The following is a 53,795-nucleotide window of genomic DNA, read 5'->3' on the forward strand; positions in this document are numbered from 1 at the left end:
CCGCCTCCTGCAACTGCCCGGCGTGCTGGGCGTGCGGGTGAAGATCGCCAAGCTCGAAATCTTCGACGACTGCGAAGTGGCGATCCGCATGGAAGCCGGGGAATGGTGATCCAAGGCAAAATCGGGGGTCTTTCCCCCGAATTGCCTGAAGTAGCCCACCAATGAATGCCGTCTGGATCGACGAAGCGCCTGCCGACGCCGCGACCGTCGCCGCGCCCACCAACTCGCTGAAGATCGAGCGCGAAACGCACAAGTTGGAGAAGCGCCTGTGCCGCGAAGTCGGCCGCGCCATCGTCGACTACAACATGATCGAGGAGGGCGACAAGGTCATGGTGTGCGTCTCGGGCGGGAAGGACAGCTACGCGATGCTGGACATCCTACTCAAGCTCAAGGCGCGCGCACCGATCCACTTCGACATCGTCGCGGTCAACCTCGACCAGAAGCAGCCCGGCTTTCCCGAAGAGGTGCTGCCCAAGTACCTGAGCGAGCTCGGCGTGGCCTTCCACATCGAGAACCAGGACACCTACAGCATCGTCAAGCGCGTGATTCCCGAGGGGAAGACGACCTGTGGCCTGTGCAGCCGCCTGCGCCGCGGCATCCTGTACCGCGTGGCGGACGAGCTGGGCGCGACCAAGGTGGCGCTCGGCCACCACCGCGACGACATGCTGCAGACCTTCTTCCTCAACATGTTCTTCGCGGGCAAGTTGAAGAGCATGCCGCCCAAGCTGGTGAGCGACGACGGCAGGCACATCGTGATCCGCCCGCTCGCCTACGTGGCCGAGAAAGACCTGGTGCGCTGGGCGCAGCACCGCGAATTCCCGATCATTCCCTGCACCCTGTGCGGCAGCCAGGAAAACCTGCAGCGAAAGCAGGTCGGCGAAATGCTGCGCGAGTGGGACAGGAAGCACCCCGGCCGCGTGGAGAACATGTTCACCGCGCTGCAGAACGTGGTGCCATCGCACCTTCTGGACGGAACGCGGCACGACTTCAAGGGTCTGAAGGCGACGGGCGTGGCCGACGACGACGGCGACAAGGCCTTCGACACGCCCTCCTACGACTTGCTCTCCCAGGCACCCGCAGCCCTTCGCATCGTCCAGGGCTGATCCGGCTACCCAGGGGAATTTGGGGCATCGCTGCCCGGAGACCCTTCATGAAACGTGCATTCCCAGCTCTTCTTTTAGTAGCAACAGTCGCCCTCGGCGGCTGCGCCACCTCCTGGGTGGTCGACAGCGACGTGAAGAGTTTCTCTTCGCTCTCCACCGTGCCGCCCGGCGCCACCTACCGCTTCGAGCGCCTGCCCTCGCAGCAGGCCGACACCGCCCGGCAGGACTCGCTCGAGGCGATGGCCGCCGCGGCGCTCGACAAAGTGGGCCTGCGCCGCGACGACGCCAAGCCGCAGTACAGCGCCCAGATCGGCGCTCGCGTGACGGCCGGGCTCTCGCCCTGGGCCGATCCGTGGCTCTTCGATGGCCCCTGGGGCTATGGCTACGGCGGCGGATACGGCTACGGCCGCCGCTTCTACGGCGGCGGCTGGTATGGCGGCCCGGCCTACTTTCCGCCGGCGGCCAACCCCTGGTACGAACGCGAAGTGAGCATCGTGCTGCGCGAGGCCGGCTCCAACCGCGTGGTCTACGAGACGCGCGCCCGCAACGACGGCCCCTACAACGCGAGCGCTGCCATCCTGCCGGTGATGTTCCAGGCCGCGCTGCAGGGGTTTCCGAACCCGCCGCAGGGCGAGCGCCGGGTGAACATCGAGCTCGCCACGGCGACCAAGCCGGCGGCGAAGTGACGCGCGGCTGGCCGCGAAACAGTGCACTTCTAGAATCGAGCGGATGCAAGAAGCCACCCGTTTGATCGCCGTTCGCCACGGCGAGACCGCCTGGAACGTCGACACCCGCATCCAGGGCCAGATCGACATCGGCCTGAACGCCACCGGGCTCTGGCAAGCGCAGCGCGCAGGCCAGGCGCTGGCCGACGAGGACATCGGGGTCGTCTACGCGAGCGACCTCGCCCGCGCATGGCAGACCGCAGAAGAAATCGCCCGGCCGCACGGGCTCGTCGTGCAGCCCGAGCCGCGCCTGCGCGAGCGCGCCTTCGGCCACCTGGAGGGCATGAGCTTCGCGGAGATCGAATCGACGCTGCCCGAAGACGCCCGTCGCTGGCGCGAGCGCGACCCTGAATTCGAACCCGTCGGCGGCGAGAGCCTGCTGACCTTCCGCGACCGCGTCACGCACGTGGCGGCCGAGCTGGCGGCGCGCCATCCGGGCCAGCTGGTCACGCTGGTGGCGCACGGCGGCGTGATGGACGTGCTCTACCGCGCCGCCACCCGCCAGGCGCTGCAGGCGCCGCGCACCTGGCAATTGGGCAATGCGGCCATCAACCGGATGCTGTGGACGCCCGAGGGCTTCAGCCTCGTGGGCTGGAGCGACATCGCCCACCTGGTGGCGGACACGCCGCTCGACGAGACCACGACCTAGCGACGGCACGATGGGCCGCTTGCCTTTCTCCGACCCGGGCAAGACGCTCCCATGAAAAGAACACATTCGCGCCCCTCGCCGTACGCCAGTTGGGATGCATCCCAGACGCTGTCTGCGCCGTGGACCGACGCCACGCATCTGGGAAGCTTCGTCACGCTGGAGGCCGGCGACACCATTGCGCGCGAAGGCGAACGGCACGACTACTTCTATCTTTTGCGATCGGGGTTCGTTCACTCCACGATCCAGCGAAGCAACGGCTCGGAGTTCCTGCTCGAGATCTTCGGACCGGGTGCGATTTTTGGCGAAGGCCCGGCGTTTGCCGACAGTCCTCGGCCCACGACGACCCGGGCGGTCGCGCCGGCCGTTCTCAGCCGCTATCGCCCGGCGGATGTCGCGCAGCAATTTTCTGGGCGTCCCGCGCTCGCGACCTCGTTGATCCAGTTGCTCGGCTTCAAGAATCACATGATCGTCGCCAAGCTTGCCAGGGTGGCCTCGGCGGCGCCCAGGGAGCGGATCATCGATCTGCTGCTGCGCGTGGCGCGCCTGCCATCGGCGCAGGCATCCCAACAACTCACCGTCGATCTGACGCATGAGCAGATCGGCGCCATGACGGCATTGAGCCGCGTCACCGTCACCCGCACGTTGAATGCGCTGGTGGGACAAGGGCTCATCGAAACGCGGGCCCGGCAGGTCAGCATCCCGAACGCGCCGGCCTTGCGGTGTTTCCGCGACGCATCACCGTAAGGAAAAAGCCCACTTCCTGTATCGCTGGATACCGTCGAGACCTTCACCCCGTCGCCATCATTCATTCCGTCACACACATGGATGCGAAGAGCGGAGGAGGGAACGGGAGGAGCCGTTGAAGAAGAGGCCGCCTTCAGTTGGCGACGGCCCGGGTGTGACGTTTTGCAGGACTGCCAAAGTCCTTTCTGACCGGATGGCTCACGCTCATGGCCATCCGGCATCTTTTGGATCGCCGTCAGGCGTGCGAGGCGGCGGGGCCGCCCGCTGAGGTCGCGGCCTTCGCCTCGCCGGGCAGCTCGACCATCGGGCCGGTGCCGCTGTAGCGCGGCGCTTATCTGCGGGTCCGGATCTGCATCGCGCCCGCCTTGGCCGTGGGTGGCGCTTCGCCTTTATTTCCCAACGTAAGCAGGCTGAACGCGCGCCTGACGCTTCCCGGCGACCGAGCCGACGCCGCCGCAGCGCGCGCGTCCGCAAATCCTCGCGTTCGGTGCGATCCGCCACATCCGCGCTCCCTTTGATCGGCACAGAGCCGCCGGCCGCGCCCCGCAGCTCCCGACAATCGCTCTCCGTTTTTCAATCGATCAACGGCGCTCGATAGATCATCGTTATCAATGGGAGATTATTGTGAATACAAATTCAAGAAGGTCACCGAAGTTGTTCGCAACCGGGGTGCTCGGGCTGATCGTGGGCGCGCTGTGCGTGGCATGCGGCGGCGGCGGATCGGACGGGCCGACGTTTCCGGTCGTGATGGTCCCGCCGCCGGCCGCCACGGCACCGGCAGAGACGGTTGCGGCAGCGCAGCCAACGCCGCCCGAAGCAGTGACTTCGGGGCCGCCGAAGGCTCCGGTGGAGATGCCACCGATCGCACCACTGGCCACGCCGCCTACTCAGTCGGTCAGTGCACATGATGGAGGAGCGGCCGTACCGCATGAGGCTGCTCCGCCGGCCGCGCCGACCGTTACCGCGTCCTCCACGTCACCGGCGGCCCCGGCGGCCCCGGCGGCACCCGCAACACCATCGACTCCTGCGCCGGCAACGCAACCAGCGGCACCAGTTGTCGCACCGGTACCGCCACCCGCCGCGTCCTCCACCGGCCTGCCCGGGAACGCCTTCGAACAAGAGGCGCTCGATGCGCACAACAAGGCGCGGGCCGAGGAAGGCAAAGGGCTTTCAAGCCTGAAGTGGTCGGCGCACTTGCAGGCCGACGCGCAAGCATGGGGGGATCAGTGCACGTTCTCGCACACGGTCCCTCCGGGCGAAGGCCAGAACCTGTTCGCCACGTCGATGCCGACGGCGAGCGCCAGCGAAGCCGTGCACGACTGGATGGCCGAAAAAGCGAACTACACCTATGGCGCGGCCGGCGGCACCTGCGTCCCGGGCAAGATGTGCGGGCACTACACGCAAGTCATCTGGCAGGACACCACGGAGGTGGGCTGCGCAGTGAAGACCTGCGAGACCATGAAACGTGGCATCAGCCCCGGCACCATCCTCGTGTGCAACTACAGCCCGGCCGGCAACTTCATCGGCCGGCCGCCGTATCGGGCGCAGTGAGCAGTTAGGCGCGCGAGGCCGCGTGTCCCCCGGCACCGGCTTCTGCCCTCGCCTCCCCGGGCAGATCGACCATGGGCCCGGTGCCGCTGTAGCGGTCCAGCGCGAGATAGATGGCGGGCGTGATGTAGAGCGTGATCACCTGCGAGAAGATCAGCCCGCCCACCACCGCCACGCCCAGCGGCTGGCGCAGCTCGGCGCCGGCGCCCAGGCCGAGCGCGAGCGGCAGGGCGCCCATCAGCGCGGCCAGCGTGGTCATGAGGATGGGGCGAAAGCGCAGCCGGCAGGCTTCGCGGATCGCATCGACCGGCTTCATGCCTTCGGTGCGTTGCGCATCGAGGGCGAAGTCGATCATCATGATCGCGTTCTTCTTCACGATGCCGATCAGGAGCAGGATGCCGATGGTGGCGATCAGCGTGAGGTCGAAGCCAAAGATCTTCAATGACAGCAGCGCGCCCACGGCCGCCGAGGGCAGGCCCGCCAGGATCGTCAGCGGGTGGATGTAGCTCTCGTACAGCACGCCCAGCAGCACATAGATGACCAGCACCGCGAGCACCAGCAGCACCGCCTGGCTCGATTGCGAACTCTGGAACACCGCCGCATCGCCGCCGTAGGTGGTGATGATCGACTGCGGCATGTTCAGCTCGCTCTTGAACTGGTCGATCTTGGCGGTCGCGTTGCCCAGCGGCACGTCGGGTGCGAGGTTGAACGACACCGTCACCGCCTGCAACTGGCCCTGGTGGTTGACCGAGGTCGGCCCCACGGTGCGGTTGATGGTGGAGAAGGCCGACAGCGGCACCAGCTTGCCCGAGGTGCTGCGCACCGACAGGCGCGAGACGTCGTCCTCGAACTGGCGGTCGTTGTCGGCGGCCGAAAGAATCACCTGGTAGGTGTTGCTCGCCGCGTAGATGCTGCCGATCTGCCGGTCGCCATAGGCGTTGTAGAGCGCGGTGCGCAGGTCCCCCACCGCCACGCCGAGCACGCCGGCCTTGTCGCGGTCGATTTCCAGCGTGGCCTGAAGGCCCCGGTTCTGCGAATCGCTGGTCACGTCGCGGAAGGCCGCATCGGCGCGCATGCGCTCCATGAGCTTCGTGGCCCACGGCACCATTTCGCCGGCGTTCACGCTCTGCAGCGTGTACTGGAAGCGCGCCTTGCTCTGGCGCCCGCCCAGGCGCAGGTTCTGCACCGGCTGCATGTAGACGGCGATGCCCGGGATCTCGCGAAAGCGCTGGCGCAGCGACTCCAGCACCTTGGCCATCTGCGGGCGCTCGCTGCGCGGCTTGAGCACGGCGAAGAGGCGCCCCGAATTCTGCGTGGCGGTCGGGCCGCCGACGCCGACGAAGGAGCTCACGTAGTCCACGCTCGGATCGTCCTTGAGCGTCGCGGCCACGCGGTCCTGCAGCACCTTCATGGCGGTGAACGAAATGTCTTCGGCCGCCTCTGTGGTGATCTGGATCTGGCCGATGTCTTCCTCGGGGAAGAAGCCCTTGGGAATGGTGACGAAGAGCCAGGCCGTGACCACGAACGTGAGGCCCGCGGCCGTGAGCATCACCCAGCGGTGCGCGAGCGTCCAGTCGAGCGTGCGCATGTAGTTGCTGTGCACCCAGCGGTACCCGCGCTCGAAGGCGCGGCCGATGGCGGTGCCGGGCTCGGGATGTTCTTCTTCGTGATCGAGCGCGCCCTCTTCGCGCGGCACGTGCTTCAGAAGCCGGCTCGCGAGCATCGGCACCAGCGTGAGCGACACGATGGCCGACACCAGCACCGCCAGCGCCACCACCACCGCGAACTCGTGGAACAAAAGGCCGATGACGCCCGGCATGAAGAAGATCGGGATGAACACGGCCACCAGCGAGATCGAAATCGACACGATGGTGAAGCCCACCTCGCGCGCGCCGCGCAGCGCGGCGGCGAAGGGCTCCATGCCCTTCTCGACGTAGCGCATGATGTTTTCGAGCACCACGATCGCGTCGTCCACCACCAGCCCCACGGCCAGCGTGATGCCCAGGAGCGAGACGTTGTCCAGGCTGTAGCCGAAGGCGTAGAGCAGCGCCACCGCGCCGATGAGCGAAATCGGAATGGTCGCCGCCGGGATCAGCGTGGCCACCAGCCGGTGCAGGAAGAGAAAGATCACCAGCACCACCAGCGCGATGGTGCCCAGCAGCGTGAGCTGCACGTCGTGCACCGCCTCGCGGATGGAGAGCGAGCGGTCGTTCACCATCTGGATCTCGACCGACTGCGGCAGCTCCGCCCTGAAGCGCGGGATGAGCGCGCGCACCGCGTCCACCACCTGCACGGTGTTGGCATTGGGCTGGCGCTGCACGGCCAGCGAAATGGAGTCCTGGCCGTTGAAGCTGCTGGCGGTCTTCACCGATTCGAAGCTGTCCTCGATGGTGGCCACTTCGTCCAGCCGCACCGGCGCGCCGTTGCGCTGGCCGACGATGAGCTTGGCGAAATCGGCCGCCTTCACCAGCTGGCGGTTGGCCTGGATGGTGAGCGTCTGGCGCGGGCCGTCGAGCACGCCGACGGGCGTGTTGGCGTTGGCCGAATTCACCGCCTTGGCCAGTTCGTCGAGCGTGATGTTGCGGGCGTTGAGGAGGTCGGCATTCGCCTTGATGCGCACCGCGAAGGCCTTGCGGCCGTACACGCCCACCTGCGCCACGCCGTCGATGGTCGAGAGCGTGGGGGAGATGAGGTTTTCGGCGTAGTCGTTGAGCTCGGCCGGGTTCATCGAAGGCGAGATCAGCGCGATGAAGAGCACCGGCGCATCGGCCGGGTTCACCTTGCGGTAGGAGGGGAGCTGCGTCAATTCCTGCGGCAGCTGGCGCTGCGCGCGCAGCAGCGCGGCCTGCACGTCGACGGCGGCGGCGTCGATGTCGCGGCTGCTGACGAATTCGAGCGTGAGCGAGGTCACGCCCTGCGTGTTGACCGAGCTGATGGTCTGCAGGCCCGGGATGGTGGAGAACTGCTTTTCCAGCGGTAGCGCGACCGACGACGCCATCGTGTCCGGACTGGCGCCGGGCAGTTGCGCGTTGACGTTGATGACCGGCGTGTTGTAGCTGGGCAGCGCCGCCACCGGGATGCTGAAGTACGCAAAGATGCCGACCACCACCACCGCGGCAGACAGCAGCACCGTCATCGCGGGACGACGGATGCAGAGCTCCGAGATGTTCATGCGCGTTCCCGCTGCGGTGGCTTGACGGTGCCTTCGGACGAGGCCGCGCTACCGGGCGTCACGCCCGTGGTGCCGTTGGGGGCGGTGCCCGGGCCGCCCGCCCCACCCGCCCCACCGGTCTTCGCATCGACGCGGACCTTGCCGCCCGGGCGCACGTTCTGGCTACCCTCGATCACGACCTGCTCGCCGGGCTCCACGCCGCTCACGGCCACCTTGGTGCCGAAGGTGTGCAGCGTCTTCACCTTGCGGCGGGTGGCGGTCTTGGCCTGGTCGACCACGTAGAGCGAGGTGCCGTCGGACAGCATCATCAGCGCCGCGGCGGGCACCACGGTGGCGCCGCTCAGCGTGCGCACGGTGATGCGGGTGCCGACGAACTGGCCCGGCCACAGGCCCTGGTCGGCATTGGCGAACACAGCCTTGGCGCGCACGGTGCCGATCTGCGGATCGACGGTGTTGTCGACGAAATCGAGCGAGCCGATGAGCGGCGTCTTGCGCCCGGTGACGAGCGCCTCGACCGGCGAGCGGCTGCGCGCGGCTTCCAGCAGGTCCTGCAGGTTGCCTTCGGGCACCGGGAAGCTCACTGCGATCGGGTCGAGCTGCGTGACGGTGACCAGCGAGAGCGTCGGCTGCACCAGCGTGCCCGGGTAGATGTTGACGGCGCCGATGCGCCCGGCGATCGGCGCGCGAAGGGTTGCGTAGCCAAGCGCCACCTGCGCCGATTGCACGGCGGCGCGGTCGGCCGCCACGGCGGCGCGCTGCGCCTCGAGCTGCGAGAGCGTGGCGTCGGCGGCGCTCTTGGCGATGAAGTTCTGGGCGACGAGGTCCTGGCTGCGCTTGTACTGGCGCTCCAGGTCGGCCATGGTGGCCTCGTCCTTTTGCTGCTGGGCGCGGGCTCGGGCCAGGTTGGCCTGGTCGTTGCGGTCGTCCAGCGAGAAGAGCAGTTGGCCCGCCTTGACGAACTGGCCTTCCTTCACATGCACGGCGCTGACGGTGTTGGTGACCTGCGGACGCAGGTCGACGCTGTTCAGGGACACCACGCTGCCGTTGACCTGCACCGTGACCGGCACGTCCTGCTTTTCGGCGGTGGCCAAGGTCACCAGGGCGGGGGCGCCGCCGCCGCCCGGGGCGCCATTGCCTGCGGCAGCCGTCGCCTTCGCGTTCTTTGACCCGAGCTTGTCTCCGGACATGCTCCACCATCCGCCTGCGACGGCTACGATCAACACACCCGCAAGGGCAATGGCAGCATTTTTCTTCATGGGGTTCTTGTGCACTTTGGGCTGACACTGGCTATTGAATCAGCGCCCGACTCACGGCGTTCATGGTTCCCGTAAAGAAATGTAAAGCAGGTCAACCGACAAGCCCGCGCTCAACCTGCTGTGACGGCAAAAGGGGACCATCGACCCCTCGTTAAAATCGCCGCTCCACAGCCTCTGGATATACCCCATGAACCGCTGCAAGAAAACCACGAATGCCCTCGCTTTGACCGCGTTTTGCGCCCTCGCCGCAAGCGCCGCCCTTTTCTCCCTGCAAGCCAGCGCGCAGGACGAAGTGCCCCGTCCCCAGACCCAGAACGAATCGCTCAACGGCGGGCGCAACTTCCCCATCGGCACGCTGCGCGGCAAGTTCATGGTGACCAGCGCGCCCGACGTCGAACTCGACGGCAATGCCGACCGCCTGGGCGCTGGCGCCCGCATCCGCAACCCGCAGAACATGCTGGTGATGCCCGGCGCGATCATTGGCCAGAAGTACCTGGTGAACTACACGCGCGATGCCGCCGGCCTGCTGCGCGAGATCTGGATCCTCACGCCCGAGGAAGCCGTGGCCAGCCGCGAATCGCTGAACAAGCCGTTCCTGAACATCTGGCCGTTCACCACGAACGACACCCTCAATACGCAGTAATCCGCTGCAGGAAAAAGAGGCGGCGCGGTCCTTCCGCGCCCGCCGAGCCTTCCGTTCCCGGAGGGCACAGAGAGCACCCCATGAAAAAAGTATTCATCAAGACCTTCGGCTGCCAGATGAACGAGTACGACTCGGACAAGATGGCCGACGTGCTGAACGCCGCGCAGGGCTACGAGCCGACCCAGAACGTGGACGAGGCCGACCTCATCCTGTTCAACACCTGCTCGGTGCGCGAGAAGGCACAGGAAAAGGTGTTCTCCGACCTCGGCCGCGTGAAGCACCTGAAGGCCAAGGGCGTGAAGATCGGCGTGGGCGGCTGCGTGGCGAGCCAGGAGGGCGCGGCCATCATCGCGCGCGCGCCTTACGTCGATATCGTGTTCGGCCCGCAGACGCTGCACCGCCTGCCCGAGATGCTGAACGACCGCGAGCGCCTGAACCGCCCGCAGGTGGACATCAGCTTTCCCGAGATCGAGAAGTTCGACCACCTGCCGCCCGCGCGCGTGGAGGGCGCGACCGCCTTCGTCTCGATCATGGAAGGCTGCTCCAAGTACTGCAGCTATTGCGTGGTGCCCTACACCCGCGGCGAGGAAGTAAACCGTCCGCTGGACGACGTGCTGGTGGAAATCGCGGGCCTCGCGGACCAGGGCGTGCGCGAGATCACGCTGCTCGGCCAGAACGTGAACGCCTACCGCGGCCGCATGGGCGACACCGCGGAAATCGCCGATTTCGCGCTGCTCATCGAATACGTCGCCGAGATCCCCGGCATCGAGCGCATCCGCTACACCACGAGCCATCCGAACGAATTCACGCCGCGGCTCATCGAGGCCTACGCCAAGGTGCCGCAGCTGGTGAGCCACCTGCACCTGCCGGTGCAGCACGGCAGCGACCGCATCCTCATGGCCATGAAGCGCGGCTACACCGCCATGGAATACAAGAGCACGGTGCGCAAACTCCGCGCCATCCGCCCCGACCTCGCGCTCTCCAGCGACTTCATCGTCGGCTTCCCCGGCGAGACCGACGACGACTTCGCCAGGATGATGAAGCTCATCGACGACTGCCAGTTCGACAACAGCTTCAGCTTCATCTTCAGCCCACGCCCCGGCACGCCGGCCGCGGCGCTCAAGGACGACACGCCGCACGAAGTGAAGCTCGCACGCCTGCAGACGCTGCAGCGCGTGATCGACGGCAACGTGCGCCGCTTCGGCGATGCGCTCGTGGGCAGCACGCAGCGCGTGCTGGTCGAGGGCGCTTCGCGCAAGGACGCCAATGAGCTCATGGGCCGCACCGCCTGCAACCGCGTCGTCAACTTCGAGGGCGACGCGCGCCTGGTCGGCCAGATGACCGACCTGCGCATCACGCGCTCGCTGGCCTACACGCTGCGCGGCGAAGTGGTGACGCGCGAATCGTCGCCGGTGCTGCAGCAGCCCGCCGTGGCGCTCGCCCACTGATGGCGAAGCGACCGTCGATCCGGGGCTCGTTCCAGCAGCTCCTGCTTTTTGCCTTTCTGTTGATCACCGCGCTCTTGGTGGGCGTGGCGCTGCGCTCGGTGTTCCAGTACGACGCCCTCATGACCCAGAGCCGCGATGCCGCGGCGCGCGCGCTTCGGCTTTCGGGCGCGTCCCAGTCGCTGGCCGAACGCAGCGCGGCCATGGAACGCGCGGGGCGCCAGTCGCTGGTGCTCAACGACGCGGTGCTGCGCCGCCGCTTCGACGAGGCCGCGCGCGAATCGCACCAGGTGCTCGAGCGGCTCGAGAAGAACGGCCTCATGCCCGCCAGCATCGAGATGTGGCGCGCGCAGCTGGGCGTGATCGAGGGGCTCATGAGCGGCAGCGCCGACAGCGCCCTCACGCGCGAGAGCAACATGGCCATGCAGTTCCGAGAGCTCGACACGCTCAACACCAACCTCGCGCAGCAGGCCCAGTTCCTCATCGAAACGCAAAACGACGCGCTCGCCAAGCGCATCGAGAACGCGCGCCGCCGGCTGATGCGCGAAGTGGTGGCCGCGAGCGTGCTGGCCGTGGTGCTGGCGCTGGCCTTCGGCATCTGGCTCGCGCGCCCGTTCAAGCGCATGGAGCACGCCATCGTCGGCCTCGGCCAGAACCGGCTGGACGTGCCCATCGACATCCGCGGCCCCGCCGACGTGCGGCGCGTGTCGCAGCAGCTCGAATGGCTGCGGCTGCGGCTCACGGAACTGGACGCCGACAAGGCGCGATTCCTGCGGCATGTGTCGCACGAGCTCAAGACGCCGCTGGCCGCGCTGCGCGAAGGCGTCTCGCTGCTCGAAGACGGCGTGACGGGCCCGCTGAACCCGGCGCAGCTCGAAGTGGCGCAGATCCTGAACCAGAACACCGTCTCGCTGCAAAGCCAGATCGAGGCGTTGCTGCGCTTCAACGCCGCCGCCTTCGAGGCACGCGAACTGCGCCGCGAGCGCATCGAGCTGCTGCCGCTCATCGAGGAGCAGATCGAGGCGCAGCGGCTGCAGTGGCAGGCCCACGGGCTGCGGGTGCGCGCCGAGGGCGAGCCGCTCGCGCTCACCGTCGACCGCACCAAGCTGGGCACGGCGATCGCCAACCTGCTGTCCAATGCGATCCGCTTTTCGGTAACGGGTGGTGTCATCACGCTGGCGGTGTCGGGGACGCCCGAGGCCGTGTACATCGACGTGAACGACGCGGGGCCGGGCATTGCCGAGGGAGATCGCGACCGGATCTTCGAGCCGTTCTTTCGCGGCGAGCGCCAGCCCGAGCACACGGTCAAAGGCACCGGCATCGGACTTTCCATCGTGCAGGAGTACATTGCAGCCCACGGGGGCCGCATCACGCTGCAGCCTGGCGGGCCCGGTGCACGTTTTCGCATCGAGTTGCCGCGCACGGCCTGACCGCTGCCCCACCTTTGCCGGCACGCCCCGCTCTGATTCACCGCTTCGCACCCCTTCGCCCCTTTTTTCGACCCATGTCTTTTTCGTTCGTCCGCAGTCCCACCCTCGCAGCGGCGTTGGCCATGCCTTTCGCCCTGTTGCTGGCCGCCTGCGCCACAAGCCCCAAGCCTCCCGCCGAGGCCGATGCGCTGCCCCCGCCGGCCGTCGTGCCGCGCGTCATGCCGGTCGAGGCCGAGCCCCGCGCGCCCGCCACGCAGCCCGCGTCGCTCTTCACGCTGATGACCCAGGGGCCGCAGGCGGCCATGCTGTCGTATGCCGACAAGGTGCGGCCGCTCGGCGGCGGCGAACTGAGCGGCGAAATCGCGCGCATCGGCGACCCCGGCGATTCGCCCACCACGCAGATGCAGCTGGCGATCTTGTTGTCGCAGACGCGCGTGCCGGCCGACCTGGCGCGTGCGCTCGGCCTGCTGCAGCGCGTGATCGCCAACCCGTCGCCCGAGGCGCAGCCCCTGCATCCGCTCGCACGCGCGCTGGCCGCCCGCTACCTGGAACAGCGCCGCGTCGAGGACGACCGCGACAAGCAGGTGCAGCAGCTGCGCGACAGCCAGCGCCGCATCGACCAGCTCAACGACCGCATCGAAGCGCTGCGCGCCATCGAGCGCAGCTTCGCGCGGCCCGCCGCCACGCCGGCACCGGCAGGCGCGCCTGCACCGGCGACCAACGGAACCAGGACAAGTCCATGAGTACCGCCCGGCCGCCCGAAGGTACGCGCGCCGCAGTGCGCAGCACGGAGGTTTTCCGATGAGTACCTCTGGCGCCCGCCTCCTCGTGGTCGACGACGATCCGGACATGCTGCGCCTGATCTCGATGCGGCTGGTGTCGGCGGGCTACCAGGTCACGGCGGTGACCTCGGCCGAAACCGCGCTCACCCAACTGGAGATCGAGCACCCGCAGCTGGTTCTGAGCGACGTGCGCCTGCCGGGGCGCGACGGCCTCGCGCTCTTCGATGAGATTCGCAAGCGCCACCCCTCGCTGCCGGTGATCCTGCTCACCGCGCACGGCACGATTCCCGACGCGGTAGAGGCCACGGCGCGCGGCGTGTTCACCTATCTCACCAAGCCCTACGACGCTCGCGAGCTGCTCGACAAGATCGGGCAGGCGCTGGCACTCGGCGCCCCCGCCAGCACGCCGGCCAAGAGCGGCGACGAAAGCTGGCGCGCCGAGATCGTGAGCCGCAGCAACCGCATGGCCGAGCTGCTGGCCGAGGCGCGCATGGTCGCCAAGTCGGACGCCTCGGTGCTGCTGCGCGGCGATTCGGGCGCCGGCAAGGAACTGCTCGCGCGCGCCATCCACAAGGCCAGCGCGCGCGCCGACAAGCCGTTCGTGGCGGTCAATTGCGGAGCCATTCCCGAGGCGCTGCTCGAGTCGGAACTCTTCGGCCACATGAAGGGCGCCTTCACGGACGCCCACGCCAATCACAAGGGCCTGTTCCAGCAGGCCGACGGCGGCACGCTGCTGCTGGACGAAATCGGGGACATGCCGCCCGCCCTGCAGGTCAAGCTGCTGCGCGTGCTGCAGGAGCGCGCCGTGCGGCCGCTGGGCGCGAGCCAGTCGATCGAGGTCGACGTGCGCATCGTCTCTGCCACCCACCGCGACCTGGACGCCGCGATGGAGGCGGGCCAGTTCCGCGAAGACCTCTATTACCGCCTGAACGTGGTGACGCTCACGCTGCCGCCGCTGTCGGCGCGGCGCGAAGACATTCCGCTTTTGGCCAACCACTTCCTGCAGCGCCTGTCGACGAAATACGGCAAGCGGCTCTCCGGCTTCGCGCCCGAGGCGCTGAAGGCGCTGACCACGGCCGCTTGGCCGGGCAATGTGCGCCAGCTGTTCAACGTGGTCGAGCAGGTGTGCGCGCTGTCGAGCTCGCCGCTGATTCCGCTGGCGCTGGTGCAGCGCGCGTTGCGGGTGCCGACGGTCGAGGTCCAGACCTATGCCGACGCCAAGCAGCGTTTCGAGCGCGATTACCTGGTCGGCCTGCTCAAGCTGACCGATGGCAACGTGGCCGATGCGGCCCGTCTGGCCGACCGCAACCGGACCGAGTTCTACCGTCTTTTGCAGAAGCACGAGCTCACGCCAGGCCACTTCAAGGCCGACGCTGTCGCTCCCGGGTCGGACCCTGTCGCCGAGTAGCGACGCCCCTAAGTCGTTGATTTCAAAAGACATATCCCACCGGCCTCGAAGGCTTGTCGGGATTCGGCGACAAAAACAGGGGTTTTGAGGGCCTGCGGCGGGCCTCCCCGCCGAAAACAGCATCCAGATCGCTCCAAGTCATTGATCTGAAAGCGTTTTTCCAGGCTGGCACAGGGTTTGCCCCTGTACTGGCATGACAGCACTTACCAGCCCATCTTTCGCACTGCGCCCGCAGCGCGACGGCCTGCGTCAAAAGCAGTTTTCCCTCTCGCGGCCCCGCGCCGCGGGCTATTCGCAAGCGGCGCTCGCCAGTGCCGGCGGCGCCGAGCCGGATTGCGTCATCAAGCGCTTTCCTGCCATTGGCGACACCCCTTCCCTCGACAAGCAACGTTGGTAAATCACATGAAGCCCACTGACTTCTCCCAACTGAACGTGCTGACCGAAGCCGATTTCTCGCACCGCAGCCCGGTCCGCGAAGAACGCCACCCCAATTCGGTCACCGCACCGCCCGTCAACCGCGGTTCGATGACGCCACGCCCCTGGCGCGGCTTCTGGAACAGCATCGGCACCGCCCTCCTGGTCAAGCTCGGCGCAGGCCGTGCGGCTGAAGACGGTGACGGCGCTGAATCCGCCGAATCGGCCCAGCAGGTCAAGCAGCCGTGGCAGCGCGCCGCGGCCCGCCGCCGCAACGCCTTCATGCTGCTCACCGTGCTGAGCACCGTGATCGCCTCGACGCTTTTTGCCGGCGTGCAACCCGACTACGACAACGTCTGGCTCGAATACGGCCAGATCGGCCTCTACGGCCTGCTCTCGGGCTGGGTCGTGACCGGTTTCGTGACCGCCCTCATGGGCTTCTACGTCTCGGTGCGCGGTGACACGCATGCGCTGTCGGCCAAGCAGGTTGCCAACCACCCGATGAACCCCGAGGCACGCACCGCGATCATCATGCCGATCTGCAACGAAGACGTTGCCACGGTGTTCGCGGGCCTTCGCGCCACCTGCGAATCGGTCGCCTCCACCGGCCACGCCAAGCAGTTCGACGTGTTCGTCCTGTCCGACAGCTACAACCCCGAGACCGCCGCCGCCGAGCGCGCCGCCTGGGAGGACCTCCGCGCCGCCCTGGCCGACAGCCCGAACCAGCCGCAGGTGGAGGTGTATTACCGCCTGCGCACCCGCCGCACGCACCGCAAGGCCGGCAACGTGGCCGACTTCTGCCGCCGCTGGGGCAAGGACTACCGCTACATGGTCGTGCTCGATGCCGACTCCGTGATGAGCGGCGACTGCCTGACCTCGATGGTCAAGCTGATGGAAGCCAACCCCACCGCCGGCATCATCCAGACCGCGACGCAGGCCATCGGCCACGTCACGCTGCACGCCCGCGCACAGCAGTTCGCCTCGCGCGTAACGGGCCGCCTGTTCACGCTGGGCATGCAGTTCTGGCAACTGGGCGAATCGCACTACTGGGGCCACAACGCGATCATCCGCGTCGAGCCCTTCATGAAGCATTGCGCGCTGGCCTCCATCAAGGGCACCGGCGGGATGTCGGGCGGCATCATGTCGCACGACTTCGTCGAAGCCGCGCTGATGCGCCGTGCCGGCTACAACGTGTGGCTGGTGTCCGACCTGGTCGGCAGCTACGAGCAGCAACCGCCGGACCTCCTGGCGGAGTTGCAGCGCGACCGCCGCTGGTGCCAGGGCAACCTGCAGAATGCCCGCCTGATGGCCGAGCCCGGCATCCACCCGGTACACCGCGCGATGTTCGTGACCGGCACCATGGCCTATGTGTCCGCCCCTCTGTGGCTCGCGTTCCTGACGCTGGGCACGGCCCTGTGGCTGAGCGGCTCGAGCCTCGTGTCGAGCTGGAGCGTGCTGCCCGCCGAACTGGCCGGCCTCTGGGTCTGGACCCTGTGCCTGCTGTTCCTGCCGCGCGTTCTGGGCATCGCTGCCGTTCTGATGCGCGGCGAGCAACGCCAATACGGCGGCACCTGGGGCCTGGTGAAGAGCTCGGTGCTCGAAAGCGCCCTGGCCATCGTGCAGGCGCCGGTCCGCATGCTGGCCCACTCGCTGTTCGTGCTGGTCGCCCTCACCGGCATCAAGCTCGACTGGAAGTCGCCCCCGCGTGAAGCCAACGCCGTGCCCTGGAAGATCGCTGCCACGCAACTGGCCCCGATGACGCTGGTGATCGGCATGCTGGCCGTCGGCGTCGCGATGATCGACCCGAGCGCGCTGATCTGGCTCATGCCTGTCGGCCTGCCGCTGCTCTTGGCGATCCCGCTGACCGTGCTGACCAGCCAGATCGCGCTGGGCACCACGCTGCGCGACCGCGGCTTCCTGCTGATTCCCGAGGAATCGCGTTCGCCGGCCGTGCTGCGCCGCGCCTGGATGCATGCGCTGCGCCTGGCGCGCCCCGCATTGGCTGCGGCCTGAAATGGCCTGATGCGCTGACATCACAGCACCCACGAAAAGCCGGCCTCAGGGCCGGCTTTTTTCGTGGATCGAGGGAGCGGATGCTGCATCGCTGGGCGCTGCGCGCAGCCCATCGAGGCGCACGCGAGACTGCATGAGGTGCGCCGGCCTGAAAACGAAGAAGCCCGCCGGGGCAGTCCCCGGCGGGCTTCTGTCTATTTGCGTCTGGCTGTCCAGCGATGTGCGCGGCTCAGAACGGCAGCTTGGGACCGCCGGGGCCACCCATGCCGCCCATGCCCTTCATGCCGCCCATCTTCTTCATCATCTTCATGAGGCCGCCGCCCTTCATCTTCTTCATCATCCCCTGCATCTGCTCGAACTCGTTGAGCAGGCGGTTCACTTCCTGAACCTGCACGCCCGCGCCGGCCGCGATGCGGCGCTTGCGCGTGGCCTTGAGTAGCTCGGGCTTGCGGCGCTCCAGCGGCGTCATGCTCTGGATAATCCCTTCCTTGCGGCGGATGTCGCGCTCGGCGCGCGTCATGTCGGCTTCGCTCGCCTTGGCGGCCATCTGCGTGGGGAGCTTGTCCATAAGGCTGGAAAGGCCCCCCATCTGCTTCATCTGCTGCAGCTGGCCGAGGAAGTCGTTCAAATCGAAGCCCGCGCCGCTCTTGACCTTGGCCGCGAGCTTCTGCGCCGCCACCACGTCGACGCCGGCCGTTACCTGCTCGACCAGCGCGACGATGTCGCCCATGCCCAGGATGCGGCCCGCATGGCGCTCGGCGTCGAACACCTCCAGGCCGTCGATCTTCTCGCTCGTGCCCGCGAACTTGATCGGCACGCCCGTGACTTGCCGCACCGACAGCGCCGCGCCGCCGCGCGAATCGCCGTCGGTCTTGGTCAGGATGATGCCGGTGAGCGGCAGCGCCTCCTTGAAGGCACGGGCGGTGTTGATCGCGTCCTGGCCCTGCATGGCATCGACCACGAAGAGCGTCTCGACCGGATCGAGCGCTGCGTGCAGCTGCTTGATTTCTGTCATCAGCACTTCGTCGATCGCTAGGCGGCCGGCCGTGTCGACCAGCAGCACGTCGAAGTAGTGGCGCTTGGCGTGGTCGAGCGCGGCGCGCGCGATGTCCAGCGGCTTCTGGTCGGGCGTGCTCGGGAACCACTCGGCGCCGGCCTGCCTGGTCACGGTCTTGAGCTGCTCGATGGCGGCCGGGCGGTACACGTCGCCCGAGACCGTGAGCACCTTCTTCTTGCGCTTCTCGATCAGGTGCTTGGCCAGCTTGGCGGTGGTGGTGGTCTTGCCCGCGCCCTGCAGGCCCGCCATCAGGATCACCGCGGGCGGCTGCGCCGCGAGGTTGATGTCGGAAATGCCCTCGCCCATGGTGGCCGCGAGCTCGCGGTTCACGATGCCCACCAGCGCCTGGCCCGGCTTGAGCGAGCCCAGCACTTCCTGGCCCAGCGACTTCTCCTTCACCCGGGCGACGAAATCGCGCACCACGGGCAGCGCCACGTCGGCCTCCAGCAGCGCCATGCGCACCTCGCGCAGCATGTCCTGCACGTTGCTTTCGGTGATGCGGGCCTGGCCGCTCATCGTCTTGACGAGGCGGGAGAACTTTTCTGTAAGGGCGGTGGCCATGAGCGGGAATGCCTTGCTGCCCGCTGCGGCGGGCCGGATGGAAAGTCTGAAAGACGAGGGGAGAACGTGAAGTCGGGCGCGGGGAACGCAAGGTCCAGCCGGTACACTCCGGCCGATGATTTTAGCGATCCCCTCCCCACTCGGCGTGGCGCTGGGCATCGCCACCGCGGCGGCCTACGGTTTTGCCGCTGCTGCGGGTGCCCGGCTCAGCCGTCAAACCGTCCAGTGGGCCCTCGGAATTGCGTGGCTTTTGCATGCGGCCGTGCTGGCGCATGGACTGATCGGCAGCGAGCCGCGCTTCGGCTTTGCGCCCGCGCTCTCGGTCACGGCCTGGCTGGTGCTCACGGTCTATGCGATCGAAAGCCGCATGTATCCCCAATTGAAGGTGCGGCGGGCGCTCGCCTGGCTGGGGGCGGCCGCGGTGCTGTTGGCCATCCTGTTTCCGGGCACGCCGCTGCATGTCACCGCCTCGCCGTGGCTGCCCTTGCACCTTGCGCTGGGCATCGCCTCCTATGGCCTGTTCGGCGCGGCCGTGGTGCATGCCTGGCTGATCACGCGTGCCGAGAAACAGATCCGCCTGACGACTGGTACGCCCCCCGAAGGCGGCGTGCCGCTGCTCACGCTGGAGCGCCTGACCTTCCGCTTCGTGACCGCCGGTTTCGTGCTGCTGTCGGCCACCCTGCTGGCCGGCCTGCTGTTCACAGAACAGCTCTACGGCGCCGCGGGCCGCGCCTGGAAGTGGGACCACAAGACGACTTTCTCCGTGCTCGCCTGGGTCACCTTCGCGGTTCTCCTGATCGGCCGTGCGCGCTTCGGCTGGCGCGGCCGCACGGCCCGCCGCGTGCTGTACGCCGGCTCCGCCCTGTTGCTGCTGGCCTATGTGGGTTCCCGCTTCGTGCTCGAAGTGGTGCTGGCGCGTCCTCCCGTATGAAATACCTCCTCGTCCTCGCCGTCCTCTGGATCGCCATCTGGCTCTGGCGCAAGAACCGGCGCGAAGAAATGCGCGACGCCCAGCGCGAGCGCATGGCCAAGGCGCAACAACGGCCGGCCGCGCCGACCGCCGTCGGCGCCCCGCAGGCCATGGTGCGCTGCGCCCATTGCGGCCTGCACCTGCCCGCGAACGATGCCATCGCCGGCCCCGACGACGCGGTCTACTGCAGCACCGCGCACCGTCAAGCCGCCGTCGCGGCGCGCGGCTGAACACGCCCGCTCCTCAATGAGCACCCCCCTCTGGTCGCGCGGCGAGCCGGTCACCGACTGGGACGTGCTCGAGCAAGGCGGCAGCGAGAGCACCGCGCTCCTGCGCCTGTGGCGCGGCTTCATGGCCGCGCGCTGCTTCGTCGCGCTGGTGCTGGTGGTGCTGCAGGGCGTGGCCTTCGCGCTCGGACAGACGATGCAGGCCGCAGCCATCGCCATCTCGGCCGGCTACCTCGTGGCCACCTGGCTGGAGATGCGCTATGCGCACTTCGAGCCGCCGATCCGCGGCTTCTCCACGATGTGGCTCGTGACCATCGGCGTCGACCTGGCCACCTTCACCGCGCTGCAGGTGCTGCAGGGCGGCAACGTCAACTACACGCCGCTGTTCGCGCTGCCGGTGCTCATGAGCGCGGTGCTCGGCACGGTGATCGTGAGCCTGGGCACCACGGCCACCGTCACGCTGCTGCTGCTGGCCGATGCGGGATGGCACTGGCTGCAGCAGCCGGGCGACGCCTCCGCGCGCTTCGTGCAGGCGGCGCTCACCGGCACCGGCCTCTTCGTGGTGGCGCTGCTCGCGCACGAGCTGGCGCGCCGCCTGGCGCGCGAAGAGGCGGTGGCGCAGCGCAACCGCAGCAGCGCGCAGATGCAGGCAGAGGTCAACGACCTGGTGATCGAGACGCTCGCCGAAGGCGTGCTGGTGATCGATGCCGAAGGCATGGTGCATGCGGCCAACCCGGCGGCCGACGCGATCCTCGGCCAGGGCCTGGCGAAGCTTTCGCTGCCGTTCGCGCTGCACGCGCAACCCGCCTGGCATGCGCTGGCCGCGCTCTCGCGCCAGACCTTCGCGCGCCGCGCGCCGCAGTCCGAAGAAATTCCCGTCGCGCAAGCCCGGGGCGCCGCGCGCGAAGTGCGCGTGCGCACCCGGCTCACGCCCACCAGCGACAAGCGCGCCGACAGCCTCTGCGTGATGTTCCTGCAGGACCTGCGCGAACTCGAGGCCCGCATCCGCACCGAGAAGCTGGCCGCGATGGGCCGCATGTCCGCCGCCGTGGCGCACGAGATCCGCAACCCGCTGGCCGCCATCGCGCAGGCCAGCGCGCTGCTCAGCGAAGACTTGACCGACCCCGCGCACCGCAAGCTCACCGACATGGTCCAGCACAACGCGCAGCGCCTGGCCCGCATCGTGGACGACGTGCTCGACGTTTCGCGCGCGCGCCAGCAACGCGTGCTCTCGCTGGGCGAACAGGTGGTGCTCGACCCCGCGGTGCAGGTGCTGGCCGACGAATGGGTGCGCCAGACGCAGCGCAAGGGCGTTCTCATCGCGCTCGATGCGCCCGGCATCGACGTGCGCTTCGACGCCGAGCACCTGCGCCGCCTCCTGGTGAACCTGCTGGACAACGCATCGCGCTATGCCGGCAAGGGCGAGGGCGCGATCCAGGTCATCACCACGCTGCAGCGCGCGGGCACCAACCGCCCGGCCCTGCAGGTGTGGAGCGATGGCGCACCGCTGGAACCGGCGGTGCAGCGTCATCTGTTCGAGCCCTTCTTTTCGTCCGAGAGCCGCTCCAGTGGCCTGGGCCTGTTCCTGTGCCGCGAGCTGTGCCGGCGCCATGGCGCCACCATCGGCTACGAGCGGCGGGCGCTCGCGGCGGGCGGCCCCGAGGGCAATGAATTCTTCGTGAGCTTCGCCGCCAGCGAGAACCGGCTGACACAATAGCGTCGTGAGCACCCCACTGTCTTCCGCCCCGCGTCCCGCGCAGATCCTTGTCATCGACGACGAGCCCGACCTGCGCACGCTGTATGAACTGACGCTGCTTCGCGAGGGCTATCACGTCGAGGCCGCGGGCAGCGTGTCCGAGGCCTGGCAGCACCTGGAGGCCGGGCGCTTCGATGCGGTGATCACCGACATGCGGCTGCCCGACGGACAGGGCATGGAGATCATCCACCGCATCCAGAAGAACCAGCGCAGCGAGCGCTGCGTGGTGATGACGGCCTACGGCTCGGCGGAAAACGCGGTCGAGGCGCTCAAGGCCGGTGCGTTCGACTACCTCACGAAGCCGGTTGACTTGAAGCAGTTCCGCGCTGTGGTCGCTTCCGCGGTGCAGGCCACGCGGGCGCCCGTCGTGCAGGTCAAGCCCGAGAAGACGGCTGCCGTTGCAAACGCCAGCGAACGCGCCGAGTCCGCATCGGGCACCGGCAGCAGCGGCGTTGCGGCGCTCGATCGCCTGGTGGGCGATTCGGACCCGATGCGCCTGGTCAAGTCGCGCATCGCCAAGGTGGCGCGCGGCATGGCGCCGGTGCTGGTGCGCGGCGAGTCGGGCACCGGCAAGGAGCTGGTGGCGCGCGCGGTGCACGCCTGCAGCCAGCGCAGCGACGGCCCGTTCGTCGCGGTCAATTGCGGCGCGATTCCCGAGAACCTGCTCGAAGCCGAATTCTTCGGCGCCAAGAAGGGCTCGTACACCGGCTCCTCGCAAGACCGCGACGGCTACTTCCAGGCGGCGCGCAGCGGCACGCTGTTCCTCGACGAAATCGGCGACCTGCCGCTGGCCATGCAATCGAAGCTCCTGCGCGCGATCCAGGAGCGCAGCGTGCGCTCGATCGGCTCGACGCAGGAAGAAGCGGTCGACGTGCGCATCGTGAGCGCCACCCATAAAGACCTGCACGCCGAGGTGCAGGCCGGCCGCTTCCGGCAAGACCTTTTCTACCGCCTCAACGTGATCGAGATCGCAGTGCCCGCGCTGCGCGATCGCCGCGAAGACCTGCCCGCGCTGTGCGCCGCGCTGCTCGCGCGCATCGCGCAGGATGGCGGGCTGCCGGTGCCGCACCTGTCGGCCGAGCTGCTGCGCCGCCTCGCGCTGCACCCGCTCGACGGCAATGTGCGCGAGCTCGAGAACCTGCTGCACCGCGCAGTCGCGCTCAACGACGGCGACGAACTGCACCTCGATCTGATGGGCGGCAATGTCGCGACGACGATGGCGGCTGCCGACGTGGCTTCGGTCACGCCCTCGCAGCTCGCGCCGCGTGGCGACGCGCCGGTCGTCGTTGCGCCGGCACCGGCACCGGCGGCCGAACTCAAGTCGGCGCCACCGCCCCTGCCCTCCGACCTGCAGGCCTACCTCGACCAGCAGGAGCGCGAGATCCTCGTGCGCGCGCTGCACGAGAGCGGCTTCAACCGCACCGCGGCCGCCGCGCGCCTGGGCATGAGCCTGCGCCAGATCCGCTACCGCATCGCGCGGCTGGGCATCACCACGCCCAACGGCGACGATGGCGCCGCGAGCCATGTCGACGACTGAACTCTCCGCGCACGACACGCCGCCCGCCGACGACGGGCTCTGGCGGGCCGGCTGGTACCGCTTCGCAAAAGCCCTGCCCTCGCCGAACTTCGGGCCTCGTCCCATTGGCGCGCAGACCGACCTGATCGTGTTGCATTCGATCAGCCTGCCGCCCGGCGAATACGGCGGCGATGCGGTGCAGCGGCTCTTCACCAACCGGCTCGACTGGGATGCGCATCCCTACTTCCAGTCGATCCGCGGCATCGAGGTGTCCTCGCATTTCTACGTGCGCCGCAATGGCGACCTTTGGCAGTTCGTGAGTTGCGACGAACGCGCCTGGCATGCGGGCGTGTCGTCATGGCGCGGCCGCGGCAACTGCAACGACGACTCGATCGGCATCGAACTCGAAGGCCTCGAAGGCCAGACCTTCGAAGCCGCGCAGTACGAAACGCTCGCCAGCCTCTGCCCCGCGATCGCGCAGCACTACGCCATCGCCCACATCGCCGGTCACGAGCACATCGCGCCGGGCCGGAAACAGGACCCCGGCACGGGCTTCGATTGGCATTTGCTGCACGCGCAACTGGGGTGGAAATCACAGATGTTTCCCCCATCTGTGATGGAGCGCTAATTTTTTCAATCGCGTGACGGCCCGCGATGCCCTGCCCTCCGGCCGCATCGCTTTCGACAATACAAATGTGAACCGCAGCAACCATGCGGCTTGCAGGCTCAAATCAGCTCACAAGCCACGTCCCATGCGGGTTGCGCAACCATAGGCCAGTATTCACGCGGCATCGCCAGCCATGGCCTATGCCTAGAGAGATACCCGCAGTAGGTGAATCACTCACAAAACACTACCTGTAGTGGCTTGTAGACCCCTGGCACCCTAGATATAGTGTCCTCCGTCCGGTCAACAACGCCGGCGCGGCGCCCAGCCAAGGCGTCGCCACCCAACAAGAATTGCCAACCGAGAGGAAGCGAATGCAAACTGCCCTGAACACCCCATCGACCCCGCGTGCCGTTCCCTCCACGCCACCCCAACAGCAGCGAGACACGGCCGGCTCCCCTGCCGGCCAGAACCTTGCGCACTACCAGATCATCCGCCGCAACGGCGCCGTCGTTCCCTTCGAGCCGAACAAGATCGCCATCGCGATGATGAAGGCCTTCCTGGCCGTGCACGGCACCCAGGGCGCGGCTTCGGCCAGCGTGCGCGAGACGGTCGACGTGCTCACGCAAGGCGTGATCCGCGCCATGGTGCGTTCGCGTCCGGGCGGCGGCACCTTCCACATCGAAGACGTGCAGGACCAGGTCGAGCTCGGCCTGATGCGCGGCGGCCATCACGAGATCGCACGCGCCTACGTGCTGTACCGCGAACGCCGCACGCAGGAGCGTTCCAAGCAGGTCGAGCAGGAAGCGCCGGCCACGCCGACGCTGCACGTGCTGGACAACGGCGAACGCGTCGCGCTGGACCTGAACCAACTCAAGGGCCTGATCGAATCGGCCTGCGAGAACCTGGGCGACAGCATCACCGCCCAGCCGATCGTCGCCGAGACGATGCGCAACCTCTACGACGGCGTGCCGCTCGACGAGGTGTACAAGGCCTCGATCCTGGCGGCCCGCACGCTGATCGAGAAAGACCCCGACTACACCTTCGCCACCGCGCGCCTCCTGCTGCACACGATCTTCAAGGAGATCGTCGGCCGCGAAGTGATGCCGGTGGACCGCGCCACCGCCTACGCCGACTACTTCCCGCAGTTCATCAAGAAGGGCGTGGAGAACGACCTGCTCGACGAGAAGCTGCTGCAGTACGACCTGCCCCGCCTGGGTGCGGCCCTGAAGGCCGAGCGCGACAACCAGTTCGACTACCTGGGCCTGCAGACGCTGTACGACCGCTACTTCCTGCACGTGCGCAAGACCCGCATCGAACTGCCGCAGGCTTTCTTCATGCGCGTGGCCATGGGCCTGTCGCTCGGCGAAATCGACCGCGAAGCGCGCGCCATCGAGTTCTACGAAGTGCTGTCGTCGTTCGACTTCATGTCCAGCACGCCGACGCTCTTCAACGCCGGCACGCTGCGCTCGCAGCTCTCGAGCTGCTACCTCACCACCGTGCCCGACGACCTGGACGGCATCTACGAATCGATCAAGGAAAACGCGCTGCTCTCCAAGTTCGCGGGCGGCCTGGGCAACGACTGGACCCGCGTGCGCGCGCTCGGCAGCCACATCAAGGGCACGAACGGCGAATCGCAGGGCGTGGTGCCGTTCCTGAAGGTGGTGAACGACACGGCCGTGGCCGTGAACCAGGGCGGCAAGCGCAAGGGCGCCGTCTGCACGTACCTGGAATCGTGGCACCTGGACATCGAAGAGTTCCTGGAACTGCGCAAGAACACCGGCGACGACCGCCGCCGCACGCACGACATGAACACGGCCAACTGGATCCCCGACCTCTTCATGCGCCGAGTGATGGAAAAGGGCACCTGGACGCTGTTCTCGCCCTCCAACGTGCCTGACCTGCACGACCTGTTCGGCGCCGACTTCGAAAAGGCCTACGTGGCCTACGAAGAGAAGGCCGCCCGCGGCGACATCAAGCCCAGCCGCACCGTCCAGGCGTCGGACCTCTGGCGCAAGATGCTCACGATGCTGTTTGAGACCGGCCATCCCTGGATCACGTTCAAGGACGCCTGCAACGTGCGCTCGCCGCAGCAGCACGCCGGCGTCGTGCACTCGTCGAACCTCTGCACCGAGATCACGCTGAACACCAGCGACACCGAAACGGCCGTCTGCAACCTGGGTTCGGTGAACCTGCTGCAGCATCTGAAGGATGGCAAGGTCGACCAGGAGAAGCTCAAGCGGACGATCTCCACCGCGATGCGCATGCTCGACAACGTGATCGACATCAACTACTACGCCGTGAAGAAGGCGCGCGACTCGAACCTGCGCCACCGTCCGGTGGGCCTGGGCCTCATGGGCTTCCAGGACGCGCTGTACGAACTGCGCATTCCCTACGCCTCGCAGGAAGCCGTGCAGTTCGCCGACGAGTCGATGGAAGCCATCTGCTACCACGCCTACTGGGCATCGACCGAGCTCGCCAAGGAACGCGGCAAGTACTCCAGCTACAAGGGCTCGCTGTGGGACAAGGGCATCTTGCCGATCGACACGCTCGACCTGCTGGAGCAGGCACGCGGCGGCTACGTCGAAGTGGACCGATCGGCCACGCTCGACTGGGATGCGCTGCGTTCCAAGATCAAGGCCGACGGCATGCGCAATTCGAACTGCGTGGCCATCGCACCGACGGCGACCATCTCGAACATCATCGGCGTGGACGCCTCGATCGAGCCGTGCTTCGGCAACCTCTCGGTCAAGTCGAACCTGTCGGGCGAGTTCACCGTGATCAACCACTACCTGGTGCGTGACCTGAAGCGCCTGGGCCTGTGGGACGACGTGATGGTGATGGACCTGAAGCACTTCGACGGATCGCTGCGTCCCATCGACCGCGTGCCGCAGGACGTGAAGGCGCTCTACGCCACCGCGTTCGAAGTGGAAACCACGTGGCTCGTCGAAGCCGCCTCGCGTCGCCAGAAGTGGATCGACCAGGCGCAGTCGCTCAACATCTACATGGCCGGCGCATCGGGCAAGAAGCTGGACGACACCTACAAGCTCGCATGGCTGCGCGGCTTGAAGACCACTTACTACCTGCGCACGCAGAGCGCGACGCACGCAGAAAAGTCGACGGTGCAATCGGGCCGTCTCAATGCGGTGTCGTCGGGCAACGACGCACCCTCGGGCATGAGCGCACTCGAAGCCGCCGCTGCTGCAGCGAAGGCACAGATGAGCGCGATGCCCGCCACCGACATCGCGTTCTGCGGTGTGGACGATCCGACCTGCGAAGCGTGCCAGTGACAACCGTTGCAACGCGCCGATGCTCGCGACAAGACAGAGTCAGTTGAGTCAGTGAGGTGCATGCGAAAGTCGTGCGACGTTCAAGCAATGAAGCCATTGACTGACATCGCGCGATGCATGCGAGCAACATAACAACCACATAAATGGAGCGCGATGTGAACGAGCACTTTGCAACTCACATCGTTACTCCGATAATTTGAGCATTGGATTTTTCTATGTTGACCTGGGACGAAGAAGTCAAGCCCTCCTTACCAAAGGATATGCAACAAGGATTGCAGCACCACAACGCATCGACCAGCGGCTTGCCCGCAGGCCGTTCGGTGGACGCTCCGACTTCGTCGATTGCACAACCCGCATCGTCTGCCACGCGCACGCTCGATGACGGCGCCGCCGCACCGCTGCGCCAGGTTGCTCCCGCTTCGGTTCCCGTCGTGGCGCAACGCGTCAAGGCCTCCGACAAGCGCATCATCAACGGCCAGACCGACGTCAACCAGCTGGTGCCGTTCAAGTACAAGTGGGCTTGGGAAAAGTACCTCGCCACCTGCGCCAACCACTGGATGCCGCAGGAAGTGAACATGACGCGCGACATCGCGTTGTGGAAAGACCCGAACGGCCTGACCGAAGACGAACGCCGCATCGTCAAGCGCAACCTCGGCTTCTTCGTGACCGCCGATTCGCTGGCCGCCAACAACATCGTGCTGGGCACCTACCGCCACATCACGGCCCCCGAGTGCCGCCAGTTCCTGCTGCGCCAGGCCTTCGAGGAAGCGATCCACACGCACGCGTACCAGTACATCGTCGAGTCGCTCGGCCTGGACGAGAGCGAGATCTTCAACGCGTACAACGAAGTGCAGTCGATCCGCGAGAAGGACCAGTTCCTGCTCCCGTTCATCGAGGCCATCAGCGATCCGCACTTCAAGACCGGCACGCACGAGACCGACCAGACGCTGCTCAAGTCGCTCATCGTGTTCGCCTGCCTGATGGAAGGCCTCTTCTTCTACGTCGGCTTCACGCAAATCCTTGCGCTGGGCCGCCAGAACAAGATGACCGGCGCCGCCGAGCAGTACCAGTACATCCTGCGCGACGAGTCGATGCACTGCAATTTCGGCATCGACCTGATCAACCAGCTCAAGCTCGAGAATCCCGGCCTCTGGACCCCCGAGTTCAAGGCCGAGATCAAGGACCTCTTCATGAAGGCCGTCGAGCTCGAATACAAATACGCCGAAGACACCATGCCGCGCGGCGTGCTCGGCATGAACGCCTCCATGTTCAAGGGCTACCTGCGGTACATCGCCAACCGGCGCGCACAGCAGATCGGCCTCGAAACGCTCTTCCCGAACGAAGAAAACCCGTTCCCCTGGATGAGCGAAATGATTGACCTGAAGAAAGAGCGCAACTTTTTCGAAACCCGCGTGATCGAGTACCAGTCGGGTGGTGCGCTCTCCTGGGATTGAATCTTTCCGATAAGAATTAATGAATTCAAGAATTGCCCTTGCCACCGATCGCGCCGAAGAGCGCGGCATGGACGAGGGCTCAGGTGTTCATGGTGCTGGGGCTCAGATTCCAACGCCATGAATCGCTTCACGCTCCCAACGTGCGTGGAGTGCTTCAATAGGTTGATTTTTTCAACTTGATCAAGGAGAAATAGAAATGGCAACTGCAAAGAAAGCGCCGGCTAAGAAAGCCGCTGCAAAGAAGGCTCCGGCAAAGAAGGTCGCGGCCAAGAAGGCTCCGGCAAAGAAGGTAGCAGCGAAGAAGGCTCCGGCCAAGAAGGTTGCTGCAAAGAAGGTCGCCGCCAAGAAGGCTCCTGCCAAGAAGGTAGCAGCGAAGAAGGCAGCACCGGCCAAGAAGGCTGCTGCGAAGAAGGCTCCGGCGAAGAAGGCCGCTGCCAAGAAGGCGCCGGCGAAGAAGGCTGCGGCGAAGAAGGCTCCTGCCAAGAAGGCAGCTGCCAAGAAGGCCCCTGCAAAGAAGGCCGCCGCCAAGAAGGCTCCTGCGAAAAAGGCTGCGGCCAAGAAAGCCGCGAAAAAGCCCGCTGCCAAGCCTGCCGCTGCTGCCAAGAAGCCTGCTGCGAAGAAGGCTGCCAAGGCACCCGCCAAGGCTGCTGTAGCACCTGCCCCTGCCGCGCAAACGACGCTGAATCCCCAGGCAGCCTGGCCGTTTCCCACGGCCAGCAAGCCCTGAGTTTCAAAGCGCCCTTGACGGCAAAAAACCCGGCACCTCACGGTGTCGGGTTTTTTTATAGGCGCTCGAAAAAGCGGCTTCTTACAGGCCCAGCGCCTTGCGGTCGACCTGGTAGTTCTGCGGTCCGCGCTGCGCGATCTTGAGCGCGCCAATGCGATTGCCGAGGGCTGCGCATTGCGCGAGCGGCCATTCCTTTTCCAGGCCGAACAACAGTGCGCCGCGCCATGCGTCGCCGCAACCCGTGGGCTCGACCACGGCGGTGGGCGTCACGCCCGGCACGTGCTCGCGCTCGCCGTCGGTCCACACTTCGCAGCCCTCGGCCGCCAGCGTGACCACCAGGCCGCGCACGCGCTTGGAGATCTCGGCCAGGCTCCAGCCGGTGCGCTGCGACAGCATCTTTCCTTCGTAGTCGTTGACCACGACCCAGCTCGCGAGCTCGACGAAGTGCTTGAGCGCATCGCCGTCGAACATCGGCAGGCCCTGGCCCGGATCGAACACGAACGGAATTCCGGCGGCCGCGAATTGTTCCGCGTGCTGCAGCATCGCCTCGCGGCCATCGGGCGCGATGATGCCGACCTTGATGTCGTCCCGCGCGGCCACCTTGGTGATGTGCGCCTGCTGCATCGCGCCGGGGTGGAACGCGGTGATCTGGTTGTTGTCGACGTCGTTCATGATCATCGCCTGCGCGGTGAAGGTGTCGTCGAGCTGGCGCACGAACTCGGTGTCGATGCCCAGCGAGCGCATGCGTTCCAGGTAGTCGGCGCCGTCGCTGCCGAGCGTGGCCATCGGCAGCGCCGTGCCGCCCAGCGCGTTGAGGCTGTAGGCGATGTTGCCGGCGCAGCCGCCGAAGTCGCGGCGCAGGCCGGGCACGAGGAACGACACGTTCAGGATGTGCAGCTGGTCCGGAAGGATCTGATCGGCGAACCGTCCCTCGAAAGTCATGATGGTGTCGAACGCGAGGGAACCGCAAATCACTGCTGCCATGGGTGGACCGTTTTCGTTGAAAGAAGATGAATGGAAGAAGGACGCTTGCGTGCAGGCGTCCAGCTAGGGATAGAAGGCTTCCACGCGGTAGCCCGCAATGGGCGGCAGCGCGGCCGCTTCGTTCGGCGACAGCGTCAGCGGCAATGAAGCGGCGCGGTCGGCCCGCGCCGCGAGCACCGACGGCGCGCCGTAGTCCGCGGGTGTCAGCACACGCCGCACCACCGCGCGCTCCTGCGTGTCGAGCAGCGAGAGCTCCACGGCCGGCATCGCGAGCGGCACGGTCGCGCCGTTGCGCAAGGTGAAGCTGAGGCGATAGTCGTTGCCGCCGCTCTTCTCGCGCGCGAAGGCGGCGCCCTCGATCATGATGTCGCCGATCTGGCGCAGCGCCGAGAGCTCGCAGCCGGTGTACTGGCACAGCGCCGCCAGCGCCGGACGCAGCCCTGGCTGGCGCGCGACGATGCCGTCGCGCTCATGGCGAACGATCTGCACGATGAGGAGAAGTGCGGCCAGCACCGCCAGCAGGACCAGCAAGCGCCGAACGCCCTTGCGCTGCCAGAAGCCGGGCGCGTGGGCGTCGTGCTCTTCGTCGTCGCCGAAGGCGTGCTCCTCCTCGCGCTCCGCGAACATGGGCGGCAGCGAGGCGGCGCTCTCCGGCTCGCTCGCCTCCCGGACCATCGACGACGACGCGGCCTTGGCGGCGGCCCTGGCTTCGCGCGACTTGTTGGCGCTCGCGATCTTGGCCGACTTGATGCGTGCCCGGCGCAGCGCCTTCTGCATCTGCACCTGGTCGTGGTCCTTCTCGTCGTCTTCTTTTTCCTCGGCGTCGTCGTCCAGGGTCGGCTCGACCAGCCCATGCGTCTTGGCGCGAGACACCGGCAACGGAGGGGCCGGCGGAGGCGGCGATGGCGGCGGAGCCGCGAGATTCAGATCGATGTTCGGGAACGGCGGCAGGGAGCTCGCCGGCGGCCGCCATGCGGGCTCGCTGACATCCAGGTCGGACCACGGCTCGTCCGCGACGATGCCGTGCGCGGGCAACGCGAGCGCCGGGGCCGGCGGGGATGGAGCGGGTGGCTGCGGTTCGGGCGGCTGCGCGACCGTGACTTGCGCAGCGGGCTCGGGCTCTTCCGGCGCTGGCGGCGGATGCGCCACCTCGGCATGGGCATGCGCTTCGGGCTCGTCATCGAAGAAGTCCGCATCTTCGGAGGCCGGGGAAGGCTGCGATGACGCAGGCGGCGTGTCGACCCGACTCTCGGAGGACGGTTCGACCAGCGCGGGCGAATAGCCTGCCGCCGGCGGCGGTGCGGCGGCCCCATCGGACGATTCGTGCAGATCGAGCGTCGCGTCGAACACATGGCTGCAGCGGCCGCAGCGCACCCAACCGTCGGAGATGCGAAGCTGGTCGCGCACCACCTTGAAGGTGGTGGTGCAGGCGGGGCAGCGCGTGACGAGGCTCATGACCGGGCGATTGTAGGGTTGGGCCCCCGTCGCATGAATGGCGCGAACGGTGCGCGGCGGCGCGACAACCCGGCCGCGCTGCTCAGCAGCGCGCCGTCATCAGGATCCAGCCGTCCTCGCTGTCGCTGACCTCCAGGGCCGCATACGGCGCATAGGCCTCTTTCAGCTCGTCGGCCTGGCGCTCGAGGATGCCGGCCATCACCAGCGATCCGCCCGGCGCCACGTGGTTGCGCAGCAGCGGTGCAAGCAACTTGAGCGGCGTGGCCAGGATGTTGGCGAGCACGGTGTCGTAGGCGCCCTTGGCCACGTCCGGCAGGCCCGCGTTCAGGCTGACGCCATTGGCCTCGGCATTGAGCAACGCCGAGGAGACCGCGGCCTCGTCGATGTCGACGGCATCGATGTCGAGCGCGCCAAATTTCGCCGCGCCGATCGCCAGGATGCCCGAGCCGCAGCCGTAGTCGAGCACGCGCTGCTTGCCGAAGGCGCCTTGGCCCTGCCTGGCGATCCAGCGCAGGCACATGCGGGTGGTGGGATGCGTGCCGGTGCCGAAGGCCAGGCCCGGGTCCAGCCGGATCACCTGCTTGGCCCCTGCGGGCGGCTCGTGCCAGGTCGGCACGATCCAGAACTCGGACGTGATCTCGACCGGCGTGAACTGCGATTGCGTGAGGCGCACCCAGTCCTGCTCGGGCACCGGCGCAACGCCCAGCACCGCGCAGCCTTCGAAGAAGTCCTGCAGCGCGAGCAGCGATGCGGCCTCGTTCGCCAGCGCCTCGTCGGGGAACAGCGCGATCACGCGCGAGCGCTGCCAGCCCTCCTTGGGCGGCGGCATGCCGGGCTCGCCGAACAGCGCCTGCTCGGCATCGGTCTGCGCGTCGGCGTCCTCGACCGAGACGCTCAGCGCGTCGAGTGCATCGAGCGCGTCGCTGAGCATTTCGACCCGGTCTTCCGGTGCCATCAGGCGAAGTTCGAACATGGCGTCGTCTCGTGGATCAGCGCTTGTGCGCCGCGAGCCACTCTTCCAGGTAATGGATGTTCGTGCCGCCGCTCATGAACTTGGCGTCGACCATCAGCTCGCGGTGCAGCGGGATGTTGGTCTGGATGCCTTCGATCACGGTCTCGTTCAGCGCCGTGCGCATGCGCGCCATGGCCTGCTCGCGCGTGTCGCCGTACACGATGATCTTGCCGATCATCGAGTCGTAGTTCGGGGGCACGAAGTAGTTGGTGTAGGCGTGCGAGTCGACGCGAACGCCCGGGCCGCCCGGCGGGTGCCACATGGTGATGCGGCCCGGCGACGGCGTGAACTTCCAGGCGTCCTCGGCGTTGATGCGCACCTCGATGGCATGGCCGCGCATCTCGATCTGGCGCTGGGTGAACGGCAGCTTCTCGCCGGCGGCCACCATGATCTGCGTCTTCACGATGTCGATGCCGGTGGTGAACTCGGTCACCGGGTGCTCCACCTGCACGCGCGTGTTCATCTCGATGAAGTAGAACTCGCCGTTCTCATAGAGGAACTCGAAGGTGCCGGCGCCGCGGTAGCCGATCTTCTTGCAGGCGGCCGCGCAGCGCTCGCCGATCTTCTCGATCAGCTTGCGCGGAATGCCGGGGGCCGGCGATTCCTCGATCACCTTCTGGTGGCGGCGCTGCATGGAGCAGTCGCGCTCGCCCAGATAGACCGCGTTCTTGTGCTTGTCGGCGAGGATCTGGATCTCGATGTGGCGCGGGTTCTGGAGAAACTTCTCCATGTACACGGCCGGATTGCTGAAGGCCGCGCCGGCCTCCGCCTTGGTCATCTGGATCGCGTTGACCAGCGCCGCCTCGGTGTGCACCACGCGCATGCCGCGGCCACCGCCGCCGCCCGCCGCCTTGATGATGACCGGGTAGCCGATCGCGCGGGCAATGCGCTTGTTGGTGGCGGCGTCGTCCGAGAGCTCGCCCTCGGAGCCGGGCACGCAAGGCACGCCCGCCTTGATCATGGCCTGCTTGGCCGAGACCTTGTCGCCCATCGTGCGGATGTTATCCGGCGTCGGGCCGATGAACTGGAAACCGCTCTGCTCCACGCGTTCGGCGAAGTTGGCGTTTTCGCTCAGGAAACCGTAGCCGGGGTGAATGGCTTCGGCGTCCGTCACTTCGGCCGCCGAAATGATCGCCGGCATGTTGAGATAGCTCAGCGCCGAAGGGGCCGGGCCGATGCAGACGGCTTCCTGCGCCAGCTTGACGTATTTGGCGTCGCGATCGGCTTCGGAATAGACCATCACGGCCTTGATGCCCATCTCGCTGCAGGCGCGCTGAATCCGGAGGGCAATCTCCCCCCGGTTTGCAACCAGGATCTTCTTGAACATGGTCACTCGATGATGAACAGCGGCTGGCCGTATTCGACCGCCTGCCCGTTTTCGCCGAGGATCTGGGTGATCGTGCCGGACTTGTCGGCTTCGATTTCGTTGAGGATCTTCATCGCTTCGATGATGCAGATCGTGTCGCCTTCATTGACCTTGCTGCCGATTTCGACGAAAGCAGCGGCGCCCGGGCTGGACGAGCGATAGAACGTGCCCACCATCGGCGACTTGACCGCGTGGCCGGTCGGTGCGGCTTCGACCGCGGGGGCGCTGGCGGCCGTGGCTGCAGGCGCACCTGCGGTTGGGACGGCAGCGGGCGGCGCGGCCAGAGTTTGCACATACTGCACCGGGGCGGCGCCGCCGCCCTTGACGATGCGAACCTTGCCTTCGGTTTCGGTGATTTCCAGTTCGGAAATATTCGATTCGGACACCAGATCGATCAGTGTCTTGAGTTTGCGCAGATCCATGGGACTCCAGTGCCGGCTTTGCCGGTCATTCGGATATAACTGAGCTGAAAATCGGCGATTTTCAGCGTTTGGTGGCTAACGCCAGCTTGGGCGGCCGATTCTAACCATGAACAAGTTCACGCCGCCATGTCTCCAGATCGGCGGTTTCGAGCTTGCCCATTTTACGAGCTGCAACCGAACCGTTACCGTTGACAACCAATGTGAACGGCAGTCCGCCGCCGGTGTTGCCCAGATTCTTGACGAGTTCCGTGCCTTGCAGGCCCGCCAGACCCGTGGGATAGGTGACCGGGGTGCGTTGCAGGAACTTGCGCACCGCGCTTGGTTGATCGATGGCCAATCCAACCACTTGCCAGCCATTGGCGCCGTTTTGGCGGAAGAAGGCGTCGATCATCGGCATTTCTTCGACGCACGGTGGGCACCAGGTGGCCCAGAAGTTGAGCAGCAGCGGCTTGCCGCGCAGGCTCGACAGGACGAAGTCACCACCCTCCGGCCGTTCGAATTTCTGGGCCCAGAAGGTCGCGTCCAGTTGCTCGCCACCCCCCGCATTGCTGCCGGCGCTGCGTTCCCGCCACCAGGCGCCACCCACCCCGGCAGCGGCGGCCACCGCCGCCACGCCGCCATAGAGCATGCCGCGTCGTGTCGGCGAAGAAGTCATTCACTTGTCCTTTTCTCTTTCAATCAGCCGGCGCAAGGCAGGCAGGTCGCCGCGCGGCGTACGGCCCTGGGCATCGGGCTTCAAGGCGCCGCGCAGGTCGTCCAGGTCGTAGACCAAGAGATGCACGCCGATCTCCTCGCCGAGCGCACGGCTGGGCGCATGCACGCTCAAGGCCTCGACCTGCTCGCCGTGAAAGCCGGTGACCATGCGCGGCTCGTAGTCCACGTGGTGGTCGATGAGGGCGATCTCGGCGGACTTGGAATCATCGCAGAACATCTGTATGTAAATGTCCGACAGCCGGGTGGCCGTGCCGTGCCACACGGCGCCGCCGATGTGCGGCCGGAAGGCCGCCATACGCTCCATCCATTCCAGCGCCAAGAGGCGCAGCGCGTGCAGTTCTTGCGGCTGGGTGTCGGCGCAGAAAAGCGCGATGTAGTCGCGCACCTCGGCCTCGACTTCGTCGTTGTTCGGCAGCGAAGTGCGCGCCGACAGGCCCAGGTCACGCACGGCCCTGCGTTTGGCGGGGCCGTATTCCAGCCCTTCCTCGACGACAAGGCGGGCTGCGGTGGCGGCGATTTCGCGCTTGGACGTGTCCATCGGGGCATTTTGCCCGCAGTAGGCGTCACGCACACGAAATCAACACGAAGCTCGGGGCGAAGGCCGGGCTCGCCTGCCGAGCCCCGCATTCCGCCTCCCTAGAATCGCCCGATGCACATTCATATTCTGGGTATCTGCGGCACGTTCATGGGTGGCGTGGCCGCCCTGGCGCGCGAAGCGGGCCACCGGGTCACGGGCTGCGATGCCGGCGTGTACCCGCCGATGAGCGACCAGCTGCGCGCCCTCGGCATCGATCTCATCGAAGGTTTCGGCGCCGACCAACTCGCCCTCGCGCCCGACATGTTCGTGGTGGGCAACGTGGTTTCGAGGGCGCGCCTGCCCGACGGCAGCCTCAAGTTCCCGTTGATGGAAGCCATCCTCGACGCCGGCAAGCCCTACACGAGCGGTCCGCAGTGGCTGGCCGAGCACGTGCTGCTGGGCCGCCACGTGCTGGCGGTGGCCGGCACGCACGGCAAGACGACCACCACTTCGATGCTGGCTTGGGCGCTCGAGCAAGGCGGCAAGGCGCCGGGCTTCCTGGTGGGCGGCGTGCCGCTGGACTTCGGCGTGTCGGCCCGATTGGGCGACGGCGCCGCCTTCGTCATCGAGGCCGACGAATACGACACCGCCTTCTTCGACAAGCGCAGCAAGTTCGTGCACTACCGGCCGCGCACCGCGGTGCTCAACAACCTCGAGTTCGACCACGCGGACATCTTCGACGACCTTGGCGACATCGAGCGCCAGTTCCATCACCTCGTGCGCACCGTGCCCGGCACCGGGCGGCTGGTGGTGAATGCCACCGAGGAAAGCCTGCAGCGCGTGCTGGCCCAGGGCTGCTGGAGCGAGCTTGCGCGCTTCGGCGCGGGCGGCCCGGACAGCGAATGGCAGGCGGCAGGCTCGCACGACGCCTTCGACGTGCTCAGGCGAGGCGAAAAAGTCGGCCGGGTCGAGTGGGAACTCTCGGGCCTGCACAACCAGATGAATGCGCTGGCCGCCATCGCCGCCGCCGACCACGTGGGCGTTTCGCCGGCCGACGCGGCGCGCGCGCTCGGAAGCTTTCGCAACGTGCGCCGGCGCATGGAGCTGCGCGGCACGGTCGAGCGAAACGGCGGCGCGATCACGGTCTACGACGACTTCGCGCACCACCCCACCGCCATCCGCACCACGCTGGAGGGCCTGCGCAAGAAGCTCGACGACGCCGGCAAGCAAAGTGAGCGCATCCTCGCGGCCTTCGAGCCGCGCAGCAACACGATGAAGCTGGGCGTCATGGCCGCGCAGTTGCCGTGGAGCCTGGAATCCGCCGACCTCTCGTTCTGCCACACGGCCGGGCTCGACTGGGACGCCGCCGCAGCCCTGGCACCGATGGGCGACCGCGCGCAGGTCGCCGGAGCCGTCGAGCCGCTGGTCGCGCAGATCGTCGCGGCCGCGCGACCGGGCGATCACATCGTCTGCATGAGCAACGGCGGCTTCGGCGGCGTGCACGACAAACTGCTTGCGGCGCTCCGCGCGGCAGCCGCATCATGACCGCCATGCCCCTCACACGTGCCCGCGAACTGGTCGAAACCCTGCGGCTGCAGCCTCACCCGGAAGGCGGCTGGTACAGGGAGGTGTTTCGCTCGACGGCCAGCGTGCTGCCCACCGATGGCCGGGATGCGCGCAGCGCGCTCACCAGCATCTACTTCCTGCTCGAGGCGGGTCAGCATTCGCGATGGCACAGGGTGCTGTCCGATGAAGTCTGGGTGCACCTGGAAGGCGTGCCGCTGGCGCTCTGGACCTGCGATGCCGCGATGCGCACGGCGCCGGCCCATGTGCGGCTGGGCCCGGTCGACGCGCACGGCACGCGCCCCCAGCATGTGGTGCCGGCCGGCCAGTGGCAGGCGGCCCGGCCGATCCAGGGCCATTCGTCAGGCGACTACACGCTGGTCGCCTGCATGGTCGGCCCGGGCTTCGACTTCGCCGACTTCTCGATGGTGCCGCCCGACAGCGACGAGGCGGCGTCGATGCGGCACCACTGGCCCGAACTGGCCGGGATGCTCTAGCCCCCGGCCCTTTCCCTTTCGCTTCAGCCGCGGCGGGCCTTGACGGCCTGCGACAGCGTCTCGAGCACCTGCACCGAATCGTCCCAGCCGATGCAGGCGTCGGTGATGCTCTTGCCGTATTCGAGGCCCGAGAGCTGGTCCTTGCCCGGCGTGAACTTCTGGGCGCCGGCCTGCAGGTGGCTCTCGACCATCACGCCGAACACGCGGTTGGAGCCGCCGGCGATCTGCCCGGCGATGTCCTTGGCCACGTCGATCTGCTTCTGGTGCTGCTTGGAACTGTTGGCATGGCTGCAGTCGACCATCAGCGTGGGCGGCAGCTTGGCGGCTTCCAGGTCCTTGCAGGCGGCTTCGACGCTGGCCGCGTCGTAGTTCGGCGCCTTGCCGCCGCGCAGGATCACGTGGCAGTCGCGGTTGCCGTTGGTCTGCACGATCGCGACCTGGCCGTTCTTGTGCACCGAGAGAAAGTGATGGCCGCGCGCGGCCGCCTGGATGGCGTCGGTCGCGATGCGAATGTTGCCGTCGGTGCCGTTCTTGAAGCCGATGGGCGCCGAGAGACCGGAGGCCAGCTCGCGGTGCACCTGGCTCTCGGTGGTGCGCGCGCCGATGGCGCCCCAGGCGATCAGGTCGCCGATGTACTGGGGCGAGATCACGTCCAGGAACTCGCTGCCCGCCGGCAGGCCGATGCGGTTGATGTCGATCAGCAGCTGGCGGGCGATGCGCAGGCCCTCGTCGATGCGGAAGCTCTCGTCCAGGTACGGGTCGTTGATAAGGCCCTTCCAGCCGACGGTGGTACGCGGCTTCTCGAAGTACACGCGCATCACGATCTCGAGCGTGCCGGCGTATTTTTCGCGTTCGACCTTCAGGCGCTTGGCGTATTCGACGGCGGCGGCCGGGTCGTGGATCGAACAGGGGCCCATGATCACCAGCAGCCGGTCGTCCTTGCCGGCCATGATGTTGTGGATGTTGCGGCGGGTGCCCTCGATCAGCGTTTCGACCGGCGTGCCGCGGATCGGGAAGAAGCGGATCAGATGTTCGGGAGGGGGCAGCACGTTGATGTCCTTGATGCGTTCGTCGTCGGTCTTGCTGGTTTTTTCGACGCTCGCATACCAGCTGTCGCTGGCCGGGGCAGTGTTCGTGCTCATGGTGCTGTTCCTTGTTGGAGTGAATATCGTCAGGGCATAAAAAAACCGCCGGGGCTGGAGGCGCCGGCGGTTTTGGGAGGGTGTTCGTTTGCTTTACGCGCTCGCCTCTCGTCCGCCGGAAACCGGGAACCAAAAGTAGGCAAAAAAGTAAGCGCGGAGGGCGGACATAGGGGCGGAATGTAGCACGGAAAATAAAGACCCGGTCAAGCGGCCGGGTCCGGGGGATGGTTTACCGGTAGCCCGATTCGTTGGCGTTGTGGATGATCCAGATCAGGTTGCCGCTGGTGTATTCGCCCATGCCGCCGCCCGCGAAGATCAGCCGTCCCTGGCCCTTGTAGGTCATCTCGAACCGGTGGCGGTCGCTGCCGAAATAGAAGGGGATGAAGGCCTTGCCCGTCACATAGGCGCCCTGGTCGGTCGGCGCGCCGGCGATGTCGGTGACCTGCTTGGCGCTCATGCCGATCTGCAGGCGGGTGAACTTGCTGTTGCGCGCCGGGTTGCCGGTGATCTCGCCTTCATAGCCGTTCAGGCCCTTGACGGTGCGGCCGCTGCCGGCCTCGACCTTGGAGGAATCGGTCACATTGCCCCGGCCGTCCATGCCGGCGCCGGAACCGGTGCGCGCCGAAGCCGCGGGTGCGGGAGCCGGTGCCGCCGCAGGCTGGCTGGCGCCCGAGCCGCCGCGCGATGCGCAGCCGGCGCTCGCCAGCACGACCACGGCAGCCGCAGCCCACAGGGCCGCAGACGTGTTGATTCTGTTGTTCCTCATCGAATGCTCCTTCCTTCGGTTTGTAAAGGAGCGCAGCTTAACAAGCCTTCAGGCCGTTCCACCCACGGTCAGCCCGTCGATCCGAAGGGTCGGCTGGCCGACGCCCACGGGCACGCTCTGGCCTTCCTTGCCGCAGGTGCCCACGCCCGAATCGAGCTTCATGTCGTTGCCGATCATGGTCACGCGGGTGAGCGCGTCGGGGCCGTTGCCCACGATGGTCGCGCCCTTGACCGGGTACTGGATCTTGCCGTTCTCGACCCAGAAGGCCTCGCTGGCCGAGAACACGAACTTGCCGCTCGTGATGTCGACCTGTCCGCCGCCGAAGTTGGTGGCGTAGAGGCCCTTCTTGATGCTGGCCACGATTTCCTGGGGGTCCTTGTCGCCGCCCAGCATGTAGGTGTTGGTCATGCGCGGCATCGGCACGTGGGCGTAGCTCTCGCGGCGGCCGTTGCCCGTGGGCTTGACCTTCATGAGGCGAGCGTTCATCGAGTCCTGGATGTAGCCCTTGAGGATGCCGTCCTCGATCAGCACGTTGCGCTGGCTGGCGTTGCCCTCGTCGTCGACGTTGAGCGAGCCGCGGCGATCGGCGATCGTGCCGTCGTCCAGCACCGTGACGCCCTTGGCCGCCACGCGCTGGCCGATGCGGCCGGAGAACGCGCTGGAGCCCTTGCGGTTGAAGTCGCCTTCCAGCCCGTGGCCGATGGCCTCGTGCAGCAGGATGCCGGGCCAGCCGGAGCCGAGCACCACGGTCATTTCGCCGGCCGGCGCGGGGCGGGCATCCAGGTTGGTCAGCGCGGCTTTGACGGCCTGGTCGACGTATTCGGCGATCTGCTCGTCGTCGAAATAGGCGAGGCCAAAGCGCCCGCCACCGCCGCCGGAGCCGACTTCGCGGCGGCCGTTCTGCTCGGCGATCACCGTGACCGACAGGCGCACCAGCGGCCGCACGTCGGCGGCCAGCGTGCCGTCCGCACGTGCCACGAGCACCACGTCGTATTCGCTCGCCAGGCCCGCCATGACCTGCGCCACGCGCGGATCGCGCGAGCGGGCCAGCTTCTCGGTCTTCTCGAGCAGCTTGACCTTGGCCGTGCTGTCGAGCGTGGAGATGGGATCGACGCCGTTGTAGAGCGAGCGGCTCGAGGCGATCTTGCGGGTGGGCGTCTTCACGCGGCCGGTGCGGCCGGCGGAAGAAATCGAGCGAACCGTGCGGGCCGCATCGAGGAGCGAGGCTTCGGAAATATCGTCCGAGTAGGCGAAGGCGGTTTTCTCGCCGCTGACCGCGCGCACGCCGACGCCCTGGTCGATGCTGAAGCTGCCGGTCTTGACGATGCCCTCTTCGAGGCTCCAGCCTTCGCTGCGCGTGTACTGGAAGTAGAGGTCGGCGTCGTCCACCTTGTGCGAGGTGATCTCGGCCAGGGCCTTGCTCAGGTGCGATTCGTCCAGGCCGAACGGCGTGAGCAAGAGTTGTTGGGCTGTTGCCAGGCGCTCGATGGTGGGTTCGCGAGAGATCATGACCACCATTCTAGGCAGCCACCCTGCTCCGCGCCGCCGCCAAGGGCACTAGTTCTGCGCCAGCTTCCTCGCCCGGGCGATCGACATCAGGATGCCCAGTCCCAGCCCCAGCGTCACCATCGCCGTCCCGCCGTAGCTGATGAACGGCAACGGCACCCCCACCACCGGCAGGATGCCGCTCACCATGCCCATGTTGACGAAGGCGTAGGTGAAGAAAATCATCGTGACCGCCCCCGCCAGGAGGCGCGAGAACAGCGTCGCCGCGCTGGTCGCGATGGCCAGCCCGCGGAAGATCAGCAGGATGAAGGCCGAGATCAGCGCCAGGTTGCCCACCAGCCCGAATTCCTCGGAATAGGCGGCGAAGATGAAGTCGGTGGTGCGCTCGGGAATGAATTCCAGGTGCGTCTGCGTGCCCTGCATGAAGCCCTTGCCGCCGACGCCGCCCGAGCCGATGGCGATCATCCCCTGGATGATGTGGAAGCCCTTGCCCAGCGGGTCCTTGCTCGGGTCGAGCAGCGTGCACACGCGCTGCTTCTGGTAGTCGTGCAGCACGCGCCAGTCGACGCCGTCGGCGCACAGCTTCGACTCGAACCCCACGATCAGCGTCACCGCCACCGCGCCGATCAGCACCGGCGGCACGATCAGCTTCCAGGGCAGTCCGGCGAAGAAGATCACCGCCATGCCCGCGGCCAGCACCAGCAGCGAGGTGCCCAGGTCAGGCTGCTTCATGATGAGCCCGACAGGCACCGCCAAGAGCACCGTGGCCACCACGAAGTCGAGCGGCCGCAACTGGCCTTCGCGCCGCTGGAACCACCAGGCCAGCATCAGCGGCATGGCGATCTTGAGGATTTCGCTCGGCTGGATCACCACGCCGACGTTGATCCAGCGCTGCGCGCCCTTCTTGGTGATGCCGAAGAGCGCCACCGCGATCAGCAGCGCCACCCCGGCCGCGTAGAGCGGCACCGCGAACATCATCAGCCGCTGCGGCGGCACCTGCGCCACCACGAACATGATGAAGCCGGCCAGCAGCATGTTGCGGCCATGGTCCACGAAGCGCGAGCCGTGGTCGTAGCCCGAGGAATACATGGTCAGCAGTCCGGCGAAGGCCAGCAGCAGCACGGCGAAGGCCAGAAAGCCGTCAAAGCCCTGGAAGATGGGCGCGATGCGGCGCGCCAGGGAGGGCTGATTGAACACGGCGGACATGGGGGCGGATTATCCGCGCCCCGAAACCCGTTTCAGCCAAAAGCCAGTTGAACGACCGTGCGCCCCGCTCGGCTTTCGACCGCCAGCACCGCGCCGATCGCGCCGGCACGCTCCAGGAGCGCCCTCGGGACTTGCGCGGCGTCGAAGCCCCGGCCGTTGTCGATCACCCGCAGCCGCACGGTGTCGCCCTGCATGTCGGCCTCGATCCGCAGCACACTCGCCTGGGCGTGCTGCAGCACGTTGGAGATGGCCTCGAACAGCAGGAACTGCAGCTGCCGCATGGCGTGCGCGTCGAGCAGTTGCACCGGCGCGACCTCGTCCACCGCCCATTCGAATTCGATGCCCGCCGCCGCCAGCCGGGGCTCCAGCCGGTAGCGCAGCGCCGCCAGCAGCGCACCGACATCACCCGGCGGCAGGTGGATCGAGTCGATCGACAGCTTGAGCTGGTCGAGCGAGTCGCGCAGCGTGCGCAGCAACTCCTCGGAGCTGGTCTGGCCCGACTGCAGTTGCCGGATCGCCGAGCTGATGTGCGAGCCCACCCCGTCGTGCATGTCGCGCAGGATGCGCTCGCGCTCGTGGGTGCGGGCCTGGTCGCGCGCCACCTGTTCGAGCTCGGCATAGGTGAGCGCCAGTTCGCGCTCGCGCTGCGCGACCCGGTCGGCCAGCGCCGCGACCCAGCCGCGCGCCTGCGTGCTCACGGCGTGAAAGCGCCGCAGCACGATCAGGAGCAGCGCAATGCCGAAGAAGATCGACGAATAGCGCACCCAGGTCGTCTCGCCGTAGGCGTCGCTCAGGCGGATCACCAGCCAGTCGCGCATGCCGAAGGTCACCGTGACGAGCGCCGCGATGGCCACCAGCATCCGCTCGGTGCTCGGGTGCCGCACGGTCGCCACCACGAAGCCGCCGACGAAGACGCCGATGACCACGATCTCGATGGCGAGCCAGCCGGTGAGCCACACCGGTTGCTCGCGCTGCAGCGCCAGCGTGCTCGCCACGACCGTTCCGGCGACGACCGCGGCCAGCGGCCAGCGCAGCCACTGCAGGCGCGGATTGCGGGCCCACCCCGCGAGGTGGTAGCAGAACATCATGGCCGACGCCGCCCAGCCCGCATAGCAGGCGGCCATCAGCACGCCCCACGGAACCCAGGGCAGCGGCGGCTCGGCGATCACGCCGTCGGCCACCCGGATCGCCCAGCAGAACTCGGCGAGCGCCGCCCACAGATAGATGCCGTCGCGCCGGTGGCGGCCCACGGCGCCGGTGTCCACCTGCGTGAGCCAGAGCGCCAGCGCAATGCTGCCGACGATCAGGCTGAAGGCAGTGAGCAGCACCGAGCCGGTGAAGCGCCAGGCATAGGCGCTCTCGAAGAGTTCGGTGCGCACCGGCGTGGCCGGGCCGACGACCACGCGCGAGAGCCCTGCGCGCCGGGCGCTGTCGGCGCGCAGGCGGATCTGCAGGTGGTTCTCGCCGGCGGTCAGCAGGCGCCCGGGCACCGGCACGTAGATGGGCGCCTTGGCGTAGTCGGCCTCGTTGCCCACGCTCATGTCGCCGTAGACCTGCAGCAGCGCCCCGTTCAGCTGCACCTCGAAGACATTGCCGACGCGGGGAATGAAGATGCCCCAGGGCGTGTCCGGCGCGGCCGCAAGGGTGAACGGCAGGTCGAAGCTCGCAAGGCCGGGGCGGCCCCGGTGCTGGCGGTCCCAGTGGTAGGAGAGCTCGACCGGTCCGGTGCGGGTGATGCCGTCGACCGACGTCGTGATGGTGCCGCGGCGCAGTTCGATGGAGCCATCGGCCGCCTGGAGCGGCTCCGCCGCCGCGGCCCCGAAACCCGTGGCGCCCGCCAACAGCACGGCCAGCCACAACGAGACAAGCGAGCGCAGAGACACCAGCCTCGCCAGCATCCGTCCTCAGCCCGGGTGAGGCAGCAGGCCCAGGCGCGTGGCCTCGAAGACCGCCTCGCTCTTGGAGTGCACCGCGAGCTTGCCGTAGAGGTTCTTGATGTGGGTCTGCACCGTGTGCACGCTCAGGCCCTTGAGCCGCGCGATTTCCGCATACGAGAAGCCGCGCGCGATCAGCGTCAGCACCTCGTGCTCGCGCGCGGAAAGAAGGCCCCGCTCGTTCTCGTCGAAGGCGGCCTCGGGTGCGGCGGCGCCCAGACCGAGGATGCTGGCCGATTGCAGGCTGCGGTACTTGGCCAGCACGCGCCGCGCGATCATGGGCGAGATCGGCGATGCGCCGGCCTTCATCTCCACGATGGTCTGCGCGATGTCCTCGGGCGCGGCGTCCTTGTGGATGTAGCCCACGGCGCCTGCCTCGATGCTGGCCAGCACGTTCTCTTCATCGCCGAAGACCGACACCACCAGCGGCTCGCAGCCGGGAAAGCGCGCGACGGCATCGCGGATCACGTCCAGTCCGGTGCCGTCGGGCATGCCGAGGTCGACCAGCAGCACGTCGGGGATGGTCGCGGTGCGGGCGAGCCAGCCGAGCGCCTCCTGCACCGTGCCGGCGCTCCCGAGCCAGAAAAGATGCGGGCTGCGCTGCACGCTCGCCTCGAAGAAAGCGCGCGCGCGACTGTCGTCCTCGACCACGAGCACGCCCCATCGGCGCAGCGTCCCGTCATCCAGTGCCTCTGTGTTCATGGGCAGAAGCATAAGCCTCGATGCCCCGCCGAATGGCGTACATGCATACCCGTTTCATGGGATGCGCAGTGCCAATCGCCTCCCGAGAATCGGGCGTTTTCATTTTTTCTTCTGCAGCTGGTCCACCGCCTCGCGTGCGACGGCGGCAACGAGGAGCAGCCCATGAATACTTTCGAATTCCAGCCGGACGGCCGGCGCCGGGCCCAGGCCGGCGAGGTGTTCATGCGATGTAAGTCGTTATGAGTTATCGCTTTCCCCAAGAGCCCCTTGCTGCAGGGTTTTTGAATCCCGCAAGCCGTTTTGCGGGCACGGACCTCATGCAAAATCACCGCGCTTCGGCCAGCCAGGTGCGGCGTTCGCACCTTCCCGCTCTTCCCGTCCTTCCCCCCATGGACCCGCAAACCACCCATCTGCTATACCTGCACGGCTTCCGTTCCTCGCCCCGTTCGACCAAGGCGAGGCTCGTGGCGCAGCGCGTGGCAGAAGCGCATCCGAACCTGCAGTGGTGGTGCCCGCAGTTGCCGCCGTCGCCGCACGACGCCATCGACATGGTGATGAAGGGCATCGCGGACTGGCCGCGCAAGTCGATGGCCGTGATCGGCTCGTCGCTGGGCGGCTTCTATGCCACCTACGTTGCCGGCATGACGCGTTGCCGCGCGGTGCTGCTCAACCCGGCCGTGCATCCGGCGCGCGACCTCACGCGCTACATCGGCGACCAGACCGTCTGGCACGACCCGGCCGAGCATTTCTATTTCCGGCCCGAATACATCCATGAGTTGCGCGCCATGGAAGTCGGCTCGCTCACGCGGCCCGAGCGCGTCTTCGCCGTCATCGCCAAGGGCGACGAGGCGCTCGACTGGCACGAGATGTCGGCCCGCTATCCGGACAGCAACATCAAGCTGCTGGAAGGCAGCGACCATGCGCTGTCGGATTTCGAGACGGCACACCTCGATGACGTGATGGCGTTCATCAACCCGGTATAGAGCACACCCCCAGGCTGCGCGCACTTCGTGTCGCTGCGCCAACCCCCTTGCAGGGGGCGATGCCTGCGGCCCGGCAAAGCCGGTTCCGCGGCATCCCTGGAATGGAATCCCCTTCGATTCCGCGTGGGACAATCGCTTCATGTTTGTATTGTTTGAAGAAGCCGGCAAGTACCTCGGCGGCCGTGTCCTGTCGGAGGCCGAAGCCTCCGCGCAGGTCGAGCTCGAGACCGGCAAGCGCGTCAAGGTCAAGGGCGCCAACATCGTTCTGCGTTTCGAGAAGCCCTCCCCGGCCGAGTTGATCGCCGAGGCGCGCACGCTCGCCGCCACGATGGACCTGGACCTCGCCTGGGAGTTCGCAGCCGAAGGCGAATTCGGCTTTGCCGACCTGGCGGCCGACTATTTCAGCGACAAGCCATCGCTCGCCCAGCAGGCGGCCGCGCTGTTCGCGCTCTTCGAGGCGCCGCACTACTTCCGCCGCGCGGGCAAGGGGCGCTTCAAGAAGGCGCCGGCCGAGATCGTGCAGCAGGCGCTCGCCGCCATCGAGAAGAAGAAGGCCGTCCAGGCGCAGATCGTCGAATGGGCCGGGCAACTGGCCGAGGGCGTGTGCCCGCCGCCGATCCGCGAGCAGCTCTACAAGATCCTGTTCAAGCCCGACAAGAACGCCCCCGAATACAAGGCCGTGGTCGATGCTTCGCGCGCCACGCAGCGCCCGCCGCTCGACCTCCTGGAGCGCGCCGGCGCGATCGACTCGCCCTACCAGTTCCACTGGCGCCGCTTCCTCTTTGAGAACTTCCCCAAGGGCACCGGCTTTCCCGCGCTCGCGGCACCGGCCATCGCGGACGAATTGCCCGTCGCCACCGGCGTTGCGGCTTTCTCGATCGACGATTCGCAGACCACCGAAATCGACGACGCGCTCTCGGTGCAGGGCCTGGGCAGCGGCACCGTCACGGTCGGCGTGCACATCGCGGCGCCGGCCCTGGCGCTCACGCCCGGCAGCGCCATCGACAACGTGGCGCGCGCGCGCATGTCGACGGTCTACATGCCGGGCTACAAGATCACGATGCTGCCCGACGAGGTGGTCAACACCTACACGCTGCTCGAAGGCGCCGACCGCCCGGCCGTGTCGCTCTACGCGCGCTTCGACGAAGCCACGCTCGAGCTGCAAGGCACCGAGACCAAGCTCGAACGCGTGCCGATCGTCGCCAACCTGCGCCATGACCAGCTCGACAGCGTCGTCACGCAGCCCTGGCTCGAAGACGCCGCGGTCACGAGCGAGAACACGCCCGACGCCGCCGCGAACCTGCGCGCCCCGCTCTCCTTCCTGTTCCGCCTTGCCAAGCAATTGAAGGCGCAACGCGAAGTGGTGCGCGGCAAGCCCGAGAACTTCAACCGGCCCGACTACAACTTCCGCCTCGTCGGCAACGACGGCAACGAGCCCACCGGCAACGAGCAGGTGCAGATCACCACGCGCCAGCGCGGCGCGCCGCTCGACCTGATCGTCTCCGAAGCGATGATCCTGGCCAACAGCAGCTGGGGCGGCTGGCTCGGCGAGCTCGGCGTGCCCGGGCTCTACCGCAGCCAGGCGAGCCTGGCGCCCGGCATCAAGGTGCGCATGGGCACGCGCGCCCTGCCGCATGCGGGCCTGGGCGTGAAGAGCTATGCGTGGAGCACCTCGCCGCTGCGCCGCTACACCGACCTGGTGAACCAGTGGCAGATCATCGCGGCCGCCCGCCACGGCAAGACCGCCGCGCTGGCCGCGCCCTTCAAGCCGAAGGACGCCGACCTGTTCTCGATCCTCTCGGGTTTCGACGCTGCCTATGCCACCTACAACGGCTACCAGGGCGGCATGGAACGCTTCTGGACGCTCAAGTACCTGCAGCAGCAAGGCATCACCGAGCTCGAGGCGACGGTCATCAAGGACATCCCCAACGGCGCGCTGGTGCGTGCCGATGCGCTGCCGCTGGTGTTCCCGGTGGCCGGCCAGCAGGAGCGCGGTGCGCGCCTGCGCGTGAAGCTCGGCGAGATCGACGAGATCGCGCTGGACGTGAGCGGCACCGTGCTCGAGCGCCTGGACGCGCCGAAGGCCGATGCCTCGGCCGAGGACGAGAGCGGCGAGGACGAAGAAGAAGTCGCCGGCCCGATCGCCATTGCCGTCGACCTGAGCGACAGCGAAGCCGCGCCGGAGAACACACCCACACCTGCATGAACTTCGGCGAAACGTCCGGAGAAGTGCGCCCCCTGGAGGAGTTTCGAGAATGAACTTCAAGGACCTCAGCACGCTGCAGATTGCGCTGGGCGTGTCGGTCATTGCGCATGCCGCGCTGCTGGCGGTGCGCTTCGTCGATCCCGAGTCGTTCAACCGCGCGTTCACCGACACGCCGCTGGAGGTGATCCTGGTCAACAGCAAGACCAAGGAGCGGCCCGACGCGAACGCCAAGCTGATGGCGCAGACCTCGCTCGCGGGCGGCGGCGACCTCGACAAGGGCCGCGCGACCAGCCCGTTGCCCCCATCGAGCTTCACCGCGGTGGGCGATTCGTTCGAAGACGCGCGCAAGCAGGTCGACGCCCTGCAGGCCGAGCAGATGCAGATGATCACGCAGCTGCGGCGCGACATCGCCGCCATGCCGGTGCGCGATCCGCGCAATGCGGGCGAGCCGACCGAAGCCGCCGCGCAGGAAGAAAAGCGCCGCCAGATGGTCGAGCTGCTGGCCCAGATCGAGCGCCGCGTGAACGAGGAAAACTCGCGTCCCAAGAAGCGCTACATCAGCCCCTCCACGCGCGAGGCCGCCTTCGCGGTGTATGTGGACACCATGCTGCGCCGCGTCGAGGCGCGCGCCGCCGAAAACTTCCCCGAACTGGCCGGCAAGAAGCTGTACGGCGAGCTCAAGATGACGCTGACCGTCAACTTCGACGGCAACGTGCTCGCCACCGTGGTCGACCAGAGCTCGGGCAACATCGCGCTCGACCGCCGCGCGCAGGCCATCGTCCGCAGCACCGGCAATTTCGGCAAGTTCACGACCGCGATGCGCCAGGAGCAGGCCGACCAGATGGTGATCCAGGGCACGTTCCGCTTCGCGCGCGACGGCACGATGGAAATCTCTCAATAAGCACAAGCAGCGAGACCGCCGCGATGGACCTGTACTGCGTCATGGGCAACCCCGTCGAGCACAGCCGCTCGCCACGCATCCATGCCCGCTTCGCCGAACTCTGCGGCCAGCAGATGGACTACGGCCGCCGGCTGATTCCGCTGGGCGCCTTCGCCGAAGGCATCGCTGCATTCCGCCGCGAAGCCGCCGAACGCGGCGACAGCGCGCGCGGCTGCAACATCACCGTGCCCTTCAAGTTCGAGGCCGCCGCGTTGGCCGAGCACACGAGCGCGCGCGCCACGCTCGCGCAGGCGGTCAACACGCTGCGCTTCGAGGCCGACGGCAGCATCCACGCAGACAACACCGACGGCATCGGCCTGGTCAACGACATCGTGCGCAATGCGGGCGTGCCGCTCGCGGGCAAGGAGTTGCTGCTGATCGGCGCCGGCGGTGCCGCGGCCGGCGTGCTCGGCCCGCTGCTCGATGCGGGCGCCTCGCGCATCGTGGTGGCCAACCGCACCGTGGACAAGGCGATCGCGGTGGTCCAGCGCCATGCGGCGCTCGCGCTCGGCCACGGCGCCTCGCTCGAAGCCTGGGCGCTCGACGAAGTGCCGGGCGCCTTCGACGTGGTGGTCAACGCCACCGCCTCCAGCCTCGCCGGCGACGCGGTGCCGGTGAGCGCCAAGGTGCTGCGCCCCGGCGCGCTCGCGGTCGACATGATGTACGGCCCCGCGGCCGCGGGCTTCATGGCCTGGGCCGAGGCGCATGGCGCGGTACCGCGCGACGGGCTCGGCATGCTGGTCGAGCAGGCTGCGGAGTCGTTCGAGATCTGGCGCGGCGTGCGCCCGCCGTCGGCCCAGGTGCTGGCCGAGCTGCGCGCGTCGCTCGCCGCCGGTCACTGAACCCATGAAGGCCGTGCTGCGCCTCATTGCCTGCCTCGCGGTGGCGGGCATCGCGCTCGAATTGTTCTTCGTCGTGCGCATCGCGGCCATGGCGGTGATCGATCCGCAGAGCACCGCGTTCCAGCGCTCCGCGGTCTGGCAGGTCGCGCTCCAGAAGGGCAGCGAGGGCGGCTGGCGCCAGGAGTGGGTGCCGTATGCGCAGATCAACGACACGCTCAAGCGCGCCGTGATCGCGAGCGAAGACGCCGGCTTCGTCGATCACAACGGCGTGGAGTGGGAAGCCATCGAGCGCGCGCGCCAGCGCAACGCCAAGGCCGAGGAGCTCGCTGCCAAGCGCGCCGCCCGCGCCGCGGCCCGTGGCAAGCCGGTGCAGCCGGTGCGCCTGCGCGGCGGCTCCACCATCACGCAGCAACTGGCCAAGAACCTGCTGCTCTCGGGCGAGCGCACGATGCTGCGCAAGGGCCAGGAGCTGGTGCTCGCGACGCTGCTGGAGGTGTTTCTCGACAAGCGCCGCATCCTGGAGATCTACCTGAACAACGTCGAGTGGGGCGAGGGCGTGTTCGGCGCCGAGGCCGCGTCGCAGTACTACTTCAAGAAGCCCGCCTCGCGCCTGGGCGCCAACGAGGCCGCGCGGCTCGCGGTGATGCTGCCGAGCCCGAAGTTCTTCGAGCGCCGGCCCGGCTCGCCGTACCTCAGCGGGCGGGCGTCGACGGTCGTGGCGCGGATGCCGTCGGCCGAGCTGCCCTGACCTTGCCGAGCTTCGCGCGCAGCGCTTCGAGGGCCAGCACGGCCGCAAAGCCGATCGTGTAGGCCACCACGTCCCACCAATCGGCGGTGCTGCCGAGCACGATGCGCAGCGCCCGGTTCGGAATGTGCAGGTGCCAGGCCGATGCGAGGAACTGGCCCAATTCCACCGCGTAGCCCACGCCGAGCGCGGCCAGTGCCAGGGGCAGCACGCGCGCGGCGATGAAGGTCCTGAAGACGAAATACACCCACACCACGGCCAGCACATCGCCGAAGAAACTTCGCAGCCACCCCCAGCGCGCGCCGACGGTGGCCAGCAGCGCAAGAACAATGAACAGGGCCACCGCCCACGCCAGTGAAAGAGGATCGAAACGCCATCGCATGGCCCGTATCATCGCGCCCATATGCTGGCAAAGCTCACAGGTTGGTTGTTGTTGGGAATCGTCCGGTTGCTCACCGGCGCGCAGGCGCGCTGGTACGGCTGCCCACCGAAGGCCGAGCAGCGCATCTATTTCGCCAACCACCAGAGCCACGCCGACCTCGTGATGATCTGGGCGGCCCTGCCCGAGGAACTGCGGAGCATCACGCGGCCGATCGCGGCGCGCGACTACTGGGCCAACACGCCGGTCAAGCGGTGGATCACGACCGAAGTGTTCAACGCGGTGTATGTGGAGCGCGCGGCCACGGCGCCTGCTGCAGCAGCCGCCGTTGCGCCCGAACCGGCACCTGAATCCGCTGTGGTTGCGGCGCCTGCCGAACGCATCGAGCCGTCGATGGAGCCGCTGCTGCCGGTCGCGCCGCCGGTCGCCGAAGCCGTGAACGAACTGCAAGGCGAACTCGATCTACCAGCGCCACCGCCGCCGCCCCCGTCCGTCGCGCCACCGCCATTCATTGCGGAGCCGACGCCACCGACAGAGCCCGCGCCGCCGCCCGCTGACCCTCTCGCGCCGCTCGTCGAGGCCTTGCGCAGCGGCGACTCGATCATCATCTTTCCCGAGGGCACGCGCGGCCACACGGGCGAGCCGCAGAAGTTCAAGTCCGGCCTCTACACGCTCGCGACGATGTTCCCCGACGTGGTGCTCGTGCCGGCCTGGATCGACAACGTGCAGCGCGTCATGCCCAAGGGCGAGATCGTGCCGGTGCCCATCCTTTGCTCGGTCACCTTCGGCGCGCCGCTGCGCGTCGAAGAGGGCGAAGAGCGCCGTCCTTTCCTCGATCGCGCGCGTGCCGCGGTGATCGCCCTGCGCGACGTTTGAAGACATGAACCAGTTCCTGCGCAGCCTCTCCCCGACCCAGCAGGTCGCGGCCCTGTTCCTCATCGTCTTCGGCGTGCTGGTGATCATCAGCACCGCGGCCTTCTTCCTGAGCTTTCGGGAGAAGCGCAACCCGGTGCACGACGCCGCCTGGCAGGCCGAGCTCGCGCACTACCGTGCGCTCCTGGGCACCACCTGGTTCATGGTGATCGTGTTCTGGATCGGCTGGGCGCTCGGCGAAACGGTGGCCACGGTGCTCTTCGCGCTGATCTCGTTCTTCGCGCTGCGCGAATTCATCACGCTCTCGCCCACGCGGCGCGGCGACCACCGCAGCCTGATCCTCGCGTTCTTCGTGGTGCTGCCGATCCAGTTCTGGCTGGTGGCGACGGCGCGCTTCGATCTCTTCACCGTGTTCATCCCGGTGTATGTGTTCCTCGCGATCCCGGTGGCCAGTGCGCTGGCGAACGACCCGAGCCATTTCCTCGAACGCAACGCCAAGCTGCAGTGGGGCATCATGGTCTGCGTGTACGGCATGAGCCATGTGCCGGCGCTGCTCTTGCTGAGCTTTCCGGGCTACGAGGGCAAGAGCGCGTTCCTCGTGTTCTTCCTGGTGTTCGTGGTGCAGACCTCGGTGCTGGTACAGCACGTGATCTCGCGCCGCACGCAGCGCACGCCGTTCGCGCCCAACGTGAGCCGCAGCTTCAACTGGACCAGCTGGGCCATCGGCATCGTGGTGGCGAGCCTGGTGGGCGCGCTCTTCTCGTTCATCACACCGTTCAAGTTCGGGCAGGCGCTCGCGGTGTCGGTCATCGCCTGCATCGCGGGCTCGATGGGTCACCTGGTGATGAAGGCGCTCAAGCGCGACCGCGGCATTCCGAACTGGGGCAAGAAGGGCGTGGGCGTGACGGGCGCGAACGGCCTCCTGGACCGCGTCGATGCGCTGTGCTTCGCGGCGCCGATCTTCTTTCACTCCATCCGCTGGTATTTCAACGCCTGACAGACATGCGCATCCTCGGCATCGACCCCGGCCTTCTCACCACCGGCTTCGGCGTGGTGGATGCGGACGGCCATGCGCTGCGCTACGTGGCCAGCGGCACCATCAGCACGCGGCACCTGGGCAGCGGCAACCTGCCGGCGCGCCTGAAGGTGCTGTTCGACGGCATCGCCGAAATCGCGCAGCGCTACCAGCCCGATGCATCGGCGGTGGAAATCATCTTCGTGAACGTCAACCCGCAGTCGACGCTGCTGCTGGGGCAGGCGCGCGGCGCGTGCGTGACCTCGCTGGTGAACAACAACCTCACGGTGGCCGAATACACCGCGCTGCAGATGAAGAAGGCGGTGGCGGGCCACGGCCAGGCCGCCAAGGCGCAGGTGCAGGAGATGGTCAAGCGCCTGCTCGACCTGCCCGGCCTGCCCGGCGCGGACGCGGCCGACGCGCTGGGCATCGCGATCACGCATGCGCAGGTGGGGCGGTCGATGGCACGACTCGCGCAGGCGGCGGAATTGTCCAAGACCCATGCCGGCACCTACCGGCAAGGGCGTTCGCG

The 53,795-nt window shown here is 67.4% G+C and carries 48 protein-coding genes (1 of these 48 only partly in view); 31 read left to right on the top strand and 17 right to left on the bottom strand.

From position 1 onward, the window contains the following. The 6 genes from JC881_RS22920 to JC881_RS22945 all read left to right on the top strand — a co-directional run. On the top strand, positions 1–109 hold the 3' portion of the coding sequence (locus JC881_RS22920) for a dihydroneopterin aldolase (RefSeq protein WP_198787980.1). It extends 269 nt beyond the left edge of the window; the window shows 109 of its 378 coding nt (coding positions 270–378); its start codon lies off the left edge, out of view; it ends in the stop codon at positions 107–109. A gap of 52 nt (positions 110–161) precedes the next feature. After that, on the top strand, positions 162–1,103 hold the full coding sequence (gene ttcA, locus JC881_RS22925) for a tRNA 2-thiocytidine(32) synthetase TtcA (protein WP_198787981.1): 942 nt from the start codon (positions 162–164) through the stop codon (positions 1,101–1,103). Between the two features lie 47 nt (positions 1,104–1,150). Beyond that, on the top strand, positions 1,151–1,789 hold the full coding sequence (locus JC881_RS22930) for a DUF4136 domain-containing protein (protein WP_198787982.1): 639 nt from the start codon (positions 1,151–1,153) through the stop codon (positions 1,787–1,789). A gap of 43 nt (positions 1,790–1,832) precedes the next feature. Then, entirely contained in the window at positions 1,833–2,477 is a 645-nt protein-coding gene (locus JC881_RS22935; RefSeq protein ID WP_198787983.1) for a histidine phosphatase family protein, read from the top strand. Positions 2,478–2,528: 51 nt separating this feature from the next. After that, positions 2,529–3,221 (top strand): Crp/Fnr family transcriptional regulator, encoded by a 693-nt coding sequence (locus JC881_RS22940; RefSeq protein WP_198787984.1) that lies wholly within the window; start codon positions 2,529–2,531, stop codon positions 3,219–3,221. A gap of 852 nt (positions 3,222–4,073) precedes the next feature. After that, on the top strand, positions 4,074–4,772 hold the full coding sequence (locus tag JC881_RS22945; RefSeq protein WP_233101987.1) for a CAP domain-containing protein: 699 nt from the start codon (positions 4,074–4,076) through the stop codon (positions 4,770–4,772). 4 nt (positions 4,773–4,776) lie between these two features. On the opposite strand, the gene JC881_RS22950 is transcribed toward JC881_RS22945, so the two are convergent. Together JC881_RS22950 and JC881_RS22955 are read right to left on the bottom strand one after the other, a co-directional pair. After that, a complete protein-coding gene (locus JC881_RS22950) occupies positions 4,777–7,941 on the bottom strand; it encodes an efflux RND transporter permease subunit (protein ID WP_198787986.1) in 3,165 nt (1,054 codons plus the stop codon). Then, complete coding sequence (locus tag JC881_RS22955) at positions 7,938–9,128, bottom strand: efflux RND transporter periplasmic adaptor subunit (RefSeq protein ID WP_198787987.1); 1,191 nt, start codon at positions 9,126–9,128, stop codon at positions 7,938–7,940. Before JC881_RS22955 ends, JC881_RS22950 begins: the two co-directional genes overlap by 4 nt. Positions 9,129–9,489: 361 nt before the next feature. Between JC881_RS22955 and JC881_RS22960 the strand changes: the two genes are divergently transcribed. From JC881_RS22960 to mdoH, 7 genes are all read left to right on the top strand, one after another. After that, positions 9,490–9,840 (top strand): hypothetical protein, encoded by a 351-nt coding sequence (locus tag JC881_RS22960; protein WP_233101981.1) that lies wholly within the window; start codon positions 9,490–9,492, stop codon positions 9,838–9,840. An 80-nt stretch (positions 9,841–9,920) separates the two neighbouring features. Next, on the top strand, positions 9,921–11,288 hold the full coding sequence (gene miaB, locus JC881_RS22965) for a tRNA (N6-isopentenyl adenosine(37)-C2)-methylthiotransferase MiaB (protein ID WP_198787989.1): 1,368 nt from the start codon (positions 9,921–9,923) through the stop codon (positions 11,286–11,288). After that, entirely contained in the window at positions 11,288–12,715 is a 1,428-nt protein-coding gene (locus tag JC881_RS22970) for a sensor histidine kinase (protein ID WP_198787990.1), read from the top strand. Before miaB ends, JC881_RS22970 begins: the two co-directional genes overlap by 1 nt. 122 nt (positions 12,716–12,837) lie before the next feature. Further along, positions 12,838–13,458, top strand: a complete 621-nt coding sequence (locus JC881_RS22975; RefSeq protein ID WP_443083368.1) for a hypothetical protein — start codon at positions 12,838–12,840, stop codon at positions 13,456–13,458. A gap of 58 nt (positions 13,459–13,516) precedes the next feature. Then, positions 13,517–14,905: a sigma 54-interacting transcriptional regulator gene (locus JC881_RS22980; RefSeq protein ID WP_198787992.1), complete on the top strand. Its 1,389-nt coding sequence runs from the start codon at positions 13,517–13,519 to the stop codon at positions 14,903–14,905. A gap of 193 nt (positions 14,906–15,098) precedes the next feature. Continuing rightward, positions 15,099–15,302 carry a hypothetical protein gene (locus JC881_RS22985; RefSeq protein ID WP_198787993.1) on the top strand — a complete coding sequence of 68 codons (204 nt, stop codon included), beginning with the start codon at positions 15,099–15,101 and terminating at the stop codon, positions 15,300–15,302. A 5-nt stretch (positions 15,303–15,307) separates the two neighbouring features. Next, complete coding sequence (gene mdoH, locus JC881_RS22990; RefSeq protein ID WP_198787994.1) at positions 15,308–17,332, top strand: glucans biosynthesis glucosyltransferase MdoH; 2,025 nt, start codon at positions 15,308–15,310, stop codon at positions 17,330–17,332. Positions 17,333–17,561: 229 nt separating this feature from the next. Here mdoH and ffh read toward each other — a convergent pair whose 3' ends face one another. Beyond that, on the bottom strand, positions 17,562–18,950 hold the full coding sequence (gene ffh, locus JC881_RS22995) for a signal recognition particle protein (protein ID WP_198787995.1): 1,389 nt from the start codon (positions 18,948–18,950) through the stop codon (positions 17,562–17,564). Between the two features lie 115 nt (positions 18,951–19,065). On the opposite strand from ffh, the gene JC881_RS23000 reads away from it, so the two are divergent. From JC881_RS23000 to JC881_RS23035, 8 genes are all read left to right on the top strand, one after another. Continuing rightward, positions 19,066–19,881, top strand: a complete 816-nt coding sequence (locus JC881_RS23000; protein ID WP_198787996.1) for a cytochrome C assembly family protein — start codon at positions 19,066–19,068, stop codon at positions 19,879–19,881. Beyond that, on the top strand, positions 19,878–20,150 hold the full coding sequence (locus tag JC881_RS23005) for a PP0621 family protein (RefSeq protein WP_198787997.1): 273 nt from the start codon (positions 19,878–19,880) through the stop codon (positions 20,148–20,150). Before JC881_RS23000 ends, JC881_RS23005 begins: the two co-directional genes overlap by 4 nt. A gap of 16 nt (positions 20,151–20,166) precedes the next feature. Then, a complete protein-coding gene (locus tag JC881_RS23010; protein ID WP_198787998.1) occupies positions 20,167–21,864 on the top strand; it encodes a two-component system sensor histidine kinase NtrB in 1,698 nt (565 codons plus the stop codon). Between the two features lie 4 nt (positions 21,865–21,868). Continuing rightward, the gene (locus JC881_RS23015; RefSeq protein ID WP_198787999.1) at positions 21,869–23,440 is read left to right on the top strand and encodes a sigma-54-dependent transcriptional regulator; all 1,572 of its coding nucleotides are present in this window, start codon (positions 21,869–21,871) and stop codon (positions 23,438–23,440) included. Then, positions 23,427–24,047 (top strand): 1,6-anhydro-N-acetylmuramyl-L-alanine amidase AmpD, encoded by a 621-nt coding sequence (ampD, locus tag JC881_RS23020; protein WP_198788000.1) that lies wholly within the window; start codon positions 23,427–23,429, stop codon positions 24,045–24,047. Before JC881_RS23015 ends, ampD begins: the two co-directional genes overlap by 14 nt. A 350-nt stretch (positions 24,048–24,397) precedes the next feature. Further along, entirely contained in the window at positions 24,398–27,313 is a 2,916-nt protein-coding gene (locus JC881_RS23025; RefSeq protein WP_198788001.1) for a ribonucleoside-diphosphate reductase subunit alpha, read from the top strand. Positions 27,314–27,528: 215 nt separating this feature from the next. Continuing rightward, a complete protein-coding gene (locus tag JC881_RS23030) occupies positions 27,529–28,767 on the top strand; it encodes a ribonucleotide-diphosphate reductase subunit beta (RefSeq protein WP_198788002.1) in 1,239 nt (412 codons plus the stop codon). Positions 28,768–28,963: 196 nt separating this feature from the next. Beyond that, complete coding sequence (locus JC881_RS23035; RefSeq protein ID WP_042578341.1) at positions 28,964–29,494, top strand: histone H1-like DNA-binding protein; 531 nt, start codon at positions 28,964–28,966, stop codon at positions 29,492–29,494. An 81-nt stretch (positions 29,495–29,575) separates the two neighbouring features. Here JC881_RS23035 and JC881_RS23040 read toward each other — a convergent pair whose 3' ends face one another. The 7 genes from JC881_RS23040 to JC881_RS23070 all read right to left on the bottom strand — a co-directional run bounded on the left by JC881_RS23040 (position 29,576) and on the right by JC881_RS23070 (position 35,985). Then, positions 29,576–30,478: a carbohydrate kinase family protein gene (locus JC881_RS23040; RefSeq protein WP_198788003.1), complete on the bottom strand. Its 903-nt coding sequence runs from the start codon at positions 30,476–30,478 to the stop codon at positions 29,576–29,578. A gap of 63 nt (positions 30,479–30,541) precedes the next feature. Next, positions 30,542–31,933, bottom strand: a complete 1,392-nt coding sequence (locus tag JC881_RS23045; RefSeq protein WP_198788004.1) for a zinc-ribbon and DUF3426 domain-containing protein — start codon at positions 31,931–31,933, stop codon at positions 30,542–30,544. 82 nt (positions 31,934–32,015) lie between these two features. Next, positions 32,016–32,906 carry a 50S ribosomal protein L11 methyltransferase gene (gene prmA, locus JC881_RS23050; RefSeq protein ID WP_198788005.1) on the bottom strand — a complete coding sequence of 297 codons (891 nt, stop codon included), beginning with the start codon at positions 32,904–32,906 and terminating at the stop codon, positions 32,016–32,018. 16 nt (positions 32,907–32,922) lie between these two features. Continuing rightward, the gene (gene accC, locus JC881_RS23055) at positions 32,923–34,272 is read right to left on the bottom strand and encodes an acetyl-CoA carboxylase biotin carboxylase subunit (protein WP_013539470.1); all 1,350 of its coding nucleotides are present in this window, start codon (positions 34,270–34,272) and stop codon (positions 32,923–32,925) included. A 2-nt stretch (positions 34,273–34,274) separates the two neighbouring features. Continuing rightward, positions 34,275–34,733, bottom strand: a complete 459-nt coding sequence (gene accB, locus JC881_RS23060; RefSeq protein ID WP_198788006.1) for an acetyl-CoA carboxylase biotin carboxyl carrier protein — start codon at positions 34,731–34,733, stop codon at positions 34,275–34,277. Between the two features lie 100 nt (positions 34,734–34,833). Further along, positions 34,834–35,388, bottom strand: a complete 555-nt coding sequence (locus JC881_RS23065; RefSeq protein WP_198788007.1) for a TlpA family protein disulfide reductase — start codon at positions 35,386–35,388, stop codon at positions 34,834–34,836. Continuing rightward, entirely contained in the window at positions 35,389–35,985 is a 597-nt protein-coding gene (locus tag JC881_RS23070) for a hypothetical protein (protein WP_042578348.1), read from the bottom strand. A gap of 111 nt (positions 35,986–36,096) precedes the next feature. Between JC881_RS23070 and mpl the strand changes: the two genes are divergently transcribed. Together mpl and JC881_RS23080 are read left to right on the top strand one after the other, a co-directional pair. Then, the gene (mpl, locus tag JC881_RS23075; protein ID WP_198788008.1) at positions 36,097–37,509 is read left to right on the top strand and encodes a UDP-N-acetylmuramate:L-alanyl-gamma-D-glutamyl-meso-diaminopimelate ligase; all 1,413 of its coding nucleotides are present in this window, start codon (positions 36,097–36,099) and stop codon (positions 37,507–37,509) included. Further along, positions 37,506–38,024: a cupin domain-containing protein gene (locus tag JC881_RS23080; RefSeq protein WP_198788009.1), complete on the top strand. Its 519-nt coding sequence runs from the start codon at positions 37,506–37,508 to the stop codon at positions 38,022–38,024. The genes mpl and JC881_RS23080 overlap by 4 nt, the downstream gene beginning before the upstream one ends. A gap of 23 nt (positions 38,025–38,047) precedes the next feature. Here JC881_RS23080 and JC881_RS23085 read toward each other — a convergent pair whose 3' ends face one another. The 6 genes from JC881_RS23085 to JC881_RS23110 all read right to left on the bottom strand — a co-directional run bounded on the left by JC881_RS23085 (position 38,048) and on the right by JC881_RS23110 (position 45,292). Then, positions 38,048–39,166 carry a 3-deoxy-7-phosphoheptulonate synthase gene (locus tag JC881_RS23085; RefSeq protein WP_198788010.1) on the bottom strand — a complete coding sequence of 373 codons (1,119 nt, stop codon included), beginning with the start codon at positions 39,164–39,166 and terminating at the stop codon, positions 38,048–38,050. A gap of 229 nt (positions 39,167–39,395) precedes the next feature. Continuing rightward, positions 39,396–39,932: a hypothetical protein gene (locus tag JC881_RS23090; RefSeq protein ID WP_198788011.1), complete on the bottom strand. Its 537-nt coding sequence runs from the start codon at positions 39,930–39,932 to the stop codon at positions 39,396–39,398. Between the two features lie 48 nt (positions 39,933–39,980). Continuing rightward, the gene (gene tldD / locus JC881_RS23095) at positions 39,981–41,441 is read right to left on the bottom strand and encodes a metalloprotease TldD (protein WP_198788012.1); all 1,461 of its coding nucleotides are present in this window, start codon (positions 41,439–41,441) and stop codon (positions 39,981–39,983) included. A gap of 48 nt (positions 41,442–41,489) precedes the next feature. Beyond that, positions 41,490–42,644, bottom strand: coding sequence for a rod shape-determining protein RodA (gene rodA / locus JC881_RS23100; RefSeq protein ID WP_198788013.1), 1,155 nt, complete (start codon positions 42,642–42,644; stop codon positions 41,490–41,492). 32 nt (positions 42,645–42,676) lie between these two features. Continuing rightward, a complete protein-coding gene (locus tag JC881_RS23105; protein WP_332875274.1) occupies positions 42,677–44,527 on the bottom strand; it encodes a sensor histidine kinase in 1,851 nt (616 codons plus the stop codon). A gap of 21 nt (positions 44,528–44,548) precedes the next feature. Continuing rightward, entirely contained in the window at positions 44,549–45,292 is a 744-nt protein-coding gene (locus JC881_RS23110; protein ID WP_198788015.1) for a response regulator transcription factor, read from the bottom strand. A gap of 377 nt (positions 45,293–45,669) precedes the next feature. Here JC881_RS23110 and JC881_RS23115 point away from each other — a divergent pair, with 377 nt between their 5' ends. The 5 genes from JC881_RS23115 (at position 45,670) to mtgA (ending at position 50,999) form a co-directional block, all read left to right on the top strand. Continuing rightward, positions 45,670–46,263 carry a YqiA/YcfP family alpha/beta fold hydrolase gene (locus JC881_RS23115; RefSeq protein ID WP_198788016.1) on the top strand — a complete coding sequence of 198 codons (594 nt, stop codon included), beginning with the start codon at positions 45,670–45,672 and terminating at the stop codon, positions 46,261–46,263. A gap of 139 nt (positions 46,264–46,402) precedes the next feature. Then, on the top strand, positions 46,403–48,469 hold the full coding sequence (locus JC881_RS23120) for a ribonuclease catalytic domain-containing protein (protein WP_198788017.1): 2,067 nt from the start codon (positions 46,403–46,405) through the stop codon (positions 48,467–48,469). A gap of 49 nt (positions 48,470–48,518) precedes the next feature. Further along, complete coding sequence (locus JC881_RS23125) at positions 48,519–49,370, top strand: energy transducer TonB (RefSeq protein WP_198788019.1); 852 nt, start codon at positions 48,519–48,521, stop codon at positions 49,368–49,370. A gap of 23 nt (positions 49,371–49,393) precedes the next feature. Further along, positions 49,394–50,251: a shikimate dehydrogenase gene (aroE, locus tag JC881_RS23130; RefSeq protein ID WP_198788020.1), complete on the top strand. Its 858-nt coding sequence runs from the start codon at positions 49,394–49,396 to the stop codon at positions 50,249–50,251. 4 nt (positions 50,252–50,255) lie between these two features. Then, the gene (gene mtgA, locus JC881_RS23135; RefSeq protein ID WP_198788022.1) at positions 50,256–50,999 is read left to right on the top strand and encodes a monofunctional biosynthetic peptidoglycan transglycosylase; all 744 of its coding nucleotides are present in this window, start codon (positions 50,256–50,258) and stop codon (positions 50,997–50,999) included. Here the strand turns inward: mtgA and JC881_RS23140 are convergent. Next, complete coding sequence (locus JC881_RS23140; protein ID WP_198788024.1) at positions 50,944–51,390, bottom strand: ribosomal maturation YjgA family protein; 447 nt, start codon at positions 51,388–51,390, stop codon at positions 50,944–50,946. The genes mtgA and JC881_RS23140 overlap by 56 nt on opposite strands. Positions 51,391–51,399: 9 nt before the next feature. On the opposite strand from JC881_RS23140, the gene JC881_RS23145 reads away from it, so the two are divergent. From JC881_RS23145 to ruvC, 3 genes are all read left to right on the top strand, one after another. Continuing rightward, a complete protein-coding gene (locus tag JC881_RS23145; protein WP_198788025.1) occupies positions 51,400–52,251 on the top strand; it encodes a lysophospholipid acyltransferase family protein in 852 nt (283 codons plus the stop codon). A 4-nt stretch (positions 52,252–52,255) separates the two neighbouring features. Further along, complete coding sequence (locus tag JC881_RS23150) at positions 52,256–53,245, top strand: phosphatidate cytidylyltransferase (RefSeq protein WP_198788027.1); 990 nt, start codon at positions 52,256–52,258, stop codon at positions 53,243–53,245. A 5-nt stretch (positions 53,246–53,250) separates the two neighbouring features. Continuing rightward, the coding region (gene ruvC, locus JC881_RS23155; RefSeq protein WP_198788029.1) for a crossover junction endodeoxyribonuclease RuvC at positions 53,251–53,795 on the top strand (545 nt) is incomplete at its 3' end.

The sequence above is a fragment of the Variovorax sp. IB41 genome (genome assembly GCF_016405905.1).
Taxonomy (GTDB): domain Bacteria; phylum Pseudomonadota; class Gammaproteobacteria; order Burkholderiales; family Burkholderiaceae_C; genus Variovorax.

Excerpts from the sequence above, each read along its gene's own strand:
- ffh (WP_198787995.1), bottom strand. The coding sequence starts at position 18,950 with ATGGCCACCGCCCTTACAGAAAAGTTCTCCCGCCTCGTCAAGACGATG.
- JC881_RS23110 (WP_198788015.1), bottom strand. The coding sequence starts at position 45,292 with ATGCTTCTGCCCATGAACACAGAGGCACTGGATGACGGGACGCTGCGC.
- tldD (WP_198788012.1), bottom strand. The coding sequence starts at position 41,441 with ATGATCTCTCGCGAACCCACCATCGAGCGCCTGGCAACAGCCCAACAA.
- JC881_RS23090 (WP_198788011.1), bottom strand. The coding sequence starts at position 39,932 with ATGAGGAACAACAGAATCAACACGTCTGCGGCCCTGTGGGCTGCGGCT.
- miaB (WP_198787989.1), top strand. The coding sequence starts at position 9,921 with ATGAAAAAAGTATTCATCAAGACCTTCGGCTGCCAGATGAACGAGTAC.
- mpl (WP_198788008.1), top strand. The coding sequence starts at position 36,097 with ATGCACATTCATATTCTGGGTATCTGCGGCACGTTCATGGGTGGCGTG.
- JC881_RS23030 (WP_198788002.1), top strand. The coding sequence starts at position 27,529 with ATGTTGACCTGGGACGAAGAAGTCAAGCCCTCCTTACCAAAGGATATG.
- JC881_RS23080 (WP_198788009.1), top strand. The coding sequence starts at position 37,506 with ATGACCGCCATGCCCCTCACACGTGCCCGCGAACTGGTCGAAACCCTG.
- JC881_RS22980 (WP_198787992.1), top strand. The coding sequence starts at position 13,517 with ATGAGTACCTCTGGCGCCCGCCTCCTCGTGGTCGACGACGATCCGGAC.
- JC881_RS23010 (WP_198787998.1), top strand. The coding sequence starts at position 20,167 with ATGAGCACCCCCCTCTGGTCGCGCGGCGAGCCGGTCACCGACTGGGAC.
- JC881_RS23025 (WP_198788001.1), top strand. The coding sequence starts at position 24,398 with ATGCAAACTGCCCTGAACACCCCATCGACCCCGCGTGCCGTTCCCTCC.
- JC881_RS22940 (WP_198787984.1), top strand. The coding sequence starts at position 2,529 with ATGAAAAGAACACATTCGCGCCCCTCGCCGTACGCCAGTTGGGATGCA.
- prmA (WP_198788005.1), bottom strand. The coding sequence starts at position 32,906 with ATGTTCGAACTTCGCCTGATGGCACCGGAAGACCGGGTCGAAATGCTC.
- JC881_RS23125 (WP_198788019.1), top strand. The coding sequence starts at position 48,519 with ATGAACTTCAAGGACCTCAGCACGCTGCAGATTGCGCTGGGCGTGTCG.
- JC881_RS23085 (WP_198788010.1), bottom strand. The coding sequence starts at position 39,166 with ATGAGCACGAACACTGCCCCGGCCAGCGACAGCTGGTATGCGAGCGTC.
- JC881_RS22930 (WP_198787982.1), top strand. The coding sequence starts at position 1,151 with ATGAAACGTGCATTCCCAGCTCTTCTTTTAGTAGCAACAGTCGCCCTC.
- JC881_RS23000 (WP_198787996.1), top strand. The coding sequence starts at position 19,066 with ATGATTTTAGCGATCCCCTCCCCACTCGGCGTGGCGCTGGGCATCGCC.
- mdoH (WP_198787994.1), top strand. The coding sequence starts at position 15,308 with ATGAAGCCCACTGACTTCTCCCAACTGAACGTGCTGACCGAAGCCGAT.
- JC881_RS22975 (WP_443083368.1), top strand. The coding sequence starts at position 12,838 with ATGCCTTTCGCCCTGTTGCTGGCCGCCTGCGCCACAAGCCCCAAGCCT.
- JC881_RS23070 (WP_042578348.1), bottom strand. The coding sequence starts at position 35,985 with ATGGACACGTCCAAGCGCGAAATCGCCGCCACCGCAGCCCGCCTTGTC.
- accC (WP_013539470.1), bottom strand. The coding sequence starts at position 34,272 with ATGTTCAAGAAGATCCTGGTTGCAAACCGGGGGGAGATTGCCCTCCGG.
- ttcA (WP_198787981.1), top strand. The coding sequence starts at position 162 with ATGAATGCCGTCTGGATCGACGAAGCGCCTGCCGACGCCGCGACCGTC.
- ampD (WP_198788000.1), top strand. The coding sequence starts at position 23,427 with ATGTCGACGACTGAACTCTCCGCGCACGACACGCCGCCCGCCGACGAC.
- JC881_RS23120 (WP_198788017.1), top strand. The coding sequence starts at position 46,403 with ATGTTTGTATTGTTTGAAGAAGCCGGCAAGTACCTCGGCGGCCGTGTC.
- JC881_RS22955 (WP_198787987.1), bottom strand. The coding sequence starts at position 9,128 with ATGTCCGGAGACAAGCTCGGGTCAAAGAACGCGAAGGCGACGGCTGCC.
- accB (WP_198788006.1), bottom strand. The coding sequence starts at position 34,733 with ATGGATCTGCGCAAACTCAAGACACTGATCGATCTGGTGTCCGAATCG.
- JC881_RS23140 (WP_198788024.1), bottom strand. The coding sequence starts at position 51,390 with ATGATACGGGCCATGCGATGGCGTTTCGATCCTCTTTCACTGGCGTGG.
- JC881_RS23005 (WP_198787997.1), top strand. The coding sequence starts at position 19,878 with ATGAAATACCTCCTCGTCCTCGCCGTCCTCTGGATCGCCATCTGGCTC.
- JC881_RS23035 (WP_042578341.1), top strand. The coding sequence starts at position 28,964 with ATGGCAACTGCAAAGAAAGCGCCGGCTAAGAAAGCCGCTGCAAAGAAG.
- JC881_RS22945 (WP_233101987.1), top strand. The coding sequence starts at position 4,074 with ATGCCACCGATCGCACCACTGGCCACGCCGCCTACTCAGTCGGTCAGT.
- aroE (WP_198788020.1), top strand. The coding sequence starts at position 49,394 with ATGGACCTGTACTGCGTCATGGGCAACCCCGTCGAGCACAGCCGCTCG.
- JC881_RS23065 (WP_198788007.1), bottom strand. The coding sequence starts at position 35,388 with ATGACTTCTTCGCCGACACGACGCGGCATGCTCTATGGCGGCGTGGCG.
- JC881_RS22970 (WP_198787990.1), top strand. The coding sequence starts at position 11,288 with ATGGCGAAGCGACCGTCGATCCGGGGCTCGTTCCAGCAGCTCCTGCTT.
- JC881_RS22985 (WP_198787993.1), top strand. The coding sequence starts at position 15,099 with ATGACAGCACTTACCAGCCCATCTTTCGCACTGCGCCCGCAGCGCGAC.
- JC881_RS23145 (WP_198788025.1), top strand. The coding sequence starts at position 51,400 with ATGCTGGCAAAGCTCACAGGTTGGTTGTTGTTGGGAATCGTCCGGTTG.
- JC881_RS22950 (WP_198787986.1), bottom strand. The coding sequence starts at position 7,941 with ATGAACATCTCGGAGCTCTGCATCCGTCGTCCCGCGATGACGGTGCTG.
- JC881_RS23045 (WP_198788004.1), bottom strand. The coding sequence starts at position 31,933 with ATGAGCCTCGTCACGCGCTGCCCCGCCTGCACCACCACCTTCAAGGTG.
- JC881_RS22935 (WP_198787983.1), top strand. The coding sequence starts at position 1,833 with ATGCAAGAAGCCACCCGTTTGATCGCCGTTCGCCACGGCGAGACCGCC.
- JC881_RS23150 (WP_198788027.1), top strand. The coding sequence starts at position 52,256 with ATGAACCAGTTCCTGCGCAGCCTCTCCCCGACCCAGCAGGTCGCGGCC.
- mtgA (WP_198788022.1), top strand. The coding sequence starts at position 50,256 with ATGAAGGCCGTGCTGCGCCTCATTGCCTGCCTCGCGGTGGCGGGCATC.
- JC881_RS23115 (WP_198788016.1), top strand. The coding sequence starts at position 45,670 with ATGGACCCGCAAACCACCCATCTGCTATACCTGCACGGCTTCCGTTCC.
- JC881_RS23040 (WP_198788003.1), bottom strand. The coding sequence starts at position 30,478 with ATGGCAGCAGTGATTTGCGGTTCCCTCGCGTTCGACACCATCATGACT.
- rodA (WP_198788013.1), bottom strand. The coding sequence starts at position 42,644 with ATGTCCGCCGTGTTCAATCAGCCCTCCCTGGCGCGCCGCATCGCGCCC.